This is a genomic window from Leisingera thetidis (assembly GCF_025857195.1).
GTDB classification, from domain to species: Bacteria; Pseudomonadota; Alphaproteobacteria; order Rhodobacterales; family Rhodobacteraceae; genus Leisingera; species Leisingera thetidis.
This window is the reverse complement of sequence record NZ_CP109787.1, coordinates 2,632,519-2,686,750: the sequence shown is the minus strand read 5'-3', so window position 1 is coordinate 2,686,750 and position 54,232 is coordinate 2,632,519. Positions and strand designations below refer to the sequence as shown.

Annotated in this window: 56 protein-coding genes (1 of these 56 cut by a window edge); 30 read left to right on the top strand and 26 right to left on the bottom strand. The window is 67.1% G+C overall.

All coding sequences use genetic code 11. The annotated features are described in order from the left end of the window. Together OKQ63_RS12905 and OKQ63_RS12900 are read right to left on the bottom strand one after the other, a co-directional pair. A protein-coding gene (locus tag OKQ63_RS12905; RefSeq protein ID WP_264210482.1) for a TraB/GumN family protein crosses the window boundary here: on the bottom strand, positions 1-159 show its start. 822 nt of this gene lie to the left of the window's left edge; 159 of the gene's 981 nt are visible here — the first part of the coding sequence; the start codon lies at positions 157-159; its stop codon lies beyond the left edge, outside the window. A gap of 48 nt (positions 160-207) precedes the next feature. Next, positions 208-1,191: a TraB/GumN family protein gene (locus OKQ63_RS12900; RefSeq protein WP_264210481.1), complete on the bottom strand. Its 984-nt coding sequence runs from the start codon at positions 1,189-1,191 to the stop codon at positions 208-210. A gap of 149 nt (positions 1,192-1,340) precedes the next feature. Here OKQ63_RS12900 and OKQ63_RS12895 point away from each other — a divergent pair, with 149 nt between their 5' ends. The 8 genes from OKQ63_RS12895 to OKQ63_RS12860 all read left to right on the top strand — a co-directional run bounded on the left by OKQ63_RS12895 (position 1,341) and on the right by OKQ63_RS12860 (position 8,810). Continuing rightward, positions 1,341-2,033: a DUF2161 domain-containing phosphodiesterase gene (locus OKQ63_RS12895; protein WP_264210480.1), complete on the top strand. Its 693-nt coding sequence runs from the start codon at positions 1,341-1,343 to the stop codon at positions 2,031-2,033. A gap of 335 nt (positions 2,034-2,368) precedes the next feature. Next, entirely contained in the window at positions 2,369-2,656 is a 288-nt protein-coding gene (locus OKQ63_RS12890) for a co-chaperone GroES (protein WP_264210479.1), read from the top strand. Between the two features lie 64 nt (positions 2,657-2,720). After that, positions 2,721-4,370 (top strand): chaperonin GroEL, encoded by a 1,650-nt coding sequence (gene groL / locus OKQ63_RS12885; RefSeq protein ID WP_264210478.1) that lies wholly within the window; start codon positions 2,721-2,723, stop codon positions 4,368-4,370. 202 nt (positions 4,371-4,572) lie between these two features. Further along, complete coding sequence (locus OKQ63_RS12880; RefSeq protein WP_264210477.1) at positions 4,573-5,154, top strand: GNAT family N-acetyltransferase; 582 nt, start codon at positions 4,573-4,575, stop codon at positions 5,152-5,154. Between the two features lie 49 nt (positions 5,155-5,203). Then, on the top strand, positions 5,204-6,076 hold the full coding sequence (locus OKQ63_RS12875) for a DMT family transporter (RefSeq protein ID WP_264210476.1): 873 nt from the start codon (positions 5,204-5,206) through the stop codon (positions 6,074-6,076). A 45-nt stretch (positions 6,077-6,121) separates the two neighbouring features. After that, complete coding sequence (locus OKQ63_RS12870) at positions 6,122-6,898, top strand: esterase/lipase family protein (protein ID WP_264210475.1); 777 nt, start codon at positions 6,122-6,124, stop codon at positions 6,896-6,898. Then, on the top strand, positions 6,895-8,043 hold the full coding sequence (locus tag OKQ63_RS12865) for an alpha-D-ribose 1-methylphosphonate 5-triphosphate diphosphatase (protein WP_264210474.1): 1,149 nt from the start codon (positions 6,895-6,897) through the stop codon (positions 8,041-8,043). Before OKQ63_RS12870 ends, OKQ63_RS12865 begins: the two co-directional genes overlap by 4 nt. A gap of 143 nt (positions 8,044-8,186) precedes the next feature. After that, on the top strand, positions 8,187-8,810 hold the full coding sequence (locus OKQ63_RS12860; RefSeq protein WP_264210473.1) for an RNA ligase family protein: 624 nt from the start codon (positions 8,187-8,189) through the stop codon (positions 8,808-8,810). Positions 8,811-8,884: 74 nt separating this feature from the next. On the opposite strand, the gene OKQ63_RS12855 is transcribed toward OKQ63_RS12860, so the two are convergent. The 5 genes from OKQ63_RS12855 to OKQ63_RS12835 form a co-directional block, all read right to left on the bottom strand. Next, positions 8,885-9,961 carry a 5-(carboxyamino)imidazole ribonucleotide synthase gene (locus OKQ63_RS12855; RefSeq protein ID WP_264210472.1) on the bottom strand — a complete coding sequence of 359 codons (1,077 nt, stop codon included), beginning with the start codon at positions 9,959-9,961 and terminating at the stop codon, positions 8,885-8,887. Beyond that, on the bottom strand, positions 9,954-10,442 hold the full coding sequence (gene purE, locus OKQ63_RS12850) for a 5-(carboxyamino)imidazole ribonucleotide mutase (RefSeq protein WP_264210471.1): 489 nt from the start codon (positions 10,440-10,442) through the stop codon (positions 9,954-9,956). Before purE ends, OKQ63_RS12855 begins: the two co-directional genes overlap by 8 nt. Positions 10,443-10,701: 259 nt before the next feature. Beyond that, positions 10,702-11,982, bottom strand: a complete 1,281-nt coding sequence (locus tag OKQ63_RS12845) for a uracil-xanthine permease family protein (RefSeq protein WP_264210470.1) — start codon at positions 11,980-11,982, stop codon at positions 10,702-10,704. A 196-nt stretch (positions 11,983-12,178) separates the two neighbouring features. Continuing rightward, the gene (locus OKQ63_RS12840; RefSeq protein WP_264210469.1) at positions 12,179-13,963 is read right to left on the bottom strand and encodes an SLC13 family permease; all 1,785 of its coding nucleotides are present in this window, start codon (positions 13,961-13,963) and stop codon (positions 12,179-12,181) included. A 129-nt stretch (positions 13,964-14,092) separates the two neighbouring features. Further along, positions 14,093-14,317, bottom strand: coding sequence for a YdcH family protein (locus OKQ63_RS12835; RefSeq protein WP_264210468.1), 225 nt, complete (start codon positions 14,315-14,317; stop codon positions 14,093-14,095). A gap of 181 nt (positions 14,318-14,498) precedes the next feature. Here OKQ63_RS12835 and OKQ63_RS12830 point away from each other — a divergent pair, with 181 nt between their 5' ends. From OKQ63_RS12830 to OKQ63_RS12815, 4 genes are all read left to right on the top strand, one after another. Next, complete coding sequence (locus tag OKQ63_RS12830) at positions 14,499-14,912, top strand: Hsp20 family protein (RefSeq protein ID WP_264210467.1); 414 nt, start codon at positions 14,499-14,501, stop codon at positions 14,910-14,912. Between the two features lie 5 nt (positions 14,913-14,917). Next, positions 14,918-15,142 (top strand): DUF1150 domain-containing protein, encoded by a 225-nt coding sequence (locus OKQ63_RS12825; protein ID WP_264210466.1) that lies wholly within the window; start codon positions 14,918-14,920, stop codon positions 15,140-15,142. 124 nt (positions 15,143-15,266) lie between these two features. After that, a complete protein-coding gene (locus OKQ63_RS12820; protein WP_264210465.1) occupies positions 15,267-16,406 on the top strand; it encodes a peptidoglycan-binding domain-containing protein in 1,140 nt (379 codons plus the stop codon). After that, positions 16,403-17,287 (top strand): PhzF family phenazine biosynthesis protein, encoded by an 885-nt coding sequence (locus OKQ63_RS12815; protein ID WP_264210464.1) that lies wholly within the window; start codon positions 16,403-16,405, stop codon positions 17,285-17,287. Before OKQ63_RS12820 ends, OKQ63_RS12815 begins: the two co-directional genes overlap by 4 nt. A gap of 158 nt (positions 17,288-17,445) precedes the next feature. Here the strand turns inward: OKQ63_RS12815 and OKQ63_RS12810 are convergent, their stop codons facing one another. Beyond that, on the bottom strand, positions 17,446-18,390 hold the full coding sequence (locus tag OKQ63_RS12810) for an alpha/beta fold hydrolase (RefSeq protein ID WP_264210463.1): 945 nt from the start codon (positions 18,388-18,390) through the stop codon (positions 17,446-17,448). Positions 18,391-18,477: 87 nt separating this feature from the next. Between OKQ63_RS12810 and OKQ63_RS12805 the strand changes: the two genes are divergently transcribed. Beyond that, the gene (locus OKQ63_RS12805; RefSeq protein ID WP_264210462.1) at positions 18,478-19,185 is read left to right on the top strand and encodes a helix-turn-helix transcriptional regulator; all 708 of its coding nucleotides are present in this window, start codon (positions 18,478-18,480) and stop codon (positions 19,183-19,185) included. 149 nt (positions 19,186-19,334) lie between these two features. Here OKQ63_RS12805 and OKQ63_RS12800 read toward each other — a convergent pair whose 3' ends face one another. From OKQ63_RS12800 to trxB, 4 genes are all read right to left on the bottom strand, one after another. Continuing rightward, entirely contained in the window at positions 19,335-21,410 is a 2,076-nt protein-coding gene (locus tag OKQ63_RS12800; RefSeq protein WP_264210461.1) for a bifunctional sulfate adenylyltransferase/adenylylsulfate kinase, read from the bottom strand. Between the two features lie 232 nt (positions 21,411-21,642). Next, entirely contained in the window at positions 21,643-23,322 is a 1,680-nt protein-coding gene (locus OKQ63_RS12795; RefSeq protein ID WP_264210460.1) for an adenylate/guanylate cyclase domain-containing protein, read from the bottom strand. 76 nt (positions 23,323-23,398) lie between these two features. Further along, positions 23,399-24,457, bottom strand: a complete 1,059-nt coding sequence (locus OKQ63_RS12790; protein WP_264210459.1) for a Hint domain-containing protein — start codon at positions 24,455-24,457, stop codon at positions 23,399-23,401. Between the two features lie 586 nt (positions 24,458-25,043). Then, on the bottom strand, positions 25,044-25,985 hold the full coding sequence (trxB, locus tag OKQ63_RS12785; RefSeq protein ID WP_264210458.1) for a thioredoxin-disulfide reductase: 942 nt from the start codon (positions 25,983-25,985) through the stop codon (positions 25,044-25,046). Between the two features lie 240 nt (positions 25,986-26,225). On the opposite strand from trxB, the gene OKQ63_RS12780 reads away from it, so the two are divergent. Continuing rightward, positions 26,226-26,726 (top strand): Lrp/AsnC family transcriptional regulator, encoded by a 501-nt coding sequence (locus tag OKQ63_RS12780; protein ID WP_058286001.1) that lies wholly within the window; start codon positions 26,226-26,228, stop codon positions 26,724-26,726. A gap of 91 nt (positions 26,727-26,817) precedes the next feature. On the opposite strand, the gene OKQ63_RS12775 is transcribed toward OKQ63_RS12780, so the two are convergent. The 5 genes from OKQ63_RS12775 to lgt form a co-directional block, all read right to left on the bottom strand. Next, positions 26,818-27,600: a Hint domain-containing protein gene (locus tag OKQ63_RS12775; RefSeq protein ID WP_264210457.1), complete on the bottom strand. Its 783-nt coding sequence runs from the start codon at positions 27,598-27,600 to the stop codon at positions 26,818-26,820. Between the two features lie 332 nt (positions 27,601-27,932). Further along, entirely contained in the window at positions 27,933-28,055 is a 123-nt protein-coding gene (locus tag OKQ63_RS12770) for a hypothetical protein (RefSeq protein WP_264210456.1), read from the bottom strand. A 290-nt stretch (positions 28,056-28,345) separates the two neighbouring features. Continuing rightward, complete coding sequence (gene pgeF / locus OKQ63_RS12765) at positions 28,346-29,101, bottom strand: peptidoglycan editing factor PgeF (RefSeq protein ID WP_264210455.1); 756 nt, start codon at positions 29,099-29,101, stop codon at positions 28,346-28,348. Then, positions 29,098-30,165: a class I SAM-dependent methyltransferase gene (locus OKQ63_RS12760; protein WP_264210454.1), complete on the bottom strand. Its 1,068-nt coding sequence runs from the start codon at positions 30,163-30,165 to the stop codon at positions 29,098-29,100. Before OKQ63_RS12760 ends, pgeF begins: the two co-directional genes overlap by 4 nt. Beyond that, entirely contained in the window at positions 30,162-31,061 is a 900-nt protein-coding gene (gene lgt / locus OKQ63_RS12755; RefSeq protein ID WP_264210453.1) for a prolipoprotein diacylglyceryl transferase, read from the bottom strand. The genes OKQ63_RS12760 and lgt overlap by 4 nt, the downstream gene beginning before the upstream one ends. Positions 31,062-31,158: 97 nt before the next feature. Here lgt and OKQ63_RS12750 point away from each other — a divergent pair, with 97 nt between their 5' ends. Further along, the gene (locus OKQ63_RS12750) at positions 31,159-31,404 is read left to right on the top strand and encodes an accessory factor UbiK family protein (RefSeq protein WP_264210452.1); all 246 of its coding nucleotides are present in this window, start codon (positions 31,159-31,161) and stop codon (positions 31,402-31,404) included. A gap of 212 nt (positions 31,405-31,616) precedes the next feature. After that, a complete protein-coding gene (locus OKQ63_RS12745) occupies positions 31,617-32,168 on the top strand; it encodes a 2OG-Fe(II) oxygenase (RefSeq protein WP_264213919.1) in 552 nt (183 codons plus the stop codon). A 208-nt stretch (positions 32,169-32,376) separates the two neighbouring features. Here OKQ63_RS12745 and OKQ63_RS12740 read toward each other — a convergent pair whose 3' ends face one another. Further along, positions 32,377-32,532, bottom strand: a complete 156-nt coding sequence (locus OKQ63_RS12740) for a hypothetical protein (protein WP_264210451.1) — start codon at positions 32,530-32,532, stop codon at positions 32,377-32,379. Positions 32,533-33,078: 546 nt separating this feature from the next. Between OKQ63_RS12740 and OKQ63_RS12735 the strand changes: the two genes are divergently transcribed. Genes OKQ63_RS12735 through OKQ63_RS12720 form a run of 4 tightly spaced genes read left to right on the top strand, consistent with a single transcriptional unit; the run spans position 33,079 to position 35,721 of the window. After that, positions 33,079-33,579 carry a type III secretion system chaperone family protein gene (locus OKQ63_RS12735; protein WP_264210450.1) on the top strand — a complete coding sequence of 167 codons (501 nt, stop codon included), beginning with the start codon at positions 33,079-33,081 and terminating at the stop codon, positions 33,577-33,579. A gap of 40 nt (positions 33,580-33,619) precedes the next feature. After that, positions 33,620-34,435, top strand: coding sequence for a pyrroline-5-carboxylate reductase (gene proC / locus OKQ63_RS12730; protein ID WP_264210449.1), 816 nt, complete (start codon positions 33,620-33,622; stop codon positions 34,433-34,435). Next, positions 34,428-34,766, top strand: coding sequence for a tRNA-binding protein (locus OKQ63_RS12725; protein ID WP_264210448.1), 339 nt, complete (start codon positions 34,428-34,430; stop codon positions 34,764-34,766). The genes proC and OKQ63_RS12725 overlap by 8 nt, the downstream gene beginning before the upstream one ends. Before the next feature lies 1 nt (position 34,767). Next, on the top strand, positions 34,768-35,721 hold the full coding sequence (locus OKQ63_RS12720) for a 2-hydroxyacid dehydrogenase (RefSeq protein ID WP_264210447.1): 954 nt from the start codon (positions 34,768-34,770) through the stop codon (positions 35,719-35,721). A 9-nt stretch (positions 35,722-35,730) separates the two neighbouring features. On the opposite strand, the gene OKQ63_RS12715 is transcribed toward OKQ63_RS12720, so the two are convergent. Continuing rightward, complete coding sequence (locus OKQ63_RS12715) at positions 35,731-35,976, bottom strand: hypothetical protein (RefSeq protein ID WP_264210446.1); 246 nt, start codon at positions 35,974-35,976, stop codon at positions 35,731-35,733. Positions 35,977-36,042: 66 nt separating this feature from the next. Further along, on the bottom strand, positions 36,043-36,636 hold the full coding sequence (locus OKQ63_RS12710) for a thymidine kinase (protein WP_264210445.1): 594 nt from the start codon (positions 36,634-36,636) through the stop codon (positions 36,043-36,045). A gap of 364 nt (positions 36,637-37,000) precedes the next feature. Between OKQ63_RS12710 and OKQ63_RS12705 the strand changes: the two genes are divergently transcribed. The 3 genes from OKQ63_RS12705 to OKQ63_RS12695 all read left to right on the top strand — a co-directional run bounded on the left by OKQ63_RS12705 (position 37,001) and on the right by OKQ63_RS12695 (position 39,537). Then, a complete protein-coding gene (locus tag OKQ63_RS12705) occupies positions 37,001-37,465 on the top strand; it encodes a hypothetical protein (RefSeq protein WP_264210444.1) in 465 nt (154 codons plus the stop codon). Next, entirely contained in the window at positions 37,458-38,186 is a 729-nt protein-coding gene (gene arsH, locus OKQ63_RS12700) for an arsenical resistance protein ArsH (protein ID WP_286672683.1), read from the top strand. Before OKQ63_RS12705 ends, arsH begins: the two co-directional genes overlap by 8 nt. Before the next feature lie 637 nt (positions 38,187-38,823). After that, complete coding sequence (locus tag OKQ63_RS12695; protein ID WP_264210443.1) at positions 38,824-39,537, top strand: trypsin-like serine peptidase; 714 nt, start codon at positions 38,824-38,826, stop codon at positions 39,535-39,537. 106 nt (positions 39,538-39,643) lie between these two features. Here the strand turns inward: OKQ63_RS12695 and OKQ63_RS12690 are convergent, their stop codons facing one another. Beyond that, positions 39,644-40,207, bottom strand: a complete 564-nt coding sequence (locus OKQ63_RS12690) for a cytochrome P460 family protein (RefSeq protein ID WP_264210442.1) — start codon at positions 40,205-40,207, stop codon at positions 39,644-39,646. A gap of 191 nt (positions 40,208-40,398) precedes the next feature. Beyond that, the gene (carB, locus tag OKQ63_RS12685) at positions 40,399-43,755 is read right to left on the bottom strand and encodes a carbamoyl-phosphate synthase large subunit (RefSeq protein ID WP_264210441.1); all 3,357 of its coding nucleotides are present in this window, start codon (positions 43,753-43,755) and stop codon (positions 40,399-40,401) included. Positions 43,756-43,954: 199 nt separating this feature from the next. Between carB and OKQ63_RS12680 the strand changes: the two genes are divergently transcribed. The 5 genes from OKQ63_RS12680 (at position 43,955) to OKQ63_RS12660 (ending at position 50,755) form a co-directional block, all read left to right on the top strand. Continuing rightward, entirely contained in the window at positions 43,955-45,160 is a 1,206-nt protein-coding gene (locus tag OKQ63_RS12680) for an aminodeoxychorismate synthase component I (RefSeq protein WP_264210440.1), read from the top strand. After that, positions 45,103-45,792: an aminotransferase class IV family protein gene (locus OKQ63_RS12675; protein ID WP_264210439.1), complete on the top strand. Its 690-nt coding sequence runs from the start codon at positions 45,103-45,105 to the stop codon at positions 45,790-45,792. Before OKQ63_RS12680 ends, OKQ63_RS12675 begins: the two co-directional genes overlap by 58 nt. A gap of 337 nt (positions 45,793-46,129) precedes the next feature. Next, positions 46,130-47,908: an aspartate--tRNA ligase gene (gene aspS, locus OKQ63_RS12670; RefSeq protein ID WP_264210438.1), complete on the top strand. Its 1,779-nt coding sequence runs from the start codon at positions 46,130-46,132 to the stop codon at positions 47,906-47,908. 225 nt (positions 47,909-48,133) lie between these two features. Further along, positions 48,134-49,519: a DUF1800 domain-containing protein gene (locus tag OKQ63_RS12665; RefSeq protein ID WP_264210437.1), complete on the top strand. Its 1,386-nt coding sequence runs from the start codon at positions 48,134-48,136 to the stop codon at positions 49,517-49,519. Between the two features lie 15 nt (positions 49,520-49,534). Then, complete coding sequence (locus tag OKQ63_RS12660; RefSeq protein ID WP_264210436.1) at positions 49,535-50,755, top strand: DUF1501 domain-containing protein; 1,221 nt, start codon at positions 49,535-49,537, stop codon at positions 50,753-50,755. Positions 50,756-50,835: 80 nt separating this feature from the next. On the opposite strand, the gene OKQ63_RS12655 is transcribed toward OKQ63_RS12660, so the two are convergent. Further along, complete coding sequence (locus OKQ63_RS12655) at positions 50,836-50,982, bottom strand: hypothetical protein (protein ID WP_264210435.1); 147 nt, start codon at positions 50,980-50,982, stop codon at positions 50,836-50,838. A gap of 1 nt (position 50,983) precedes the next feature. Next, positions 50,984-51,703, bottom strand: coding sequence for a response regulator (locus OKQ63_RS12650; RefSeq protein ID WP_264210434.1), 720 nt, complete (start codon positions 51,701-51,703; stop codon positions 50,984-50,986). A 175-nt stretch (positions 51,704-51,878) separates the two neighbouring features. Here OKQ63_RS12650 and mce point away from each other — a divergent pair, with 175 nt between their 5' ends. After that, a complete protein-coding gene (gene mce, locus OKQ63_RS12645; RefSeq protein ID WP_264210433.1) occupies positions 51,879-52,283 on the top strand; it encodes a methylmalonyl-CoA epimerase in 405 nt (134 codons plus the stop codon). Positions 52,284-52,339: 56 nt separating this feature from the next. Further along, positions 52,340-52,615, top strand: coding sequence for a DUF1467 family protein (locus OKQ63_RS12640; protein ID WP_264210432.1), 276 nt, complete (start codon positions 52,340-52,342; stop codon positions 52,613-52,615). 250 nt (positions 52,616-52,865) lie between these two features. Here the strand turns inward: OKQ63_RS12640 and OKQ63_RS12635 are convergent, their stop codons facing one another. After that, on the bottom strand, positions 52,866-53,555 hold the full coding sequence (locus OKQ63_RS12635) for an EI24 domain-containing protein (RefSeq protein WP_264210431.1): 690 nt from the start codon (positions 53,553-53,555) through the stop codon (positions 52,866-52,868). Next, the gene (locus OKQ63_RS12630; protein ID WP_264210430.1) at positions 53,552-54,130 is read right to left on the bottom strand and encodes a nitroreductase family protein; all 579 of its coding nucleotides are present in this window, start codon (positions 54,128-54,130) and stop codon (positions 53,552-53,554) included. Before OKQ63_RS12630 ends, OKQ63_RS12635 begins: the two co-directional genes overlap by 4 nt. Between the last annotated feature and the right edge of the window lie 102 nt (positions 54,131-54,232).

Sequence of the window (54,232 nt, the reverse complement as noted above, 5' to 3'; positions counted from 1 at the left end):
AATCCAGTGGTTGCCTTCGGCAAAGGGCGCGGCTGCGGCGCGTGCCTCGATCCGGGCCAGACCCTCTGCCGGAAGGGTGGTGCGCAGATCGGTGCCGGTGCAGGCGGCCCGCAGCGCGGCGGGCAGCAGCAGAATGAGAACGCAGAAGAATAGCCGCATGAAAGACAGGTCCTGAAACTGATGGGTGGCAACCGGGATGCGCCAGCCTTACCACGGCGCGCGGGTGAGGCTGAAGCCCTTGGCCTGCAGCAGGTTCAGCACGCCGTTCCTGCCGGGCAGGTGGGCGGCGCCGACCGCAATCACGATCCGCTCCTGCCGGGCGGCCAGAATCACCTTCATCCAGCGTTTGTTGCGCCGGTCCAGCAGGCGGAGGTTGTATTGCTGCCACAGCCGCGCCGTTTCGGCGCCCGAGAAGCTGCTGTACTGGGCGCTGATCCAGGGCGCCAGCACGAAGGCGGTCCAGACGCTCTGGTCGAAATAGGCCTCGACCGGGGTGGCATCCTCGGGCTTGCCGGACTGCACCAGCTCCAGCTCCAGTTCCAGCATCCGGGCCTGGTCGCGCAGCGGCAGGCTGGCAATCGCCGTCAGCGCCTGCTCCGGGGTTTCCAGCGCCCCCAGCGGTATGCGCCTGCGGCTGGCAAAATCCGCGATCCGGTCGTCCAGCCCGCGCCGCAGGCCAAAGCCGTAGGGGCGGCAGCCGCTTTGCACCAGGAACATGGAAATCGCCCAGGGCTGCATCCGGTTCACGGTCTCCAGATTGGCGCCGGTCACCCGGGCCGTAAGCTCGAACCGCTGCCAGGCATCGCGGGCCAGCAGGTGGCGCAGCTCCTGCCCCTTGGGCAGCAGGAAATTGCGGGCCAGCGCCGGCGGCATACTGTCCAGGCTTTCCATCTCTTCCTGCGGGGTTTCCAGATAGATGGCCTGGGCCGACAGCAGCACCGGCCGCAGCGTGCGCATCACCTTGGCCATGCGGGCATCGCCGCCATGCATGGTGCCGACCACGTGGATGGTGCGGCTGCCCTTGGTCGCCACCCAGTGGTTGCCGCGGGAAAACGGGGTGGCGGCCATCTCGCGCTCCAGCCGCGCTTCGGTGGCCGGGGGCAGGTGGTCGCGGTAGTCGATGCCGCGGCAGGCGGCGACTCCGGCGGAGGCCTGCAGAGCCAGGACGAGTGCCAGTGCAATCCGTTTCATCAAGCACCCTTTCCCCGGAATCCGGAACTGTGGCCTGGATGTATGACCCTAGGGCGGGGCGGGGAGCGCGGCAATGCCAAACCCCGCGTCCGGCCGTAAAACCGTGCCGCGGATTGCCTTCGCCGCCGCTTCCTGCCAGTCATGGCGGCATGGAACGCGAAGATCAGCTCTATGCGCCGGTGAAGGCGCTGCTGGAAGGCCAGGGCTATGAGGTGAAGGGCGAGGTGGGGGCTGCCGATGTGGTGGCCTGCCGCGGCGATGAGCCGCCGGTGATTGCCGAGCTGAAGCTGAAGTTCTCGCTGTCCTTGTACCATCAGGCGCTTGCCCGGCTCGCGGTTGCCGATCACGTCTATATCGCGGTGCCGCGGCCCGGGGGGCGGCAGGCGCGGCGGATGATGAAGGACAATCTGGCGATGTGCCGGCGGCTGGGGCTGGGGCTGATCACGGTGCTGGAGGACGGCCGGGCGGAGGTGCACTGCGACCCCGGCCCCTACAGCCCGCGCAAGTCGAAGAAGAAGCAGGCGCGGCTCTTGCGCGAGTTCCAAACCCTGCGCGGCGACCCCAATGCGGGCGGCGCCACCCGGCACGGCATTGTCACCGCCTACCGCCAGGACGCGCTGGCCTGCGCCGCGCATCTGGCCCGGGCCGGCGCCTGCAAGGGGGCGGAGGTCGCCCGCGCCACCGGCGTGGCGCGCGCCACCCGGCTGATGGCCAGCAACCACTATGGCTGGTTCGAGCGGGTGGCGACCGGCATCTACCAGCTGACCGACGCGGGCCGCGCCGGCCTGGTGCATTGGGCGGAAAGCTGGGAGGAAGAGGCGCCGGGATCTGCCGCCGGGTGACGTGAACAGGCGCTGCGGCCCGCTGCAAATTTCCTGATTTGCCCGAGGGCCGGCAGCACTGCCACATCCGGACACCGGCCGGCCGGCGGCGCGCCTGGCCCCGGCCGTTTCAAGGCCGGCCTTGCGCCCCGCGGGGACACGGCTGCTGGAGGGAAAGTTCCGCGGCCGGCAGGGGGCGCTCCGGCGCCTTCATTTTTTTGCCGATTCCGTGTTGACAAGGTCCGGGCGCATTCCTAGCTTCCCCTCGTTAGCACTCGCCGGGTGTGAGTGATAACTGCCCTGCCAGGGAGCAGGGCAAAAGATAACAACCTTTGAGCCTTTAAGGAGCTGCAAAGATGGCATTGAAACCGCTTCATGACCGCGTGCTGGTGCGCCGCACCGAAAGCGAAGAAAAAACCGCTGGCGGCCTGATCATCCCCGATTCCGCAAAAGAAAAGCCGAGCGAAGGCGTTGTTGTCGCAACCGGCGAAGGCGCGCGCAAGGACAGCGGCGAGCTGATCGCGATGGCCGTTTCGGCCGGCGACAAGATCCTGTTCGGCAAGTGGTCGGGCACCGAGGTCTCGGTCGGCGGCGAAGAGCTGCTGATGATGAAGGAAAGCGACATCATGGGCATCATCGAGTAAGCCTTGCGGCTGCTCTGATCCCATCCCTCGCTGACACACACGAATTTCTCTAGGAGAGTGAAAAATGGCTGCTAAGGACGTCAAATTCGACACCGATGCCCGCAACCGCATGCTGAAGGGCGTCAACATTCTGGCCGACGCCGTGAAAGTGACCCTGGGCCCCAAAGGCCGCAACGTGGTTCTGGACAAATCCTTCGGCGCACCGCGCATCACCAAGGACGGTGTCTCGGTTGCCAAGGAAATCGAACTGGAAGACAAGTTCGAGAACATGGGCGCCCAGATGGTGAAGGAAGTTGCTTCCCGCACCAATGACGAAGCCGGCGACGGCACCACCACCGCGACCGTTCTGGCCCAGGCCATCGTCAAGGAAGGCCTGAAGCAGGTTGCTGCCGGCCTGAACCCGATGGACCTGAAGCGCGGCATCGACCTGGCAACCGCCAAAGTCGTCGAAGGCATCCGCGCCATGGCGCGCGAAGTGACCGACAGCCACGAAGTTGCGCAGGTTGGCACCATCTCCGCCAACGGCGAAGCCGAAATCGGCCAGCAGATCGCTGACGCGATGCAGAAAGTCGGCAACGAAGGCGTCATCACCGTCGAAGAGAACAAGGGGCTGGAAACCGAGACCACTGTTGTCGAGGGCATGCAGTTCGACCGCGGCTACCTGTCGCCCTACTTCGTGACCAACCCCGACAAGATGGTCGCCGAGCTGGAAGACTGCATGATCCTGCTGCACGAGAAGAAGCTCTCCTCGCTGCAGGCGATGGTGCCGCTGCTGGAGCAGGTGATCCAGTCGCAGAAGCCGCTGCTGATCATTGCCGAGGACGTCGAAGGCGAAGCGCTGGCAACCCTGGTTGTCAACAAGCTGCGCGGCGGCCTGAAGATCGCAGCCGTCAAGGCACCGGGCTTCGGCGACCGCCGCAAGGCCATGCTGCAGGACATCGCGATCCTGACCGGCGGCCAGGTGATCTCCGAAGATCTGGGCATGAAGCTCGAGTCCGTCACCATGGACATGCTGGGTTCCGCCAAGAAGATCGAAATCACCAAGGACGAGACCACCATCGTCGACGGTGCCGGCGAGAAGGCCGAGATCGAAGCGCGCGTCGCCCAGATCCGCACCCAGATCGAGGAAACCACCTCCGATTACGACCGTGAGAAGCTGCAGGAACGCGTTGCCAAACTGGCAGGCGGTGTTGCCGTGATCCGCGTCGGCGGCATGACCGAAGTGGAAGTGAAAGAGCGCAAGGACCGTGTGGACGATGCGCTGAACGCGACCCGCGCAGCCGTGCAGGAAGGCGTTGTCGTCGGCGGCGGTGTTGCCCTGGTTCAGGCCGGCAAGGCGCTGGAAACCCTGGAAGGCGCAAACTCCGACCAGTCCGCAGGCATCGTCATCGTGCGCAAGGCCATCGAAGCGCCGCTGCGCCAGATCGCCGAAAACGCCGGTGTTGACGGCGCCGTGGTTGCCGGCAAGGTCCGCGAAAGCAACGACCCGGCCTTCGGCTTCAACGCGCAGACCGAAGAATATGGCGACATGTTCGCCTTCGGCGTGATCGACCCGGCCAAAGTGGTGCGGACCGCTCTGGAAGACGCAGCCTCGGTTGCCGGTCTGCTGATCACCACCGAAGCCATGGTTGCCGACAAGCCCGCCAAAGAAGGCGCGGCAGGCGGCGGCATGCCCGACATGGGCGGCATGGGCGGCATGGGCGGCATGATGTAATCACAAATCCCGCCGGGATTTGGGATGCGGCGACAGGCGATTGGCCGAAAGGCCGATCTGCCGGGAGCCCACCGCTGATGACTGCAAGATTCGGGGCTGCCTTCGGGCGGCCCCTTTTTGTTCAGCCAGGTGCGCAAGGCCCGCCTTGCGGGCCTGCCTGCGGCGCGAGTATTTTTGCAAAGGTGAATGAGGGAGGATTGGGATGGTTGCCGGGCCGGATACCCTGACAGGCGTTGGGGAAGAGCATTTTGACGAGGTCGTGGCGCTTTTGCTGGCCGCCTTTCCCACCGATGCCGAGGCGCGTCTGGTGCGGCAGCTGCGCGCGGATGGCGATATGCTGGCAGAGTTTCAGAAACCCTGGGACGGCAAGATCGGAGGCTACTTCGCCCTCAGCCGGATGCTGGCGCCGGAAGGCTGGGCTTGCCTGGCGCCGATGGCGGTGCGGCCGGAATGGCAGGATGGCAGGCTGGCGGAGTGTAATCCGAATATGGAAGCCGGCGGGCCAAAGGACGAGATGCATCGCAGATCTTGGCGGTTCGGCTCCCGGATGCTGCGGGAATTGGCGCAATGCCATGAGATGCCGGAAGGGGCGTCCGGGGGGCAGCTTCCCGAAACCATCGTGGTTCTGGGTAAACCCTCCTTCTACGGGCGCTGCGGTTTCAGCCTGGAACGGGCGCAGAAGCTCAGGAGCCCTTATCCGCTGGACTGCACGCTGATCCTGCGCCGGGGCGATGACCTGCCGGAGGCGGAGCTGGTCTATCCGCGGGCGTTTTCCGACCTGTGACGGGGAGAAAGCTCTGGCGGCCTGGCGCCAGCCGCGATAGCCCGGACACATGCGCCTGTTCCTGCTTGTCTCCCTCACCATGCTGGCCTTTGCCGCCAATTCGATCCTCGGCCGGGCGGCGATCGGCGGCGGGCATATGGATGCCACCGGGTTCGGCCTGTGGCGGCTGGTTTCCGGCGCGCTGATGCTGGCGCTCCTGTGCCGGATGCGGGGGCAGGCGGCGTGGAGCCGGGACCGGCTGCTGCGCCCTGCCAGCCTGTGGGGCGGCGCGGCGCTGACGCTGTACATGGCGGGATTCACCCTGGCCTATCAGCATCTTGATGCCGGGCTGGGGGCGCTGATCCTGTTCGGCACGGTGCAGATCTCGATGTTCCTGTGGGGGCTGGTCAAGGGCAATCCGGTCACCGGGCTGCAGGCGGCGGGGGCGGTGCTGGCGCTGCTGGGGCTGGCCTATGTGGTCTGGCCTGCGGACGGCGCGGGCGTGCCGCTGGCGGCGTCGCTGCTGATGGCGGCCAGCGGACTGGGCTGGGGCATCTACAGCCTGCTGGGGCGCGGCGCGCGGCAGCCGCTGGCGGCAACGGCGGTGAATTTCGCCTGGTCCAGCGCGATGATGCTGCCGGTCATGCTGCTGGCGGGCGGCGGCACGGATGCGAGCATTTACGGCGTGGTTCTGGCTGTCCTGTCGGGGGCGGCGGCGTCCGGCATGGGGTATGCGCTGTGGTATGCGGTGCTGCCGCAGCTGCAGCCTGCGGCGGCGGCCACGGTGCAGCTGAGCGTGCCGGTGATCGCCATTCTGGCAGGCGCCGTGCTGCTGGGCGAGGCGATCGGCCTGCGGCTGGTCTTTGGCAGCGCCGCGGTGCTGGGCGGCATTGCGCTGGCGGTGCTGCGCGCGCCGCGGCGCCGGATGCGGCCGGCCAAGTGACGGCAAGGGCTTCCCTGCGGCGGCGCTTGCGCTTATCTGGGCCGCATGAGAGCGTTTCTGAAACCCGTCCTTCTGTCCGCCGCGGCGCTGCTGCCGCTGCCTGCCGCTGCCGATTGCGTGATCCTGCTGCATGGGCTGGCCCGCAGCGAAGCCTCCTTTGCGGTGATGGAGGAGGTGCTGCAGTCGCGCGGCTATGCCGTGGTGCGGCCCGGCTATGCCTCCACCGAAGCCACCGTCCAGGTGCTGGCGGGCGATACCCTGCCGGCGGCCTTTGCCGCCTGCGGGGCGCAGAGGGTTCATGTTGTGACGCACTCGATGGGCGGCATCCTGCTGCGCCACTGGCTGCAGGACCACCGCCCGGAGACCCTGGGGCGGGTGGTGATGATGGGGCCGCCCAACCAGGGCAGCGAGCTGGTCGATGAGCTGGGCGACTGGGAGGTGTTCGGCCTGCTCAACGGCCCGGCCGGGCTGCAGCTGGGCACCGGGGCGGACAGCCTGCCGCGGCGGCTGCCGCCGGTGGATTTCGAGCTGGCGGTGATTGCCGGCAGCGAGACGCTGAACCCGCTGTTCTCCAGCCTGATCCCCGGTGCTGACGACGGCAAGGTCTCGGTCGAGAGCACCAAGGTGGATGGCATGGCGGCGCATCTCACCCTGCCGGTCACCCATACCTACATGATGAACAGCCCCCAGGTGATGGCGCAGGCGCTGCATTTTCTCGAGGAAGGCCGGTTCGAGCCGTCGCTGACCTGGCTGGCGGCGGTGGAGGAGATCATCTTTGAGGCCTGCCAGCTGAATGGCGGATGCGAAGAGGCAGAGAAATGACTTTGGAGCTGACCTTGCAGGGCGGCGATGTGCTGCGCCCGGACGGGTTGGAACGCGGCGGCGCGATTGCCATTGCGGAGGGTCTGGTGGCGCAGGCGCCTGCGGGCCGCGTGGTGGACCTGTGCGGCTATCTGGTGCTGCCGGGGATCGTCGATCTGCACGGCGACGGCTTTGAGCGCCACCTGGCGCCGCGGCGCGGTGCGATGAAGCAGATGGCCGAAGGTGTCGTTGCCGCCGAGGCGGAGCTGGCCGCCAACGGAATCACCACCGCCGTGCTGGCGCAGTTCTACTCGTGGGAGGGGGGCTTGCGCGGGCCGGAGTTTGCGGCGCAGGTGTTCGCGGCCATCAAGGCGGTGCGCTGCGGCCTGGCCACCGACCTGCTGCCGCAGCTGCGGTTCGAGATCCACATGCTGGACCATTGCGCTGAGCTGCCCGCCCGGGTGGCGGACTGGGCGGTGCCCTATGTGGTGTTCAACGACCACCTGCCGCATGAGCGGCTGGCGCAGGGCAGGAAGCCGCCGCGGCTTACCGGCCAGGCGCTGAAGGCGGGGCGCAATCCGGAAGCGCATTGGCAGATGCTGAAGGACCTGCACGCCCGCCGGGCGGAGGTGCCCGCGGCGATGGATGCGCTGTGCCGGGCGCTGTCGGATCTCGGCGTGCGCACCGGCAGCCACGACGACCGCACCGAAGGGGACCGTGCCCAGTGGCGCGTGCGCGGCGCGCGGATCGCCGAATTCCCGGAAACGCTGGAGGCGGCAGAGGCCGCGCGGGCGGCGGGGGATCCGGTGATCCTCGGCTCGCCCAACGTGGTGCGCGGCGGCTCGCACAAGGGCAATGCCTCGGCGGTGGAGCTGATTGCCATGGGGCTCTGCGATGCGCTGGCCTCGGACTACCACTATCCCAGCCCGCGCCGCGCGGCGCTGATGCTGGAACGCTCCGGCCTGCTGGACCTGGCCGGCGCCTGGCGGCTGGTCTCGGACGGGCCGGCGCAGGTGCTGGGGCTGGCTGACCGCGGGCGGCTGGAGGCAGGCAAGCGCGCGGACATACTGGTGCTGGACAAGGAGAGCAGGCGGGTCGCGGCCACCTTCAGCGGCGGGCGGGTCAGCTACATGTCGGGGGATGTGGCGCGCCGTTTCCTCGCCTGAGGGGGAGCGCCGCGCATCAGGCCGGATGGCCCTCTTTGCGGCGCGTGAAACCGGCGGGGCCGCTTTCACCGGGCCGCCTTGCTGCGGAGGCTGAGCACGGATAGGTTGCGGGTAAGCATTTTCACCAACCGGTAATTACTGACATGCTGCGAAAATACGGCCGCACTTTTCACTTGCCGCAGTCACCAGGGGCAACCAGCGATGACAAGATCCTGCAGGATGCCTCGGCGCTGCTGGCGGAGCCTGAGGTGGTCATCACCGAGAAGATGGATGGTGAAAACACCACGATCCATTCCGGGGGCTGCCATCCGCGCAGTCCGGATGCGCGCTATCATCCGTCGCGGGACTGGATGAAGGCATTTGCTGCCGGGATTTCTCCTTCTTTGCAGGAAGGGGAGCGAATTGTCGGTGAATATCTTTATGCCCGTCATGCCATCGCCTATGGCGCGCTGCCCTCGTATTTCCTGGGCTTTGCCTGGATCGTGAATGGCGTGGTTCAACCCTGGGAAGCGACATTGGTCCGGTTTGGTGAATTGGGGATTGTGAGCGTGCCGGTGCTGTACCGGGGGCCGCCTTCGGAAACTGTGCTGAAAGAGACCATATCCGGGCTGGACCTTGAGACGCAGGAAGGGTTTGTGATCCGTGCAGCAAGAGGCTTTGCCGAAACGGAAATGCAGAGCCTGCTGGCCAAGTACGTCCGTGCGGACCACGTGCAGACAGAGGTGCATTGGATGAACGCGGAGATCACAAGAAACGGCCTCAGCTGAGGCCGCCCGCTTCTTCTGGCTGGAAATATCCCGGGGGTCTGGGGGCAGCGCCCCCAGCCGTCTCCTGCGCGGGGTCAGTCCTGCGGTTTAACGACCCGGTTCACATGGCCCATCTTGCGGCCCGGCTTGGCCTCGGCCTTGCCATAAAGGTGGATGGCGCAATCCGCTTCCCTGGCCAGTTCCGGAATGCGGTCCACGTCATCGCCGATCAGGTTTTCCATCACCACGTCGGAATGCCGCTGGCCGTCGCCCAGCGGCCAGCCCGCCACCGCGCGGATGTGCTGCTCGAACTGGTCGGCGGTGCAGCCGTTCTGGGTCCAGTGGCCGGAGTTATGCACCCGCGGCGCGATCTCGTTGACGATCAGCCCCTGCGGGGTGACGAACAGCTCAACCCCCAGCACGCCGACATAATCGAGCGCGTTCAGGATCTTGCCGGCCATCAGCACCGCATCCATGCGCTGCGCCTTGCTGAGGCGCGCGGGCACGGTGGTGGTGTGCAGGATGCCGTCGCGATGGACGTTCTCGCCGGGATCGAAACAGGCGATCTCGCCGCCGACGCCGCGGGCCGCGATCACCGAGACCTCGTGGCTGAAAGTGACGAAGCCTTCGAGGATCGAGGGCGCGCCGGCCATGGCCGCGAGTGCTTCGGCAGCGTCTTCCGGCGCCTTGATGCGGGCCTGGCCCTTGCCGTCATAGCCGAAGCGCCGGGTCTTCAGGATCGCGGGCGCGCCGATTACGGCGAGCGCCGCATCGAGGCTGGCCTCATCGGTGATGTCGGCAAAGGGCGCCGTTTGCAGGCCGAGGTCCTGCAGGAAGGTTTTTTCGGTCAGCCGGTCCTGGCTGATGCGCAGCGCCTCGCGCCCCGGGCGGATCGGCTTGTGCGATTCCAGCAGATCGAGGGCGGAGGTCGGGATGTTCTCGAACTCGTAGGTGATCACGTCCACCGAGGCCGCAAAGGCGGCCAGCGCGGCGGCGTCCTCGTAGCCTGCGGTGGTCAGGCGGTCGGCGACATGGCCCGCGGGCGGGTTCAGCCCGGGCTCGAAAATATGCGTCCTGAAGCCGAGCCGGGAGGCCGCGACCGACAGCATCCGGCCGAGCTGGCCGCCGCCGAGGATGCCGATCACGGCGCCGGGGGAGAGCATGTCAGTCATCGGCGGGTTCCTCCGGGATCGAGGCGGAGAGCGCCGCGCGCCAGTCGTCCAGCCGCTGCGCCAGCTCCGCGTCCTGCAGCGCCAGGATGCCCGCGGCCATCAGGCCCGCGTTGGCGGCACCGGCCGCGCCGATCGCCATGGTGGCCACCGGGAAGCCCTTGGGCATCTGGACGATGGAATAAAGCGAGTCGACGCCGGACAGCGCCCGCGTCTGCACCGGCACGCCGACCACCGGCACCCGGGTTTTGGAGGCCACCATGCCGGGCAGGTGGGCAGCCCCGCCGGCACCTGCGATGATCACCTGCAGCCCGCGCTCTGCCGCGGTCTTGCCGTAGGTCCACAGCCGGTCCGGGGTGCGGTGGGCAGAGACGATCTTGGTCTCATAGGCAACGCCCAGTTCATCCAGGATATTGGCGGCTTCCTTCAGGGTCGGCCAATCGGATTGGCTGCCCATGATGATGCCCACTTTGATGTCGGCCATGGCTTGTTGGCTCCTGTCGCGGCTTGTGGAGCGCGCACTATAGGGAAACTGGGATTCGGTGCAATGCGGGCGGGCGCGGATTCCAAGGGTTTCGGGCCTTTATTCGCGTGCTTTGGCGCTTTGCCGCAGCCCGTGCGCAGGGGAGGCTCCCGCCCGCGCGGGATGCAGCAGAGCTGCACCGCCTTGCGGTTGGGCGTGGCGCCGCGCGGATGCGCGGCGCGGGCGGCGCGCAGGGCCGGGCGGCAGCCGCAGCTGCGGGTCAGCGCTCCTGCGGCAGGATCAGGTTCAGCAGCAGGCCGGCCACACCCGACAGGCCGATGCCCGCCAGGGTGAAGCCTTCGCCGAACTGCAGCGTCAGCCCGCCGAGGCCGATGATCAGCACGGTGGAGACGATCACCATGTTGCGCGCCTGGGTCAGCGCCTCGCCCAGTTTCGCCAGCACGCTGAGGCCGACCACGGTGACCATGCCGAACAACAGGATCATGATGCCGCCCATCACCGGCATCGGGATGGTTGCCAGGGCGCCCGACAGCTTGCCGATGAAGGAGAGCGCGATGGCGAACAGCGCCGCCCAGGTCATGATCGCCGGGTTGAAGGCGCGGGTCAGGGTGACGGCGCCGGTGACCTCGGAATAGGTGGTGTTGGGCGGCCCGCCCAACAGGCCCGCGGCGGCGGTGGCGAGGCCGTCGCCAAGCATGGTGTTCTGGATGCCGGGTTTCTCCATGTAGTCGCGCTTGGTCACATTGGAGATCGCCAGGATGTCGCCGAAATGCTCGATCGCGGGGGCGATGGCGACCGGCAGGATGAACAGGATGGCGGCCAGGTTGAACTCGGGCGCGGCAAAGCCGGGCACCTTGAACCAGGGCGCGCCGGAAAGGGCGGCAAAGCTGACCAGGCTGTCGCCGGTTGCCGCGCCCCAGACCAGCGCCGCGGCATAGCCCGCGGCGACGCCGGCCAGGATCGGCACGATGCGCATGATGCCGCGGCCCAGGATCGCGGTCAGCATGGTGGTGCCGAGCGCGATTGCGGCCAGGATCAGCGCGGTGCTGCGCGGCATCACCTGGGTCTCGCCGGCCAGGCCGGTGGCCATGTTGACCGCGACCGGCGCCAGCGACAGGCCGATCACCATGATGACAGGGCCGACCACCACCGGCGGCAGCAGCCGGTGCAGGAAGCCGGTGCCGAAGGCGCGGATGGCAAAGCTGAGCAGCACATACAGCAGCCCGGCCGCCGCCAGCCCGCCGGTGGTGGCCGCCATGCCCCAGGTCTGCACGCCGTGGATGATCGGCGCGATGAAGGCAAAGGAGGAGGCCAGGAACACCGGCACCTGGCCGCGGGTGGCGATCTGGAAGATCAGCGTGCCAAGGCCCGCGGTGAACAGGGCGACACTGGCGTCGAGCCCGGTCAGCAGCGGCACCAGCACCAGCGCGCCGAAGGCGACGAACAGCATCTGGGCGCCGGCCAGCGCCTGTTTCGGAGTGAAATTGTAATCGGCGTCCTGCGCGGCAGGCGCCGGGGCGTGATCCCTCGTGGCGGTCATGTTCGGCTCGCTCTATGCGGTGTTGCGGACCGTGCGCGGGCCGCCGCCGGGGCGGCTCTGGCACGAATTCGGGCTGCTCCTAACCGCAAATGCGCGCTTTGGCCATCCATTTGGCGGCCGGCGCTACGGGGCCGATGCGGGCGCCCGGTGCGGGGCCGGTGCGGGGGCGGTGCGGGGCCGGTGCGGGGGCGGGCGCTCAGAGCGGCCAGAACAGCGGAATGGCGGCAACCGAGACCGCGCCGGCCAGGATGTTCATCGGCAGCCCGAGGCGCAGGAAGTCGGTGAAGCGGTAGCCGCCGGCGTTGTAGACCAGCGTGTTGGTCTGGTAGCCGACCGGGGTGGCAAAGCTGGCCGAGGCGGCAAACATCACCGCGATCACGAAGGGCCGGGGATCCGCGCCGAGCGCGGCGGCAAGACCGGCGGCCAGCGGCGCCATCAGCACCGCGACGGCGTTGTTGGAGACCAATTCCGTCAGCACCGAAGTCGCGGCATAGACCAGCAGCAGCGCCACCCAGGGCGGGCTGCCCTGCAGCGCCGGGGCCAGGGCGCCGGTGGCCAGCGCGATGACGCCGGAATTGTCCAGCGCCTTGCCCAGCACCAGCATCGACACGATCAGCAGGATCAGCCGCCCGTCGACGGCGGCCATCGCCTCGTCGGCCTCGATGCAGCCGGTGGCCAGCACCAGCGCGGCGCCGATCAGCGCCAGCGGCAGCACCGGCGCGGCGCCGATGGCGGCCAGCAGCACCACCGCCGCCAGCACCGCGATTGCCAGCGGCGCCTTGGCCCGGCGGTAGGCGCGGGCCGGGCTGGGCGCCAGCTGGATCAGCCGCTGGTCGGCGGCCAGCCGGGCGATGTCCGCGGCGGCGCCGTCGACCAGCAGGGTGTCGCCGGCCTGCAGCGGGGTGTCCTCGAGCCGGGCGCCGACGGTCTCGCCGCGCCGGTGCAGCGCCAGCGGGTAGACCCCGAAGCGGCGGCGCCAGCGCAGCGCGCTCAGCCTGCGCCCCGCCGCCTTGGAGCCGGGGGCGACCAGCAGCTCCATCAGCTGCGAGCGGCGCAGGCCGGCGGCCTCCAGCCCGGGCAGCAGCAGGCCGCGGGCGGCGCCGTCGCGCAGGCCTGCGATCTCGGTGTCGCGGGTCTTGAGCACGATCACGTCGCCGGGCTGCAGCCGCACCGCCGCCAGGTCCCGCCGCAGCGAGGCGCCGCCGCGGATCACGTCGGCGACCCGGCCGCCGCCGCGTTTCAGCGCCTGGATTGCCAGCGGCGCGGTGCCGGTCAGCGGCGAGCCCTCGGGGACGAACAGGTCGGCCAGCCAGGCGCGGCTGTCGCGCCCGGCGGCGCCGGAGAGCACGGTGCCGCGGTCCGGCAGCAGCCGCGGCGCCGCCAGCGCCAGGAAGGCGGCGCCCGACAGCGCCAGCAGCAGCCCCAGCGGCGCGATCTCGAACAGGCCGAAGGGACGCATCCCGAGGTCGCGGGCCAGCCCGTCGATCAGCAGGTTGGTGGAGGTGCCGATCAGCGTCACCGTGCCGCCGAGGATCACCATGAAGGACAGCGGCATCAGCAGCCGCGACGGCACCGTGCCCAGCTGCCGGGCAAGGCCGATGGCGACCGGGATCAGCACCATCACCACCGGCGTGTTGTTGAGAAAGGCGGAGGCCGCCGCGGCGGTGCCCATCAGCGCCGCCACCGCCAGCGCCGGGCGGCGCCGGGCCAGCCGCGACAGCGCCGCGATCATCACCTCGAGCGTGCCGGTGCGCACCAGCGCCGAGCTGAGGATGAACATCGCGGCAATGGTGGCCAGCGCGGGGTTGGCGGCGGCGGCCAGCACGTCATCGGCAGAGGCCAGCCCCAGCGCCAGCGCCACCGCGGCGCCGAAAAAGGCGGTGACCTCTGCCGGGCGGCGTTCGCTGAGAAAGGCGGCGAACACCGCCAGGATCAGCGCCAGCGCGGCATAGGGGGCGGCGGGGCCAAGGTCAAAGAACATCGGCGGGCAGTCCTGCAAGGCCGGCGGCGGCCGGCGCGGAAGGAGCGCCGCGGGCGGCGGCGCGGGCGGCCGGCAGCAGGCCGCGGCCCGGTCGGTGCGGGCCGCGCCGCCGTCCGGTCAGGGGGGCGCTCAGGCGATGATGTCCGGGGTCAGGCGGTCCTCGATCAGGGCGATCTTGTCCTTGAGGGTGAGCTTCTGCTTCTTCAGGCGGCGGATCGTCAGCTGGTCGGCGGTGCCGCGCTCTTCCAGCGCGCTGATCGCCTCGTCCAGATCACGGTGCTGCCTGCGGAAAACCTCCAGCTCAACTTTCAGGACCTCATCGGTCTTCATCGACACATCTGTGGGGGCGTTCATGGGCGACTCAATCAGGCTGGTGAATGAAGTATGGGCGAAGATACTTCGTTAACAGCTTTTCCGCTAGACCTATGGGCACATGCTCTTGTGAATCCAGCAGGAACTTCCCATATTCTTCTGGAAGCGGCTGCCGTCAGCGGGGCCGTGCGCATCCGTCGCTTTGGCATAAAGGACGAACAACGTGTCGAAACTTACCTTGGGCTCCTACCCGCACATGCTGGGGTTCGAGCAGCTGGAACGCTTGCTGGAACGCTCGGCCAAGTCGGGCAATGAAGGCTATCCGCCGTATAATATCGAACAGACGTCGGAGCATTCCTACCGCATCACCCTGGCCGTGGCCGGTTTTGCCGAGGAGGATCTGGCGATCACCGTCGAGGACCGCCAGCTGGTGATCCGCGGCCGCCAGCGCGACGACAGCGAGGGGCGGGTGTTCCTGCACCGCGGCATCGCGGCGCGCCAGTTCCAGCGCATGTTCGTGCTGGCGGACGGCGTCGAAGTCGGCGAGGCGGTGATGGAAAACGGGCTCTTGCATGTGGATCTGACCCGTGCCCGGCCCGAAACCGTGGTCCAGACGATCAGCATCAGAAAGGGGTAAGAGCAATGCATACACCGTTTGACTTCAAAGAGGGCGCAGACCGGACCGTCTATGTGAAGGCGGTTGCGGTGGCGGATCTGCCCAAGGAAGTGCAGGACAGCGCGGGCGAACGCGAGCTGCTTTATGCGGTCCATGACGCCGGAGGAGAGCAGCTGGCGCTGGTGGCCGACCGCCGGATGGCCTTTGTGCTGGCGCGGCAGAACGACATGACGCCGGTGCCGGTGCACTAGGCGGGGCTTGGCGCCTGTGCATTGATCCTGCCACAGGCACCGCTGCATTTGCCGGAAACCGCTTGATATTTCAGCAGTCAGGCTCCCATTCTGGGGGCCTGGTTTGTTTCAGGGAGGCTGTTTCATGATCCTGGTTCTCCGGCTTGCCGCTGCGGTGCTGGGCTTGGCAGTGCAGGCCGCACCTGCTGCAGCCGATCCGTTTGTGGAATGCGTGCAACGGCAGCTGGCCGGGTTGGGGTTGGATCCAGGGCCCGCCGATGGGCTTGTGGGACCCAAGACCCGCCAGGCCTGGCGGCAAATGAAAGAGGAACAGGGGGAAAGGCTGCCAGCTGGCCTGCAAGCCCTGCCACCGCTGAGCAGGGCGGAGGCAGTCCATTGGTGCCGCGAACTGCCGGTGCTGCGGTATTCTTTGAAACAGTATTTGCCCAGCCGCCAAGCTCCGGTGGTTCAGGCTCAGGACAGTCTGGTCGAAGCGGCTCTGCGGATCAACCATAGCAAGGTGATGACCTTTATGACCCGTGACATGGGGATGCCGATGGCGACCCGGCCTGGCATCGCAGCGGCCAGCAGTGCCAGCGCCATGACCCGGCAGATGAAGCAACTGGTCCGGCAGCTTGGCTGGCGTCCGGTGAGGTTTACGAAACCGATCCAGCGTGCGTGTACTATTGAGCGCGGGTACTCGGCCAAGGCATTTCCGGGGATGTTCTTTATTTGCTGGGCGCAAGAGAGTGCTTACGATGAGGATTGGCTGAAGAGCAGCTACCGCTGGCTTGGTCCTGTCATCGCCCATGAGTATGTGCACCTATGGCAGGCGGAGGTTACCGGAGAATACGGTCTGCGCAAGCGGCATCCTGCTGTCTGGGGCAAGGAAGGCGTCTTGTGGCTGGATGAAGGTGCCGCAGAGCTCGTGCGCGAAAAGTTTCTGGATGCTCATGGCTATGCAAAGCCGGAGCGGATGGAGGTTTTGCGCTGGAAAGCCAGAGCTTCAGGGAGCAGGCTGCGGGACCTGCGCGAAGAACGAAAGAGCCTGTCCTATGAGGCCTATGACCTGGCGCATTATGCGGCTCGGGTGCTGGCTGCGCGCCACGGGGAAGACGCGGTATTCAGTTACTGGCGGAAACAAGGGGCGGGCCTTTCCTGGCGGCGCGCATTTGAGGAGAGTTTCGGGTTGCCGGTTGAGCAGTTCGAGGATGAAATCGGGGAAATGCTTGGGGCGGGAGATGCACGTCCCGGCAAGGAGATTTCCAAAAGGAAGAAGCTATGAACAGGTTTGATTTCGACTGGGTGGATGCATTTTCGGACCGCGCCTTTGGCGGCAACGGCTGTGCGGTGGTGCATGGCGGGGCGCATCTGCCGGAGGCGGTCTGCACCGCTTATGTGCGGGAGACCTCGCTGGTGGAATGCACCTTTACCGGCCCGTCGGAGGCGGCGGATGTGAAGGTGCGCTATTTCCTCGCCAGCCGCGAGATCCCCTTTGCCGGCCATCCAACCATCGCCACGGTGGCGGCGATGCGGGACCGGGGGCTGTTCCAGGGCGATAGTATCACGCTGGAAACCGGCGCCGGGATCGTGCCGGTGCGGCTGGACGGCGGTCTGATCGAGATGACCCAGGTGGCGCCGGAGTTCGGCCCCTTTGCCGATCCGGAACTGGTGGCGGCGGCGGTGTCGCTGCCGGTGGAGGCGATCGCGGGGCGGCCGCAGAAGGTCTCCACCGGGCTGCCGTTCTGCGTCACCGTGCTGAAGAGCCGCGCCGCACTGGAGGCGGCGGAGCTGAACCTGGAGGCGCTGGCGGTGCTGGGCAAATCGATTGGCGCTGACGGCATCGACATGATGGAGCCGTTTCTGGTGGTGCTGGAGGGGGCGACGGAGGCGGGCGACACCTTCTCGCGCCTGCTGATGGCGCCGCCGAGCCCGCCGGAAGACCCGTTCACCGGCTCGGCCACCGGCGCGATGGCATCCTACCTGTGGCGCCACGGGCTGATGCAGAAGGCGGAGTTCACCGCCGAGCAGGGCCACGGGATGGGCCGCCCCGGCCGGGCGCGGGTGGCGCGGGTTGGAACGCCGGAGGCGATTGAGGGCGTGCGGGTGGCCGGCAAAGGCTTTGTGCTGATGCGCGGCACGGCGGATCTGCCGGAGGCGCTGTAGCCGCCGGCAGGGCGGGCAACGGTGTCCGCTCTGCCGGCGCCCAGCCTCCTTGCGTGCTGTCCGGTCCGGGGCGCCGGCGGGCGGCTCCCTTTTTCCGACTTGCCCGCCGATTGCGCCAGCGGGCAGCCGTGCCGCCTGTTGCGGCGGGATGCGGCAAGCTAGGCGGCGGCGTTCTTGGCCAGCCAGTTCAAGATCGCGCCGGTGGTCTCCTGCGGCTTCTCCTGCTGTATCCAATGGCCGCAGTCGAGGCTGACCACGTCGGCGTTCGGCACGAACTCGGCCAGGTTTTCGGATTTCGGGATCGCATCGCGGTCGCCGTAGATCATCAGCGCAGGCTGGTGAATGACGGGATCGGCGTCCGCCAGGATGTGCCAGTTACGGTCGAGATTCCGGTACCAGTTGATGCTGCTTGTGAAGCCTGTCTTCTCAAACGCGGCAATGAAGACCGCGAGGTCGCCGTCATGCATCACGGGATCGCCCAGCGGGTGTTCCGCCTGGGCGAGGTTGATCATCATCATGCCGGGCGCGGGCGGCGCCGGGGGCAGATTCTTGCGGAACAAGTTGCGGAGGAAGCCGGGCGCGTTGCTGTCCAGCACGGCGTCCGCGACACCCGGCTGCCGGTTGAAGTGAACGAAATAATTGTCGCCTCCGAAAATCTCCTCCATGAACGCGATCCAGGGTTTCGGGGTGCGCGGCTGGTACGGCAGGGCCAGGTTGATGATCCTGGACACCCTGTCCGGGTACAGCTGCGCCATCCCCCAGACCACATTGGCCCCCCAGTCATGGCCAGCAAAGACGGCGTCTTTATAGCCATAGTGGTCGAGGAGGGCCGCGAGATCGGCGGTCAGCTTGCCGATGTCATACTCCGTGACCTCTGCCGGGCAGGCCGAGTTTCCATAGCCGCGCTGGTTGGGGACAATGACATGATAGCCCGCAGCGGCAAGGGCGGGCATCTGATGCCGCCAGGAATAGGCATGCTCCGGCCAGCCGTGGCAGAGCACTACCGGCCGGCCGGCATTCTCTTGGCCAGTTTCGAAAACTTCAAGCTCTACGCCGTTTGCCGGCACAAATGCGGGGGCGGGGAAATTGTCTGGGGTAAGCATCGCGTTGTCTCCTTGCTGAACATGCCGGACAGGGCTTAAGCTCTTACGGTGACAAATTTTGACACCATTCAGTGGTAACCGACGGAAATGAATACCCGCATCCGCCAAGACGCCATTGTCCGCACTCTCCGCCGCAACGGGACCTCGACTGCCGGCGCCTTGGCGCGCGAAGTTGGCGCTTCGCGCCGCACGGTCCTGCGCGACATCGCAGCGCTGCGGGACGAGGGATACGTCATCCATTCCGAGCCCGGCCGCGGCGGCGGGCTCTATCTTGATCCGGAGTCGGTCCAGACCACGGCCCGCCTGTCCGTGGCCGAAGTCTTTGCGCTTCTGATCAGTGTCGCGAGCATGCGGGCGGCCGGGAACCTGCCGTTCTCGGGCCTGGCCGACACCGGGCTGGCCAAGATCGAGAAGTCGCTGCCTTCGGACAAGGTCCGCGACCTGCGCCGGTTTCTGGATTGCCTCTACGTCGGGACGCTGGCGCCGCAAGTCGGCATTTCCGATCTGGGGCAAATGGATCGCGCGCTGTTGTCCGCCTTTGAGCCGGCGTTTCTGAAGCGGCTCCACTTGCGGTTCCGCTATCGCGACGCAAAGGGGGCCGAAACCACCCGGCAGGTTGAGCCGCAAGCCATGCTGATCCTGCCGCCGATCTGGTATTTGGTCGCCTGGGACCCGGCGCGGCAGGACTTCCGGCATTTCCGGATGGACCGGATCAGCGAGCCGGAATGCGTCGAGGGCGCAACGTTTCGAAGGCGGCACGTGACCTTTGACGATGGTGTGCGCCCGATCCGCTAACAGGCTTGGCCGGCGGACGCAGGCCGCGCGGGATCCGCCGAAGCGCGCGCAGGGGCGGATCAGAAAACCTTCGCCAGAGCCGGTCGTCCCAGGAATGAAAAACGGCCCGCCAAGGGGCGGGCCGTTCCTGTTTCTCGCTGCCGTCAGGCTCAGGCCTTGATCAGACCCATGCTTTCCAGCTTCAGCAGCACCTGGTGGGCGCAGTTGTCGACGTCGACGTTTTCGGTCTCGACCGACAGCTCCGGGTTCTGCGGCACGTCGTAGGGGTCGGAGATGCCGGTGAACTCCTTGATCTTGCCTTCGCGGGCCAGCTTGTACAGGCCCTTGCGGTCGCGGCGCTCGCATTCCTCGATCGTGGTGGCGACGTGCACTTCGACAAAGGCGCCGAAGGCTTCCACGTCCTCGCGCACCGCGCGGCGGGTGGTGGCATAAGGCGCGATCGGCGCACAGATGGCGATGCCGCCGTTCTTGGTGATCTCGGAGGCGACATAGCCGATGCGGCGGATGTTGAGGTCGCGGTGCTCTTTCGAGAAGCCCAGCTCGCTCGACAGGTTCTTACGAACGATGTCGCCGTCCAGCAGGGTGACCGGGCGGCCGCCCATTTCCATCAGCTTGACCATCAGCGCGTTGGCGATGGTGGATTTGCCGGAGCCGGAGAAGCCGGTGAAGAACACGGTGAAGCCCTGCTTGGAGCGCGGCGGCTTGGTGCGGCGCAGTTCCTTGACCACCTCGGGGAAGGAGAACCACTCGGGGATTTCCAGGCCTTCGGCCAGGCGGCGGCGCAGTTCGGTGCCGGAGATGTTCAGGATGGTGACGTTGTCGCGGTCGGCGATTTCGTCGTTCGGCTCGTACTGGGCGCGCTCCTGCACATAGACCATGTGCTTGAAGTCGACCATTTCGATGCCCATTTCCTTCTGATACTCGCGGAACAGGTCCTGCGCGTCATAGGGGCCATAGAAGTCGTCGCCGGCGGAGTTCTTGCCGGGGCCTGCGTGGTCGCGGCCGACGATGAAGTGGGTGCAGCCGTGGTTCTTGCGGATCAGGCCGTGCCAGACCGCCTCGCGCGGGCCGGCCATGCGCATCGCCAGGTTCAGCAGGCTCATCGAGGTGGTGGCGGCCGGGTATTTGTCCAGCACGGCTTCATAGCAGCGCACGCGGGTGAAGTGGTCGACGTCGCCCGGTTTGGTCATGCCGACAACCGGGTGGATCAGCAGGTTGGCCTGGGCTTCGCGCGCGGCGCGGAAGGTCAGCTCCTGGTGGGCGCGGTGCAGCGGGTTGCGGGTCTGGAAGGCGACGACCTTGCGCCAGCCCAGCTTGCGGAAGTAGGCGCGCAGCTCGTTCGGGGTGTCGCGGCGGCCGCGGAAGTCATAGTGGATCGGCTGCTGGATGCCGGTGACCGGGCCGCCCAGGTAGACCTTGCCGGCCTGGTTGTGCAGGTAGTTCACCGCCGGGTGCGCGTCGTCATCGGCGCCAAAGACCTTCTCGGCCTCTTTCGCCTTGTTCGGCACCCAGTTGTCGGTCACGGTCATGGTGGCGAGGATCACGCCTTCCTGGTCGCGCAGCGCGATGTCCTGGCCCGGCTCCAGCGAGGCGGCAAAGTCTTCGGACACATCCAGGTTGATCGGCATCGGCCACAGGGTGCCGTCGGCCAGACGCATGTTGTCGACCACGCCGTTGTAGTCCTGCTCGGTCAGAAAGCCCTTGAGCGGGTTGAAGCCGCCGTTCATCAGCAGTTCGAGGTCGCAGATCTGGCGCGGGGTCAGGTCCCAGCTGGTCAGTTCTGCCGCTTCGACTTTCAGTTTCTGCGCGCTTTCATAGGAAACATAGAGCTCTGGAATGGGAGCCAGGTTGCTTTGCATGGGATGGGTCCTGTGCTTGAGAGGGGGCAGGCCGCTTGCGGTGCCGGTAAGTTCCGCGTGCAGCGCGTTGTATTCTGCGAGCTTGCGGGCGAGGAATTGATCGGTGAGACGCACTTTTTCCGCTGCACCCCGGGAGGTCAGCGAATAGGCAAACCGCTGCCGCTTGTCGGGGCCGGGGCGGCTGCTGACGGTGATCAGGCCGGAATCCGCGGCCACGCGCAGCTGCGTGTTGAGCCGCCCCAGCGAAATCCCCAGCGCCGCGGCGGTGGTCCGCTGCGACGCATCCGGCGCCGCATCAAGCTGGCGCAGGAGACGGAAGAGCAGGTCTTCCCCTTCGGGGCTGGGTGTTTCCAGGGATACGGTCATGAGTCAGCGGCGGTCAGCGGGTCAAAGTGTGTTCACGCGTGAACGCATTGCATGGTTTGCTGCGGAAGCAAAGTGCAAATCGGGCCGGATTGCGGATTTTTGCCTGCGTGGCATTGCGGCAACGCAGGCGGGCCGCGCGGCAGAAAATTCTCGCCGGGCTTGTTTGCCGGCATGCTTCATGCGGGCGGTGCCGGTGCGGCGAAACAGGTGTTCCCAAAGAGGCGCCGCCGGCTCAACGCTGTCCCGCGGCCAGGGTCCGCGGCAGGGCGGCGGCATGCTCCACCGGCAGGGCGGACAGCGGCTCGGCAACGCCCCGGAGCCGGAATTCCCGCAGGGCAAACCCGTCCAGGCCGTATCCGGCGGCCTGCAGCACGCGGGCGGAAATCAGCAGTTCGATTCCCAGCTCCTTGGTCTGGGCCTCCAGGCGGCTGGCGGTGTTGACACTGCCGCCGATGATGGTGCGCGGCGCATGGCCGGCGCTGCCGATCTCGCCCAGCACCAGTTCGCCCAGATGCAGGCCGATGCCGATGCGGATTGCCGGCTCGCCGTCCGCCGCCAGCTGCGCGTTGAAGTCCTGCAGCGCGGTGCCGATGGCGGTGGCGGCATCTAGGGCTGCGCGGGCCGAGCGGGCGGGCGTCTGCGCTTCGAACAGCGCCAGCAGCCCGTCGCCGAGGTATTTGTCGACGGTGCCGCCGGCCGCCACGATCGCGGGCACGATGGCGTCGAAGAAGCGGTTGAGCAGGAACACCACGTCATAGGGCAGCTGGCCTGCGGTGCGGGCGGTGAAGCCGCGCATGTCGAGGAACAGGATCGCCAGCTGCTGTTCGCTGCCCTGGCTGGCATGGGCGCGGCCCTTGCGCCCGTCGGGGCGGAACATGCGGGTGACGGTGAGCGGCGCCTGGGGGCGGATCTGGCAGGCCAGCCGCATGTTGCCGGGCGCCTTGACCGCGGCCAGGCTGCGGGCCTCGGGCGGCGCGGGCGGCGGCAGGTCTTCGGCGCCGTCGTCGATCACCACCCGGCAGGTGGTGCAGCGCCCCTTGCCGCCGCAGAGCGAGGTGTGCTGGACGCCGTGGGCGCGGGACATTTCCAGCAGCGTCATACCGCGTTCGGCGCGGATCTCCGGCCCGAAGGCATAGCGGATCTGCACGGCGCGGCGGCGCCGCAGCAGCCGGTTCAGAACATGGGCCGCCGCCGCCAGCCCCAGCAGGACCAGAAAGGCCGTGAACCAGCGGCCATCCGTCTGGTACAGGGCGGCGAAATCGTCGCGGCCGGGCCAGTTGAAACCGGCCATCAGGTCCGGCCGCCGGCTGCCTTCAACGAACAGATCATAAATCCGGCGGCCTTCGGTCAGCAGCCCGGCCAGGGCAAAGCCGGGGACAAAGACGGCCAGCCCCGCCATCCAGGGGATCAGCCGCCGCCACCAGCGGGTCAGCCGCAGCCAGTAGTGCAGGCCGATGCAGCCGTGGATCCACACCGCCAGCAAGAGCGCGCTCTGCTGCCAGACCTCGGGCGAGTTCCACATCAGCACGATGACATAGGGCATCTCGTCATTGACGCCGTAGATTTCGTGGGAATAGCGGGTGAACACCAGATGGCTGAGCAGCTGCAGCGGGATCAGGAAGCCGAGCAGGGTCTGCAGCGCCTCGCCAAAGCGCAGCTTCAGGCTGCGGCGGCGGCCCAGGTTCCACAGCGCCAGCCCGGCATGCAGGATCAGCGCGGCATAAAGGACCAGGCTGCCCAGGAGGCTGCGGGTGATCAGCTGGCGGATGTCCTGGAAGTCCGCCATCCAGGCCGGCGACAGCAGCCCCAGGCCGATGTTGATGAAATGAAAGAAAGCATAGGTGAACAGCACCAGCCCGGAGATGATCCGGGTGCGGCTGATCCAATTGCCTTGCCAGAGCGCGCCTGCCACCCCAGGTTCTCCCGTGCCGCGGTTCCCGGGGTGCAGACTGCGGGGCGCGGGCGCGGCGGTCAAGGCGGCAGGGCGGTCAGGCGGCCGCCATGGCCGCCAGCAGGCGGCTTTCGTTCTGCTTCATGACCATGCGGGCCGCCGGGTAGGCGCTGCCGCCGGCATGGTCCAGGCCGGGGAACAGCTCGAGGATCTCCTGCCGCGCGGCTGCGCCGCCGTGGCTGAGCAGGCGGTCGCCGGGCTGGAAGCTTTCGCTCCAGAGGCCGTTGGAGAACACCGCCTGGTGGCGCTCGAACAGCAGGTGCACGTAGGTGGTCCGGGCAACCTGCTGCCGGGCAATGCCGGCAGCGGCCTGCAGATGGCCGGCCGCGGAAAACACTTCCGGCTCGCCGAACAGGACCTGGCAGGCCGCGCCCTTGAGCAGCAGCCGGTGCTGCGGCGAGACCCAGAGGTCCTGTGCAGGCTGGCCGGGGCCGAACGCATGGGCGGCGATCCGCACCGGCTGCAGATGCGGGCAGGCCTGCATCCAGCCGGGGGTGATCTGGCGGATCCCCACCCAGAGGACGGGCTGAAAGCCGTTGTCCCGGGTCAGCACCCGGTCGCCGGGGCGCAGGCGCTCTACCGGGCGCAGGCCCTGATCGGTGCAGATGGCGGTGCCGGACACGAAGCAGGGCACAAAGCTGTCGTAGTCCGAGGATCCCGAGTTGCTGCCGGAGGTCTTCTTGTAGCGGGCGCCGTCCTTCAGCGGGGTGTCGGTGGAAAACCCCCAGACGTCCTGGGTGTTGCCGTTCTGGGAGAACACCGTGATGGTGATGACCGGGCCGAAGGGGTTTCCGTCGGCATCGAGTTCCTGCACGTAGTGATGCGATTCGGCTTCGACCGGCGTGCCGCTGGCCACCATGGAGCCGCCGTCGATGATGGTGTGGCTGCCGGCCATGTCGTCTTCCATCGTGTCGGCATCGCCGCCGGTGTCTTCCAGGGTGACCTGTTCGATGGCATAGCTGGAATCATAGGTGAAGATCGTGCCGGCCGGCGTGTCCGAGTTGTTGATGATCGAGCTGCCCGACGTCATGTAGGGGGAGCTGCCATCCACGGTGAAAGCATCCGCGTTGAACGCGCTGAGAGTACGAATGGCCATCTGGGTCCCCGCCGGCTGCAAATTGCTTTGCGTTGATTTTCCGGTGGTTTTGCAGTGATTCCGCTAATGCCGGGTTAAAGCGGACCCGGGAAACCTGCGGCTGCCCGAAACGCGGCCCGGAGCGGCGGAAAATGTCTGATGGCGTGGGGGGCTGTCGGCTTTCTGGCGGTCTGCCGGCCGCGCCCGGAGGCTGTGCACAGCTTCGGGGCTTATTGTGGCGGGGCCGGGCGTGCAAAAGACCGGCCCGGGAGGGTCCGGGCGGCCGGAAGAGGGCTGGCTTAAGGGGCGTCGGGGATTATCCGCTTCCCGGGGAAGGAGGCGCGGAACAGGCGGCCAGCGCGGCGCAAATCCCGGCACAGGCCAGAACGATGCGGATCTTGGCAATGCTCATCGGGAAACTCCTTGGTTGAAATGCAACGGCAGGACCCTGAAGCCATCCGGCTGCGGAAGGCAAGGCTGAGTCGCTTTCAATGTGCGGAGAAAGAGGCGGGGACCGGGTCACCGGGGGTTCCGGGCGAGCAGAACAGCGCGCGGCCCGCAGCAGATGAGGGAACCCCGGCGTTGACCGGGGCTCCCTGTCGGGTGCTTAGTCCTGCTCGGCCAGGAAGCGTTCGGCGTCGAGTGCCGCCATGCAGCCCATGCCGGCCGAAGTGACCGCCTGGCGGTACTTGTGGTCGGTCAGGTCGCCGGCCGCATAGATGCCGGGGATCGAGGTTTCGGTGGAGCCGGGCTTGACCTTGACATAGCCGCCGTTGTGCAGCTCCAGCACGTCCTTGACCAGCTCGCTGGCGGGGGCGTGGCCGATGGCGATGAAGACGCCCTTGCAGGGGATTTCCTTCACCTCGCCGGTCTGCACGTTCTTGACCACCACGCCTTCGACGCCCAGCGGATTGTCGGTGCCGACGACCTCTTCGAGGGTGTGGAACCACAGGGTTTCGATCTTGGGGTTCTTCATCAGGCGGTCCTGCAGGATCTTCTCGGCGCGCAGCTCGTCGCGGCGGTGGATCAGGGTCACCTTGGAGGCGAAGTTGGTGAGGAACAGCGCTTCCTCGACAGCGGTGTTGCCGCCGCCGATCACCACGATCTCCTGGCCGCGGTAGAAGAAGCCGTCACAGGTGGCGCAGGCCGAGACGCCGAAGCCCTTGAACTTCTCTTCGCTCTCAAGCCCCAGCCATTTGGCGCGCGCACCGGTGGCCAGGATCACCGCGTCGGCGGTGAAGGTGGTGCCGCTGTCGGCCTTGGCCACGAACGGGCGCCGGCTGGTGTCGAGCGAGGTGATGTAATCGCCGATCACCTCGCAGCCCATCGCCTCGGCGTGCTCCTGCATCTTGATCATCAGGTCGGGGCCCTGCACCTCGGTGAAGCCGGGGTAGTTTTCCACATCGGTGGTGGTGGTCAGCTGGCCGCCGGGTTCAATCCCCTGGACCAGGATCGGCTCCAGCATCGCACGGGCGGCATAGACCCCCGCGGTATAGCCTGCAGGCCCGGAGCCGATGATCAGAACCTTGGTGTGGCGCGTCTCGCTCATGTTCGTCCCTTACGTAAGCAGCATGGCGGGCTTGCCGCCGTCAGGAAATGCATATAGCGGCAGGACCCGCGGGCTTAAACCCCCCAGCCATTGCATGCCGTGGAATGCGGATTTGCGGGCGCCGCGCGGGATTGCGGCTTGCACCTTCGGAGTGCAAAGAATATTGCGCGATGATGAAACATTATTGCGCGGCCCGGCGGCGGTGCTATAAGAAACGCAAAATCCACAGGAGTTTCCAGCATGGTCACAACCCGTCTTGATCCGATTGATCGCAAGATTCTGTCGGAGCTTCAGGCCGATGGGCGGATGACCAATGTCGAGCTGGCCAAGCGGGTCGGCATTTCGGCACCGCCCTGCCTGCGCCGGGTGCGGGCGCTGGAGGAGGCCGGGCTGATCCACGGCTACCACGCGGATGTGAACGCGCGTGAGCTGGGGTTCGAGGTTCAGGTCTTTGCCATGGTGGGGCTGGAAAGCCAGGCCGAGGTGGAGCTGAGCGCGTTCGAGGAAAAATGCCGCAGCTGGCCGCTGGTGCGCGAGTGCCACATGCTGAACGGCGAGGTGGATTTCATCCTGAAATGCGTCTCTCCAGATCTCAGCACCTTTCAGAGCTTCCTGACCGGCGAGCTGCTGACCACGCCGAATGTGGCCAGCGTCAAGACCTCGCTGGTGATCCGCGGCGCCAAAGACGAGCCGGGCGTGCCGTTCGAGGTGCTGGAGGAGCGGCTGGCGCGCGAGGCCTGAGCGGCGCCGCCCCGACAGCCTGACAGGCAGCGGCCGGGCAGGGGATTGCCCGGCTTTTTCGTTCCGGCGGGTGCTGCCGCCTCCGCTCGGCCTAAAGGATCGCCGGGCCGGGCCTGCTGCCATGATCGGCCCTGGGGCAGGCCAGCGGGCCGAACTCCTGGATGCTGTCGGCATGGGCAAACAGGTTCAGGAACAGCGTCTTGATCGCATAGCTGGCCAGTTTCAGCGCGTCGGGGCCGGGGTGGTAGGTCTCGAACTCCAGCCCGCCCACGCTGATCACCGCGTGCCGCGGCAGGCACAGGTGATACATGTCCACCGGCGTCGGCGGCGCGGTCTCGAAGATGCTCATGCCGTCCTGAAATTCGGCAACCGGGGTCAGCAGCAGCGCGTCTGCCGTGCGCTGCACATGCGGCGGCGCCCGCAGCAGCCGGGCGGCGGGGCCCGCGACCAGGCTGGAGGCGGGTTTCTGCAGCCCCAGGCTGTCGGCCATGAAGCTGGTCAGGCGGTGGCTGCGGCCGCGGCTGCCGGGCCGGGCGGGCAGCAGGCTGGTATGGCCGATCCAGACCAGCGGCTGGCTGCCGCCGCCGCGGGTCAGGATCTCGTCGCCGGGCAGCAGATCCTCGACCGCGACCGGGCCGCCGGCGGTTTCCACCAGCGAGCCGCGGGAAAACGCGCAGAAAGCGTCCTCGAACAGCGGCAGCGCCGGGGCGATGTGGCGGGTTTCCGAAATGGCGCCGCTGGGCAGCAGGCTGCTGACCTCATAGCGCCGCAGCTGCGGCTTGCAGGCGGAGCGCAGCGCTGCCGGATCCTGCAGGAGCGCATTGGCCTCAACGGCATTGGCTGCAGCCCTCTGCAGCGAGTGGGGGATGGTCATGGCTGGCGGACCTCTCCTTTCAAACTGCCCGTTTGCATCGGCCCCCACCGGCAATACAGACGTGCTTGAACGATATGTATGCGCTGAATTTGGCGGGATTTAATTCGAATTGTCAAAAAATCTGAAGCAAACTGGTTAACGCCTGGCCGGCCCTTGCGCCGCTGCGGGCGGATCCCAGCGGCAGGCCGGGACGGGGGTAAGGCGATTCGGATAAGAAAGTGTCAAACGGCGGCGGGTGCTGGTTCCGGCCGGTTGGGTGCCCCGGCGGCGGCTGGCCGGACCGGCGCCGCGGCGCCGGGGGCAGTCCGCCGCCGGGGCACCCGTCCCCGGCGTCAACCCAGTTTCCGCTTGGGCGCCTGGCCGGCACGGCGGCGTGCGGCGGTCCAAGGCAGGGTCACGGTCTCGCTCTTGGCGGAGCGGATGATGGAGGCAATGAAACGCTTGTTCATCTTCATGGTCGGTCTGTCCTTCGCCCGGCAGCTGAGCCCTGATGCAGGGCCGCTGCTGTTTGTGTTGTTCTGACCTCTTTATGAGTAATCTTTGCGCCTTGAATGTGACCCGGCGTGGGCATTTATCCCCGCGGACAAGGGATTGAACCGCCTGCGGGGGCGGTGCGGGCGGCGGTGTTCAAGGTTCTGAATTTCAAAGGGAATTATGCCGGGTGGCGCAGCGGTCCCCGGCCGGGCGGCGGAGAATGCGGCGGAATTTCAGAAAATCCGCCACAATTTCCCGGGTTAACGCGCGCTTAAAGCCGGATGCAGGAGATCAGGCGGCCGTAATCGGCCTCTTTCGCGTGGGTGGCGCGGCGGAAGGAGTAGAACTTCTGCGGGTCCGAATAGGTGCAGTGGCGGGTCCATTCGGCGGCGCCGGCGCCGGCCTGGCGCAGCTTGTGCAGGCCCAGGCCCGGCAGGTCGAACAGGTAGCGGCCGTCTTCGCCATTGGCAAAGAAACGGGCATAGCCGTCGTCCTGCATCATGAAGTCGTCAAAAAATTCCGGGCCGACCTCATAGGCGCGCTGGGAGATGGTGGGGCCGATCACCGCCGCGATGTTTCCGCGCCGCGCGCCGAGGCCTTCCATCGCCTCCAGTGTCGCCTCCAGCACCCCGTCGAGGGTGCCGCGCCAGCCCGCGTGGGCGGCGCCGATGACGCCGGCCTGCGGATCGGAGAACAGCACCGGCTGACAGTCGGCGGTCAGGATCGCCAGCGCCAGCCCCGGCACATTGGTGACCATCGCATCCGCGCGCGGGCGGTCCGGCGAGGGGCCGGTGATCACCGCCACATCGGCGCTGTGGACCTGGTGCACAGCACTCAGGTTCTCCGGCGGCACCTCCATCGCGGCCGCCACGCGGGCGCGGTTGATCTGCACCGCCTCGCGCTGGTCGGAGGAGCCGAGGCCGCAGTTGAGGCCGGAGAAAATGCCCGAGGAAGCCCCGCCCCGGCGGGTGAAGAAACCGTGGCGCACCGGGCCAAGCAGATCGGACGTGAGAATTTCAAGCGTCATGGGTTCAATCCTGGCGGAGGGGCGGCCTGCGAGGGATAGAGGCCTAGAACTTTGAACAGGTTTCCCATTTCATCGGGGTGCGTCAACCGCCGATGTGCGGCAACCAGGCTTTCCAGCGGCGCACCCTGCAGCGGCCCGGCGAGGGCGCGGGCGCGATCGGTGATGCCCAGCCGCTCCAGGAACACGCCCTGGGGGGTGAGCCGGCTGAAGGCGCAACCTGCGGTTTTTGCAGCCATTGCCAGCGCTTCGAAGTCGACATGGGCGGTGAGGTCGGCGGCGCCGGGGGTGCTGAGGGGATCGGCGGGCTGATGCGCGCGCAGCGCCTGCAGGGTATCGCCGAGCGCGCGCCAGTCGCCGTAATCGACGATCAGCGCGGCGCCGCCGTGGCGGGCGATTCGGGCCGCGATGGCGGCGGTGACGGGGGCGGCGGCCTCGCACAGCTCGACCAGATCGCCGTCGCGGGTGTCCTGCAGCCGGTGCGCCAGCGCGGGCTGCGGCGCGGCGGGGCCGAGGCCGAAGCTGAGGGCGCCGTGCTTGAGGCCGATGCGCTTTTCGCTCCAGCGGCCGCCTGCGCGGAGGAACTGGCGGATGGGCAGCGCGTCGAAGAACTCGTTGGCAATCAGGAACAGCGGCTGTTCGGGCAGGGCGTCCGCGGTGTCCAGCCATGCGGGGGCGCAGCCCTCCAGCGCGCTGGCCTGGGCCGCGCGCAGGGCGGGCGAGGCCTCGACCAGGCAAATCCGCATGGCGGCGTGAAAGCCGGGCACGCCGCGGGTGGCGCGCAGCAGATCCGCCATCAGGGTGCCGCGGCCCGGCCCCAGCTCTGCCAGAGTGAAGGGGGCGGGCGCGCCCTGATCGAGCCAGGATTGCGCCAGCGACAGGCCCAGAAGCTCTCCGAACATCTGGCTGATTTCCGGTGCGGTGGTGAAATCGCCCTTGGCGCCCAGCGGGTCGCGGGTGGTGTAATAGCCGAACTGCGGATGCAGCAGGCAGTCGCGCATGTACTCCGCCACCGACACCGGGCCGTCGGCCCGGATGCGGGCCGTCAGGTGGTCCAGCAGGCTCATGCCGCGCTCCGGGCGGCGGGGCGGGCGCGGAGCAGGAACCAGAGGCCGATGGCGATCATCGGCAGCGACAGCGCCTGCCCCTGGGTGAGGCCGAAGCCGTCCAGATGCCAGGCGAGGCCCAGCGGATTGCCGGGGGTGACGAACTGGGCATCGGGCTGGCGGAAAAACTCGACAGTGAAGCGGGCAAGGCCGTAGCCCGCCAGGAACACGCCGAGCAGGCGGCCCGGGGTGCGGAAGGCGCCGCGGCGCCAGGCCAGGTACAGCAGCACGGCACCGAGGATCAGCCCCTCCAGTACCGCTTCATAAAGCTGGGAGGGGTGGCGGGCGCAGAGCGCGCCCAGGGCCTGGCCGCAGTCCTGCGCCGCCGGGCCGGGGAAGGCGACGCCCCAGGGCAGGCCGGTGGGGCGGCCCCAGAGCTCGGCATTGACGAAATTCGCCAGCCGCCCCAGCAAGAGCCCCGGCGGCACCGTGTGGGCGACCAGATCGGAGATCTGCAGTTTCGGGATGTTGTGGCGCGCGGCAAAGATCAGGGTGGCCAGAACCACGCCGATCAGCCCGCCGTGAAAGGCCATGCCGCCCTGCCAGATCTTCAGGATCTCGGCTGGATTGGCCAGGTAATAGGCGGGCTGGTAGAACAGCACGAAGCCGAGCCGCCCGCCGAGGATGACGCCGAGGATGATCCAGGTCAGCAGGTCCTCGACCTGTTCGGGCTTCATCGGCGGCTGCTGGGCGGGCCACAGGCCGGGGCGCCGCAGCGCCGCCACCGCCAGCCGCCAGGCGATGACGATGCCCGCGATATAGGCCAGCGCGTACCAGCGCAGGGCGAACTCGAAGGAGCCGAGGGAAATGGTGAAAATCTCGGGCGAGAGGTCGGGGAATGGGATCATGGCCTGCATGGGCGTCTGAATGCCTCTGGTCTTTGGGGGAAGTCAACGGCTTGCAGCCGCGCGCCTGCTTGCCCATATAGGAAGCAGCCCCGAGACGGAGAAGAACATGCAGACCCGCAACAAGATCCTGGACGACATTTCCCAGCTGATGACCAATGCGATGGGCGTGGCCCAGGGCGCCAAGGACGAGGCGGACACCGCGCTGAAAGGCATGATCGACCGCTGGCTGGCCGACCGCGATTTTGTCACCCGCGAGGAATTCGACGCGGTGCGCGCGATGGCGCAGAAGGCGCGCGAGGAAAACGAGGCGCTGAAGGCGCGGCTGGACACGCTGGAGGCGGCGCAGAAGTAACCGCGCGGCCCGGACGGACCGCAAGCCTGCCGCGGCGGTGTGCTGCGGCGGGCTTTTTTGCGCGCATTGCATGGCGACCCCGGCGCGGCGGCGCCCGGACCGGCGCCGGGATCAAGTTTCACGTCGCTTTTCGTCAGTCAGGTCGAAAACCGCACAGCGTGAGCCATGCCTTTCGGTCAAGCCTGCCCGGGCAGCAGCAGAAGGAGCATGCGATGGTGGCGGTCTACTCGGTGCCCAGTGCATTCAGCACCCAGGAATGCGCAGAGATTTTGCGCAAGGTCGAGGCGGAGCCGGACAGCGAGGCGCGGCTGGTGGGCCAGACCCGCGATCACAACCTGCGCCGCGCCAGCGTGGTGTGGCTGGATGATGTGCCGGGAACCAGCTGGGTGATGGACCGGCTGATCTCGCTGGTGCGCCGGGCCAACCGGGAGCAGTTCGGGTTCGATCTGCGCGAATTTGCCGAAAGCCCGCAGGCCGCCAGCTACAAGGCGGAGGACGGCGGTCATTTCGCCTGGCATTCGGACATCGGCGACGGGCCGGTGGCGGGCAAGCGCAAGCTGAGCCTGATGGTGCAGCTGAGCAAGCCGGGGTCCTATGACGGCGGCGATCTGGAGGTGATGCCGGGCGCCCATGTGGTGGCGGCCAGCCGGCTGCAGGGCAGCGCCACGGTGTTCCCCAGCTTCCTGCTGCATCAGGTGACGCCGGTCACCCGCGGCGAGCGCCAGTCGCTGACCGTCTGGGCGCACGGCCCGGCGTTCCGCTGACTGTCGGGCCGGCCCGCTGGTTCAGCAGGCTGGCCTGTGCGGGCCGGAGATCAGCCGCCGCCGCCGCTGTTCGCGGCCGGGGCCGGTTTGGCGGGGGCCGCGTTCCGCTTGGCGCCCGCGGTCTTGCCCGGTGCGCCCGGCACGGCGGAACTCCGCACATCCCGGCGTGAAGCCGGCCGGCAGGGCCTGCCGCCGGGCGGCGGTGCGGTCAAACCGCCAGGATCCAGACAGCGAGCAGGCTGAGGATAAGATAGACAAATGTGTTGACCATCCAGCGGATCAGCCCGGCCTCGCCCTCCGGGTCGACTCCGAGGCGTTCGCAGACTTTGGTTCCGGGCCAGAGGAAGGCTTCTGAGAGGGTCATGGGAGGGCTCCTTGATGGGGGATTGAGGGGCGTGATCTGCGGGAATGTTTAAGTGAATAAATAGGCATTGTAAATACCTAATATACCGGACCGGCCGGAACTTCCTGATGTGCCGCAACCACGTGGCTTGCGCCGCGGCCGGCCTGGGTGCCGCCGGAACGGAGGTATCGGCGCGTGCGGCGCCGCTTCTCCTGTTTGACTGCGGAGCGGGCCGTGGTAGGGGCGGCAGACCCGGTGCGGCCCGGTGCGGCCGGCCAGTGCTGCCGGCCTGTGTCCGCGCCGTTTGGAAGACGCGCAGGAGGCTGTTCCGGTGCGGGGGGGGGCATTGTGGCGCATAGGGGCGCACAGGCCGGCATTTTGGGGGCTGTGGACAGTTCATCCACAAGTTATTGCAGATATCCCCAAAATAAAGGGTTGCCAGATCACCTTTTGAGCCTCACCATATCTAGTATGGGAGCGGGGATGCCTCCCCGGCCCATAGCAGAAATAGCTAGTTATAGGGCGCCTCTGTGCCCGCTGTGCTAGGTAAAAATGAGAGGTGGCATCATGGCACTATCCGAGCTTCACCTGGAAGAAGACATCCACCCCATCGATATCGTCGAGACGCTGGCGTCGCACCACGATTGGGATTTCGACAGGGTCGGGGACGATCAGATCGCGATGTCGGTGGAAGGGCAGTGGCGCACGTATTCGCTGACGCTGGCCTGGTCGGGCTATGAGGAATGCCTGCGGCTGGTCTGCAGCTTCGAGATGGAGCCGCCGGAGGCCGAGCTGCCGCGGCTTTACGAGCTGATCAACTGCATGAACGACCAGTGCTGGGAGGGATCCTTCACCTATTGGGCGGATCACAAGCTGATGCTGTTCCGCTACGGGCTGATGCTGTCCGGCGGCCAGATGGCCAGCCCGCAGCAGATCGACGCGATGCTCAATGCCGCAGTGGCCAATGCGGAGCGCTACTATCCGGCGATCCAGCTGGCGGTCTGGGGCAAGCGCAGTCCGCAGGATGCGATGCAGGTCGCCATTGCAGAGGCCTACGGGCGGGCGTAAACCTTGCCCCGAACCTGATGGATCACGGGGAGGGGCTTTCATGGATATGCAAGAAACCGCCGCGCGCGGCCTGGTGCTGCTGGGCTGCGGCAAGATGGGATCGGCGATGCTGGCCGGCTGGCTGGAGGGCGGTCTGCCCGCCGCGTCGGTCTGGGTGATCGACCCGCGCCCCTCGGACTGGCTGAAAGCCACCGGCGTCCATGTCAACGCCGAGCTGCCATCCGCGCCGGGCATCGTGCTGATCGCGGTGAAACCGCAGATGATGGGCGAGTCGCTGCCCACGCTGCAAGGCTACGGCAACGGCCAGACCCTGTTCATTTCGGTGGCGGCGGGCACCTCGATCGCCACCTATGAGGATATTCTGGGGGCAAAGACCCCGATCGTGCGGGCAATGCCGAACACGCCGGCCGCTGTCGGCCGCGGCATCACCGCGCTGATCGGCAATGCCCATGCGGGCCCCAGGGACATGGAGCGCGCCGAAGGGCTGCTGCAGGCCGTCGGGCAGACCGTGCGGCTGGAAAATGAGGGCCAGATGGATGCGGTGACCGGCGTCAGCGGCTCGGGTCCGGCCTATGTGTTCCACCTGATCGAAACGCTGGCCGCCGCGGGCGAGGCGCAGGGGCTGCCGGCGGAACTGGCGATGCAGCTGGCCAAGGCCACCGTCGCAGGTGCCGGCGCGCTGGCGGAGGCGGCTGAGGACAGCCCCGGCCAGCTGCGCGTCAACGTGACCAGCCCGAACGGCACCACCCAGGCGGCGCTGGAGGTGCTGATGGACGAGCAGGACGGCTTCCCGGCGCTGCTGAAACGCGCCGTCGCGGCGGCAACGGACCGGTCCAGGGAACTGTCGCGTGGCTGAGATTTCTTTCAACGACTTCCTGAAGGTCGATGTCCGTGTCGGCGAAATCCTGCGCGCGGAGCCGTTTCCCGAGGCGCGCAAGCCGGCAATCAAGCTCTGGGTCGATTTCGGGCCTGAAATCGGCGTAAAAAAGAGCTCAGCGCAGATTACGGCGCATTACATGCCGGAAACGCTGGTGGGCAAGCAGGTTCTGGCCGTCGTAAACTTCCCGCCGCGGCAGATCGGCAAGTTCATGTCAGAAATCCTGGTGCTGGGCCTGCCGGACGAAAACGGAGAAATATTCCTGGCGGGTCCCGATGGACAGGTGCCGCTGGGCGGGAGGATGCACTGATATGAAGATCTGGATTGCGCGGCCGATGACGGCAGCGGTCACGGCACGGGCGCGGGAAAGCTTTGCCGATCTGGAAATCCGCGAGACCAACGCGGTTCTGAGCGAGGCGGAGATGCTGCGCGCCCTTACTGAGTTCGACATCGTGGTGCCGACGCTGGGCGACCGGTTCACGGCGGAGATCTTTGCCAAGGCGGGCAGCCCGCGCTGCAAGCTTTTGGCCAACTTCGGTGTCGGCTACAACCATATCGACGTGGCGGCCGCGCGCGCGGCGGGCGTCGAGGTGACCAACACCCCCGGCGCCGTCACCGACGCCACCGCCGATATCGCGATGACGCTGATCCTGATGTCGGCGCGGCGCGCCTCGGAAGGCGAGCGGATGCTGCGCAAGGGCGATTGGCAGGGCTGGCACCCGACCCAGATGCTGGGGCTGCACGCCACCGCCAAGCGGGTCGGCATCGCCGGCATGGGCCGCATCGGCCAGGCGATTGCCCGGCGCTGCCATTATGGCTTTGGCATGGATGTGTCCTATGTCGCGCGTTCGCCCAAGGAGCTGGATTTCCCGGCCGACCGCGCCGAGAACCTGATCGCCATGGCGAAAGAGGTGGATTTCCTGGTGGTGGCGGTGCCCGGCGGCGCCGAGACCACGCATCTGATCAACGCCGACGTGCTGGACGCGATGCAACCCCATGCGCATCTGATCAACATCGCCCGCGGCGAAGTTGTGGAAGAGGCGGCGCTGATCGCGGCGCTGCAGAACCGCAGCATCGGCGGCGCGGGCCTGGACGTCTATGAGTTCGAGCCCAAGGTGCCGCAGGCGCTGATCGATCTCGACAACGCCACGCTGCTGCCGCATCTGGGCACCGCCACCGAGGAGGTGCGCAGCAACATGGGCCATATGGCGCTGGACAATGTGGCCGCCTATCTGGCCGGAGAGGCGCTGCCCAACAAGGTCTGAAGCGGCTGGTCAGAAATCCTTGGGCTTGTCGTGCTCGTGGTCCCAGGCCGGATCTTCCCGCTTGATCTTGCGGGTCATCCAGACCCCGGCGGGCCAGGCCGCGGCGGCGGCGATGGCGATGCAGACAGCGATGGACTGCCACGAGTAAAAGCCAAGGGTGAATGCGGCGACAATCAGGGCGCCTGCGATGCAGGCGCCCGCCAGGCTGGCCATGTGAAAGCGCAGCCTGCCGGCCAGCGGATCCCGAACGGGCATGACGGCCTCCTTTGGTAGCGTCAGTTGCGGGATTGTAACACAAAAGAGGCGGCTGGGGTTCCCGGTTCAGCTTTCGTCCATCCGGCTGCCCATCGCCGCGCGCCAGTGGCGGCGGCAGAGCGAGACATAGGTTTCATTGCCGCCGATCTGCACCTGGTCGCCATGCGTCAGCACCCGGCCCTGATCATCCTGGCGCACCACCATGGTGGCTTTCTTGCCGCAGCGGCAGATGGTGCGCACCTCGCGCATTTCATCCGCCAGCGCCAGCAGGGTGGCGGAGCCGGGGAACAGCTTGCCCTGGAAATCCACCCGCAGGCCATAAGCCAGCACCGGCACCCGCAGGTCATCGACGGCGCGGGCCAGCTGCCAGACCTGCTCCGGCGCCAGGAACTGCGCCTCGTCGACAAAAACCGCCGCCACCGGGCCCTGGGCGAGGCGCTGTTCGATACGGGCATAAAGGTCGTCGCCGCAGGAAAACATGTCGGCCTCTTCGCCGATGCCGATGCGCGAAGCGATCCTGCCGGTGCCGGCCCGGTCGTCCAGCCGCGCGGTCAGCAGGTAGGTGTCCATATGGTTTTCGCGGTAGTTGTGCGAAGCCTGCAAGAGCACCGTCGACTTGCCTGCGTTCATGGTGGAGTAGTGGAAATAGAGCTTGGCCATGGCGGCGGGTTTACCCTCAGGGGCGCGCGGGGGGAACCGGATTCGTGCAGGTTTTGCCGGGGGCCGGGCGGGATGGCCCGCCGGGGCTGGCGCGGCAGGGGTGGAACAAAACCCCGGAAAAACCGCCATCGCCAATCGCCCCGGAAGGCACAAGTTCCGGGCAGACCAATTACCCTAGACGCGGGACGTCACTCACCCGTCCCGCTTTGCACTGGACAACAGATGCCAATTGCACCATGCCACTCGCTAAATCCCTGAAAACCTGAGGGATGGATAAGGTATCGCAATTCCTCTACAACTCAGAAATGGGAAATTAGCCGGTTCGTTCCCCATGGGGGCGGCGGTCACGCCAGGTAGGAAGCATATGGCTGAAATCGGAACGTATCTGAAGAAGCACACCGAAGCGCTGGTGAAGGATGTCGGCATCGAAGCCGCCTGCCAGATCACCGGCAAATCCAAGGCGACGCTGGGGCGCTATTATTCGGACAATGCCGAGCACGTGGATCGGTTCATGCCAGTGGACGCGGTGGCCAAGCTGGAATGCGCGGCGTCTTACCCGCATGTGACCTCGGCGCTGGCCGACCTGAAGAACATCACCCTGTCCTACAACGGCAACGGCAGCGCCGGGGAGACCGGCCGCAGCGGCGGGGTGAATGCGGATGTGATCGCGCTGAGCCAGCGGTTTGCCCAGCTGATGAGCGAATACCAGGCCGCGATGGAAGACGGCATCATCACCGTCAACGAGGCCAAGCGGCTGCTGCGGGAGACGGTGCTGCTGCAGCAGGTGCTGATCGACATGAAGCTGCACCTCGAAGAAGAAAGTGCCTGAGACCGTGGATCTGAGCGATCTGCCCGCCGTGGCGGCGGACCTGCTGCAGCCGGTCGACGCGGACGCGCTGGCTGCACCCGGCGATCCGCGCCACCCGCCGCGCATCCTGCTGCTGTACGGCTCCCTGCGCGAGGTCAGCTATTCCCGCAAGGCGGCGGAGGAGGCGGCGCGGGTGCTGCAGGCCTTGGGCTGCGAGACGCGGATCTTCGACCCCTCCGGCCTGCCGCTGCCCGATGATGCGGGCGCGGCCGAGCATGCCAAGGTGGCGGAGCTGCGCGATCTGGCGGTGTGGTCCGAGGGCATGGTCTGGTCCAGCCCGGAGCGCCACGGCGCGATGAGCGGCGTGATGAAGCTGCAGATCGACTGGCTGCCGCTGTCGCTGCAGGGCGGCATCCGCACCACCCAGGGCAAGACGCTGGCGGTGATGCAGGTCTCGGGCGGCTCGCAAAGCTTCAACGCTGTGAACCAGATGCGCATCCTGGGGCGCTGGATGCGGATGGTGACGATCCCGAACCAGAGCTCGATCCCCAAGGCCTGGCTGGAGTTCAACGAGGGCGAACGGCTGCCGGAAGGCCCGTTCTACCGCCGTCTGGTGGATGTGATGGAAGAGCTGGTGAAATTCACCTGGCTGGTGCGCGGGCGCAAGGACTATCTGACCGACCGCTATTCGGAGCGGCTGGAAAGCACTGAGGCGGTGCACCAGCGGGTCTCGCGGAAATAACCCGGGGCGCGCAGGGCGCCTTGGGCCTGGATGAACAAAGCCCCGGCAGTGCCGGGGCTTTTCTGATTCAGATCAGCGGGATCAGCGGAACGTCGCAGGCAGCGAGGCCCAGGAGGGCGGTCAGAAACAGGGTGAGGCGCATTCGAGGGCTCCGTTTTTCGTGTGCTCGCCGCCATCTTCGCCGGGCGGCAGCAGCGGGGCAAGCCGGCTTTGCGGAAAACCCCGGGTGAGCCTGTTTTTGCCTGTTCACCCTATGAGTGCGGGCGGCGGTTAAGCAATTGGGCGGGCCGGAAGCGGCTGTTTAGCGGTTTGTTAAGACCTAATTCTGCCGCAATCGGGCCGCGAAGTTACCACCGGCACTGCGATTTGCGCAGAAACCGGGGGAAATTCCGGATTTTCCTCCTAACGAAACAGGGAGGATTTTCCGTGGTTTTTAAGGGGTTTTTCCAAAAATTGACGCGGCCCGTTAAGTAAACAAGGGGTTTACGCAGGCCGCTCCGGAAAAAGGAAGCCCCTGTTAACCTTTTGTTAACCTTGCCTCATTCTGCGCATTTTTCTGCCAGCGCGGCACCGCAGCAAGCCGCATTCCAGCCCCAGGACTGACCGACCATGGCCAGGTGGGAAAATGGAGTGGGTCATGAGACGAGTTCTGGGAATTGCCGCCGCCGCATTGATAACCAGCAGTGCCGGAGCCGCCGCCGCAGGCGGGCAGTCCGCAGCGGTGCAATCCGTGCCGGGATGGGAGGCGGTGGGCCGCCTGAACATTGGCGGCAACAGCATGTGCACGGCCAGCCTGATCGCGCCGGATCTGGTGCTGACGGCGGCGCATTGCATGTACGACATCCGCAATGGCCGGGCGGTGAACCCGCGGAGCATCAAGTTCGAGGCCGGTCTCAACGGGCACCGGTCCAAGGCCTCGCGCAAGGTGGTCAAGGCCGCGATCCACGCAGAATACCGGCATGGCCGGACCGGCCAGTTCCAGACCGGCACCGATATTGCAGTGCTGCGCCTTGAACGGCCGATCAGCGCCGATGTGATCCGGCCCCTGACCCTGGCTGCAGCGCCTGAGCGGGGCGCGCGGGTGGATGTGATGTCCTATTCCCACCGCAATGCCAGATCGCCGGAACTTCAGACGGCCTGCCAGGTCCTGGTGGCGCGGCAAGGGTCCCTGATCACCTCATGCAGGGTCGATTTCGGGGCCTCGGGCTCGCCGGTGCTGCAGCGGCACCCCGGGCGGCCCCCGCGGCTGGTCTCCGTTATCTCGTCCAAGGCGCGGATGGGCGGCAAAGGCGTGTCGCTGGCCGCTCCGCTGGGCCGCACGCTGCAAACGCTGATGCGTCAGGCGGGGTGAGCGCCTCTGCGGCCTTCAGGAGTGCAGCGGGCCGGATGCCGCAGGACATGACGCAGCCCCGTCAGGGTCCCGGGACTGCGGTCCGCTGCGGCGGGCCTGCCAGCTTTCATTGGCTGCTGCGGCGCACCTCTTCCAACGGGTAGGCGAGGCTGTCCCGGGCCTCCCAGTTCAGATGGCAGCCTGCGCAGAAGCTCTGCTGGATTGTCATTTCCGTGCCGTCGGGCATCAGCGCCGCATAGAGCCAGCCGCCGGCCTCCGGGGCACCGCCTGCCGCCAGTTTGGTCATGATGAACAGCGGTCCGGGCACCGCCTTGCCCTCCTTCACGGCGAAGCTCTCCTTGGCCAGCACCGACCCGGCGGGCATGGTGAAGCCGTCTTCCGCGAACGTCAGGTACTGCTCTGCGGCGGTATCATTGGCGAAGGTCTGCAGAAAACGCTCGCCGTGCGGCCCGGCCAGGGCGGGCCGGGTGGACGTGACCTGCCAGGACCGGAATTCAGCTGCGACCGGGCCGCCGTTTGCGGCATAGCCCTCGGCCATCCTGGCTTCGATGCAGTCATAGATTTCGACAACGGCCTCAGCCTCAAGCTCAGCCGGGTCGCCTTCCACCGGGCAGTCCTGGGCAAAGGCGCCGAAGGGGGCGAGTGCCAAAAGTCCTGCAGTTATTTTCAATCGTAATTTCATGGCCTTGCTTCCTGAATTGATGCTGCGGATCGTGACGTGTTGATCACGGTCGCACAGGTCCGGAAGATGCGGCGGTCAATTCTCTGCACGGCTGCGTGACGGCCGGGCGGGAACAGGAAAAGCCCCGGATGGTGCCGGGGCTTTTCAATTGCCGGGGGGATGTGCCTGGAAGGGCGTGCTTATCCCTGCAGGCTCTTCACCTCGACATCGCCTTCGGCCTGGGCCTTGATGGCGCGTGCGGCGGCGTTGGCGCCGGCCGCGGTGGTGAAGTAGGGGATCTTGTCATAAAGCGCGACCGAGCGCATTTCCTTGCTGTCCTCGACCGCCTGGGCGCCCTCGGTGGTGTTCATCAAGAGCTGCACGCCGCCGTCCTTGAGCATGTCCACCACATGCGGGCGGCCTTCATAGACCTTGTTCACCAGCTCGCAGGCCACGCCCTGGCCTTCCAGCCAGCTTTGGGTGCCGCGGGTGGCAACCAGGGTGAAGCCCTGTTCCACCAGGATCTGCGCCGCCTCCAGCATCAGCCGGCCCTTGTCGGCGTCCTTGATCGAGATGAAGGCGCGGCCGTTGGCGGGCAGCACCATGCCGGCGCCCATCTGCGCCTTGAGGAAGGCGCGGGCAAAGGAGCGGTCCCAGCCCATGACTTCGCCGGTGGAGCGCATTTCCGGGCCGAGGATGGTGTCGACGCCGGGGAAGCGGGCGAACGGCAGCACCGCTTCCTTGACCGAGAACCACGGCATGTCCGGGTCCGCAAGCGTCATCGGATCGGCCATCGGGGTGTTGACGTCATAGCCTGCGTCCGGCTCGTACGGCGCGCGCTGCGGGAAGTTCGACAGCGGCTCGCCGGCCATCACGCGGGCAGCGATGGAGGCAATGGCGCTGTCGGTGGCCTTGGCGACAAACGGCACGGTGCGCGAGGCGCGCGGGTTCACCTCGATCAGGTAGATCTCATCGTCCTTGATGGCGAACTGGATGTTCATCAGGCCGACCACGTTCAGCGCCTTGGCCAGCGCGAAGGTCTGCTCCTTGATCCGCCCGATCACGTCCTTGCCGAGCGAGTAGGGCGGCAGGCTGCAGGCGGAGTCGCCGGAGTGCACGCCGGCTTCCTCGATGTGCTGCATGATGCCCGCCACATGCACGTCGGTGCCGTCGCAGATCGCGTCCACGTCCAGCTCGACCGCGCCGGAGAGGTAGCTGTCCAGCAGCACCGGGCTGTCGCCGGAGACCACCACGGCCTCATTGATGTAGCGCTTGAGCTGGTCCATGTCGCGGACGATTTCCATTGCCCGGCCGCCCAGCACGTAGGACGGGCGGATCACCAGCGGGAAGCCGATTTCGCCTGCGATTTCCAGCGCTTGCGCGTCGGTGGAGGCGATGCCGTTCTTCGGCTGCTTGAGGCCCAGCTTGTTGACCAGCGCCTGGAAGCGCTCGCGGTCCTCGGCCAGGTCGATGGCGTCGGGCGAGGTGCCCAGGATCGGGATGCCCTCGGCCTGCAGCGCATCGGCCAGCTTCAGCGGGGTCTGGCCGCCGAACTGCACGATGACGCCGTGCAGGGTGCCGTTGTCCTGCTCGACGCGCAGGATTTCCATCACGTGCTCGAAGGTCAGCGGTTCGAAATACAGCCGGTCCGAGGTGTCATAGTCGGTCGACACGGTCTCGGGGTTGCAGTTGATCATGATGGTTTCATAGCCCGCGTCGGTCAACGCAAAGCAGGCGTGGCAGCAGCAGTAATCGAACTCGATGCCCTGGCCGATCCGGTTGGGGCCGCCGCCGAGGATGACGACCTTTTTCTTGTCCGAGGGGCGCGCCTCGCACTCGGCTTCGCCGAAGGCGGGGGTCTCGTAGGTCGAGTACATGTAGGGGGTCTGCGCCTCGAATTCGGCGGCGCAGGTGTCGATCCGCTTGAACACGGCGTTGACGCCGGCCGCGCGGCGGGCCTTGCGGACCTCGGTCTCTTTCCTGCCGGTCAGCTTGGCCAGACGGGCATCGGTGAAGCCCAGCATCTTGAGCGCGCGCAGGCCCTTTTCGTCCGACGGCAGGCCGCTGCCGCGGACCTCGGCCTCGGCCTCGACGATCTCGCGGATGCGGGCCAGGAACCAGGGGTCGAACTTGGTGACAGTGTGGATTTCATCATCCGACAGCCCGTGGCGCATCGCCTGGGCGATGGTGCGCATCCGGTCCGGGGTCTGCTTGCCGATCGCCTTGATCACCGCGGCCTTGTCGCCTGCGGGCTCCCAGAGACCGGCGCCGACGCCGTCGATGGCCACCTCGTCAAAGCCGGTGAGGCCGGATTCCATCGACGCCAGCGCCTTTTGCAAGGACTCGTGGATGGTGCGGCCGATGGCCATCGCCTCGCCCACCGATTTCATCGCGGTGGTGAGATACGGTTCGGAGCCGGGGAATTTCTCAAACGCGAATTTCGGAATTTTTGTCACGACATAATCGATGGTCGGCTCGAACGACGCGGGCGTCACCTTGGTGATGTCGTTGTCCAGCTCGTCGAGGGTGTAGCCGACCGCCAGCTTGGCCGCGATCTTGGCAATCGGGAAGCCGGTCGCCTTGGAGGCCAGCGCCGAGGACCGCGACACCCGCGGGTTCATCTCGATCACCACCATGCGGCCGTCCGCCGGGTTCACCGCCCATTGCACGTTGGAGCCGCCGGTTTCCACGCCGATTTCGCGCAGCACCGCAATCGAGGCGGTGCGCATCATCTGGTATTCCTTGTCGGTCAGCGTCAGCGCCGGCGCCACGGTGATCGAGTCGCCGGTGTGCACGCCCATCGGATCGACGTTCTCGATCGAGCAGACGATGATCGCGTTGTCCGCCTTGTCGCGGACCACTTCCATCTCGTATTCCTTCCAGCCCAAGAGGCTCTCGTCGACCAGGATCTGGTTCACCGGCGAGGCATCCATGCCCGAGCGGCAGTAGTGGATGTAATCCTCGCGGTTGTAGGCGACGCCGCCGCCGGTGCCGCCGAGGGTAAAGGCGGGGCGGATGATCGCCGGCAGGCCGATGTCTTCCAGCTCTTCCAGCGCCATCTGAACGCCGGCTTCCAGGTCGGCAGAGCCGTTGGCCTTTTTCGGGGCGGTGATAATGGTGGCGCGCGGGTTTTCCAGGCCGAGGCGGTCCATCGCCTCGCGGAACAGCTTGCGGTCTTCGGCCATCTCGATGGCGTCGCGCTTGGCGCCGATCATCTCAACGCCGAATTTCTCCAGCACGCCCATCTCTTCCAGCGCCAGGGAGGTGTTGAGGCCGGTCTGCCCGCCCATCGTCGGCAAGAGCGCGTCGGGGCGTTCCTTTTCGATGATCTTGGCGACCACCTCCGGCGTGATCGGCTCGATATAGGTGGCGTCGGCGAGGCCGGGGTCGGTCATGATGGTGGCCGGGTTGGAGTTCACCAGGATGACCCGGTAGCCCTCTTCGCGCAGGGCTTTGCAGGCCTGGGCGCCGGAGTAGTCGAACTCGCAGGCCTGCCCGATGACGATCGGACCGGCTCCGATGATCATGATCGACTGGATGTCGGTTCTTTTGGGCATGGCCATATTCCTTTGGTTGACGCGCGGGCAGCTTTGAATCGGGGGCACTGGCGAGTGCCCAAATTGTCCTGCGTTATAGGCACCGCGCCGAAAGGTTCAAGGGGTATCGGAAACGGAATTGGAAATGCCGCATCCACCCCTTTTGTTCGCATAGCGAACAGATATATGTGGGGGCCAACAGCTCAGGGAGTCAATTCCGGTGCGGATTCGTTTTGATCAGGGGCCTGCAGGTCCGGGCACATGTTTCAGCCAGCCGCTGCGCGTGATCCGCGCAGACGGCCCGGAAGGGGTGCCCGCCGCGCTGGCCGCGCTGGATCAGGCGCGCGCGGACGGGCATTGGCTGGCGGGCTATGCCACTTATGAGCTGGGCTATGCGCTGGAGGTGAAGCTGGCGGGGCGGATGCCAAGGGACCGGCGGCTGCCGCTGATCTGTTTCGGGGTTTACGCTGAACCGCTGCCGCAGAACACTGAGGGCAGCGCCCGAACCTGGGGGGGGGCGGAGCGCCCTCCCGTGGGGAGGGTCGGGCGCTGCCCGGCCTCCCGGCCGGGCGACGGCGGGCTGGGAGACCTGGCTCCCCGCTGGACCTTTGAGCGCTACGCCGAAGCGTTTGCAGAAGTGAACCGCAACATCGGCAAGGGCGACATCTATCAGGCCAACCTGACCTTCCCGATTGATGCGGAGGCTTATGGCACTGCCGAGGAGCTTTATGCCGCTTTGCAAGGCAAGCAGGCCGTGGGCCACGGCGTGCTGGTGGAACAGGACGGGCTGCCGGACCTGCTGTCGCGTTCGCCGGAGCTGTTCTTCCGCACCGCTGCGGAGGGCGTGATCGAGACCCGTCCGATGAAAGGCACCCAGCCGCGCAGCGACGATCCGGTGGAGGACGCCCGCCGCCGCGACTTCCTGCGCCAGGACGAGAAGAACCGCGCCGAAAACCTGATGATCGTCGACCTCCTGCGCAATGACATCAGCCGCGTGGCCGAGACCGGCTCGGTGCATGTGCCGGAGCTGTTTGCGGTGGAAAGCTATGCCACCGTGCATCAGATGGTGTCGCTGGTGCGTGCGAAACTGCGCCCCGACGCGGGGCTGGCGGATATTTTTGCGGCGCTGTTTCCCTGCGGCTCCATTACCGGCGCCCCCAAGATCCGGGCGATGGAGGTCCTTTCGGATCTGGAGCCCTGGGCGCGCGATATCTATTGCGGCACCATCGGCTGGGCGGCGCCGGACGGCTCCTCCGAGTTCAATGTGGCAATCCGCACCCTGATGCTGGAAGACGGCCGCGCGACGATGAACGTCGGCGGCGGCGTGGTCTGGGACAGCACCGCCGAGTCGGAATATGAGGAAGCGCTATGGAAAGCCCGGTTTGCCCGCGTGACGCCATCCAGAACGATCCCGCTTTCCGCCTGATCGAGACGCTGGGCCGGCACCCGGGCGAAGGGTTTCGGCATCTGGAGCAGCATCTGGCGCGGATGGCGCGCAGTGCAGCGGCGTTCGGCATTCCCTTTGATCCGGCGCAGGCGCGGGCGATGCTGGCAGAGGCTGTTGGCGGCACGCCGCTGCGCTGCCGCTTGACCGTGGCTGCGGACGGGCAGGCGGAGCTGGCCACCGCCCCGCTGGGCAGCACGCCGGCCGAATGGCGGCTGGGTATTGCGCAGGCACGGCTGGAGGCAGAGGATTTCTGGCTCCGGTACAAAACCACCCGGCGCGCGCTGTATGACACCGCACGGGCAGCGCTGCCGGAGGGGGTGGACGAGCTGCTGTTCCTCAACCGGCGCGGCGAGGTCTGCGAGGGCACCATCACCAATCTGTTCGTGACACGCGCGGACGGGCAGGTGGTGACGCCGCCGCTGTCCTGCGGCCTGCTGCCGGGTATCCTGCGGCAGGTGATGCTGGAGCGGAAGGAGTGCCGGGAAGCGGTGCTGGATCTGCAGGATCTGCAGGACGCGAAAGCCATCCATATAGGCAATTCCCTGCGCGGGCTGATCCCGGCAAGGCTGGTATGGCAGCGGCACTCCCGCGGACGCACGCCCCCTGGCTGACGCCAGGCGGCGCTTGCCCTTTGGGCCCGGCAGCGCGCCTGCGGCGCGCTGCGGCGGCGCCGGAACGCCGCCCGCGCCCCGCCGCAGGCGGGGCGCCAGGCCCAACGCTTTCCGCCCTGCCGCGCAGCGGCGGGGCGCGGAAGCGGCGGGAGCCTCTGCGCCGTTGCGCGCAACCGGCAAAAACAGGCATCCGGGGCGGCCGAATTTACCCAGTTTGCTTGACAACTGAGCCGCAACCTTGTGTACCACCCCGGACGAATTCCGCGCCGCTCCCCGTGCGCTTCTCCCGAATGACGGCCCGCCCGGGCGACAGACCGGTATAACGAAAGGTCAACCGATGCACGCTTACCGCAGCCATACCTGCGCCGAACTGAACAAATCCAACGTCGGTGAGACCGTCCGCCTGTCGGGCTGGGTCCACCGCGTGCGCGACCACGGCGGCCTCTTGTTCATCGACCTGCGCGACCACTACGGGATGACCCAGGTGATGGCCGACCCGGACAGCCCGGTGTTTGCCGAGATCGAGAAGGTGCGCTCTGAGTGGTGCATCCGCATCGACGGCAACGTGCTGGCCCGCAACGAAAGCCTGGTGAACCCGAAGATCCCGACCGGAGAAATCGAGGTGTTCATCCGCGATATCGAGGTGCTGGGCAAATCCGAGGAACTGCCGCTGATGGTGTTCGGCGAGCAGGAATACCCGGAGGAAACCCGCCTGCGCTACCGCTACCTGGATCTGCGCCGCGAGAAGATGCAGAAGAACATGCTGCTGCGCTCCAACATGATCCAGTCGATCCGCAAGCGCATGTGGGACATCGGCTTCAACGAATACCAGACCCCGATCATCACCGCCTCCAGCCCCGAGGGCGCGCGCGACTTCCTGGTGCCGTCGCGGCTGCACCCGGGCAAGTTCTATGCGCTGCCGCAGGCGCCGCAGCAGTTCAAGCAGCTGATGATGGTCTCGGGCTTTGACAAGTATTTCCAGATCGCGCCCTGCTTCCGCGACGAGGACCCGCGCGCCGACCGCTCGCCCACCGATTTCTATCAGTTGGACCTGGAGATGTCCTTTGTCACCCAGCAGGATGTCTTCGACACCATCCAGCCGGTGATGCAGGGCGTGTTCGAGGAATTCGGCGGCGGCCGCAAGGTTGATGCCGAATGGCCGCAGATCTCCTACAAGGATGCCGCCAAATGGTACGGCACCGACAAGCCGGACCTGCGCAACCCGATCAAAATGCAGGACTGTTCCGAGCATTTCCGCGGCTCCGGCTTTGCCATCTTCGCCAAGCTCTTGGAGCAGGACGGCACCGAAATCCGCGCCATCCCGGCGCCCACCGGCGGTTCCCGCAAGTTCTGCGACCGGATGAACAAGTTTGCGCAAGGCGAGGGCCTGCCGGGCATGGGCTATATCTTCTGGCGCGACCAGGGCGAGGGGCTGGAGGCCGCAGGCCCGCTGGCCAAGAACATCGGGCCCGAGCGCACCGAGGCGATCCGCCAGCAGCTGGGCCTGGGCGTTGGCGACGCCGCCTTCTTCCTCGGCGGCAAGCCGAAAGCGTTCGAAAGCGTTGCAGGCCGTGCCCGCACCGTCATCGGCGAGGAGCTGGGGCTGATCGAGAAAGACCGCTTTGCCTTTGCCTGGATCGTCGACTTCCCGATCTACGAGAAGGACGAGGAAACCGGCCGCATCGATTTCGAGCACAACCCGTTCTCGATGCCGCAGGGCGGCATGGACGCGCTGCTGTCCGATCCGCTGGCGGTCAAGGGCTACCAGTACGATCTGGCCTGCAACGGCTATGAGCTGGTCTCGGGCGCGATCCGGAACCACAAACCGGAAATCATGTTCAAGGCCTTCGAGATCGCCGGCTACGGCAAGGAAGAGGTCGAGAAGCGCTTTGGCGGCATGGTCAACGCCTTCCAGTACGGCGCCCCGCCGCACGGCGGCTGCGCGGCCGGCATCGACCGCATGGTGATGCTGCTGGCGGATGAGGCCAATATCCGCGAGGTCATCATGTTCCCGATGAACCAGCGCGCCGAAGACCTGATGATGTCGGCGCCAAGCGAGCCGATGAGCGAGCAGCTGATGGAGCTGGGGTTGCGGGTGATCCCGCAGGATCAATGATCCCTTCCTGAACGTTGAGACAGGCCCGGGCTGCGCCCCGGGCCTTTTCTTTGCGGCGCCGCCGGACCTTGCGCAGGCCCTCCGCAGACCCGTGGATTTGCAGGACCGGCGCTTGGCGGGCGACGGATCCGGCGGAACCGTGCGTATCACTTGAAATTCAGCTGTGGACCCTGGCGCGATGGTCTAGTCTGCAGGGAAATCAGACCGTCCAGGGAGAGCAGGGCGATGCAGTTTGACGGAGACTTGGTAGAGATCCGGTTCGGGGCAGGGCTTTCACCGCTGCAGCCGCGCCCGGCCTCTGCGGAACAGATGCTCACCCGCCTGCAGGGGGCGGATGAGATGGCGCAGCGGTTTCCGGTCAGCAGTCTTGAGGACGCGGCTGCGGGCGTCCGGGAATTCCGGCGGCTGAGCAAGGACCGCAAGCGGCAGGAAGGTCAGCGCGGCTATGAGGCCGCGGACAAGGCGTTCAAGAGCTACCGCCGCGCCCATAACCTTGCCCGTTTCGGATGGCATGGCCAGCGGCTGCTGCGCCATGTCCATGCCCGGGACGGTTTCCGGGAGCGGCTGGCGCTGTTCTGGGCCGACCACTTTACCGCCCAGGGAAAATCGCCGGCCATGCGCGTTCTGGCTGCGCCATATGCCGAAAGTGTGATCCGGCCGCATGTGGCCGGCCGTTTCGAGGACATGCTGATCGCTGCCGCCACCAGCCCGCTGATGCTGCATTACCTGGATCAGAACCGCTCGGCCGGGCCGGGCAGCCGGGTGGCGAAGCGGCGCAAGCGCCTGAGCGGGTTGAACGAGAATCTGGCGCGCGAAGTGCTGGAACTGCATACCCTGGGGGCCGGCGGGCCGTACAGCCAGGCGGATGTGCGGCAGCTGGCGGAGCTGTTCACCGGATTGACCGTGTCGCGCGAGGCGGCGTTCATCTACCGTCCCGGAATGGCGGAGCCTGGCGCGGAAACCGTGCTGGGGGAATCCTATGGCGGCGGCAAGGCGGAACTGGAGCAGGTACTGAGCGCCCTGCGCGATCTGGCGCGCCATCCCGCCACCGCACAGCATATCGCCTGGAAACTGGCGGTGCATTTCACGTCGGACACACCGGAGCCGGCGCTGATTTCGCATCTGTCGGCGCGCTATCAGGAAAGCGGCGGGGCGCTGCTGCCGGTCTATGCGGCGCTGCTGGAGCACCCTGCGGCCTGGGAGACCGATCTGCGCAACGTGAAGCCGCCATTTGATTTCGTCGCGTCCGCCTGCCGCGCACTGGCGGTGCCCGAGGCGCGGATCGCGGCGTTGCGGCCAGGGCAGATCAACCGTCTGCTGCTGGCGCCGCTGACGCCGATGGGACAGCGCTGGGAGTTTTCCGGCGGCCCGGACGGCTGGCCCGAGGAAGACGGAACCTGGATCACGCCGCAAGCCCTGGCGGCGCGGCTGCGCTGGGCGATGGCGGTACCGCGGCGCCTTGCGCAGCCGCTGCCCGACCCGCGCGTCTTTGCCTCCGCAGCATTGGGCCGGTTCGCCAATGAGCGGGTCCAATTCGCCGCAGGCGCGGCCGAAACCCAAGCGGAGGCGGTCGGGCTGATCCTGTCCTCCCCCGCCTTTCAGCGCCGCTAACAGGAGGCTTATCCGATGCAGCTGACCCGCCGTTCCCTTCTGACCCGCTCCGCCCTGCTGGGCTGTTCGCTGGCCGCCAGCCCGCTGGTCACGCCTGTCAGTTTTGCCGCGGCCCCCTGGGACACCCGCCTTGTGGTGATCATCCTGCGCGGCGGCATGGATGCGCTGGACGTGGTGCAGCCCTATGGCGATCCGGAATTTGCCGGGCTGCGGCAGAGCCTGTCCGGCGGGCCCGCGGCCGGGGCCGGCGATCTTGACGGCTTTTACGCCCTGCACCCGGCGCTGGCGCCGCTGCAGCCGCTGTGGCGCCAGGGGGAGCTTGGCTTTGTGCAGGCGGTCTCCACGCCGTACCGCGACCGGCGCAGCCACTTCGACGGCCAGGACCTGCTGGAAGCAGGCACGGCAGGGCTGGGCGAGGCCAGCGGCGGCTGGCTGAACCGCTTGCTGCAGCAGATGCCCGGAGTCGAGGCGCGCACCGCCTTTGCCATCGGCCAGGAGCGGATGCTGCTGCTGGAGGGGGCGGCACCGGTATCCCAATGGGCACCGGGCGCCGGGCTGGCGATGAGCCCGCAGGCAGAGCGTCTGGCGGGCCTGCTGATGGAGGAGGATCCGCTGTTCCACAACGCGCTGAACGAGGCGCTGGAACTGACCCGACAGGATATGTCGCTCGGCGGTCTGGACGGCGCGGAAGATGATGCCGGCGCGGGGATGATGGACCTGATGAAAGCGCCGAAGGGCGGGGCGCATACCGGGATCGCCGCCTATGCCGCGGACCAGCTGCGCGGCGACACCAGGGTCGCGGCGTTTTCCATCAACGGCTGGGATACCCATTTCCGCCAGGCCAGCGGCCTGAAGGCGGCGCTGGGGCGGCTGGCGGAGACGATACTGGAACTGCGCCAGGGGGTGGGGCCGGACATCTGGGGCCGCACCGCGGTGGCGGCAGTGACCGAGTTCGGGCGCACGGCGCGGGAGAATGGCACGGGCGGCACCGATCATGGCACCGGCGGGGCGATGCTGCTGGCAGGCGGTGCGATCCGCGGCGGCCGGGTGCTGGGGCGCTGGCCGGGGCTGGCGGAGGCCGACCTTTACGACCGCCGCGACCTGAAGCCGACCGGGGATGTGCGCAGTTACCTTGCCTGGCTGCTGCACGGGGTGTCAGGGGCGGGGACCGCTGCCTTGCAGGCGAATGTCTTTCCCGGGCTCGACATGGGCGGCGATCCGGGCCTGCTGCTGTAGCCGCGGCGCCGCGTCTGCGCGGGCGCGCGGGGGGCGCAGGGGCCGCGGCAGACGCCGGGCAGCGGCGGTGCGGGCGGCTGTCAGCCCTGGCGCCGCGGCGGGTAGAGGATCAGCGGGCGGTTTCCGGCCCCGTTGCGGCTGCGGCGGATTTCACGCGCTTCCAGCCGGGTCTGGCCGTACAGGACGATGACCAGCGTGGCGACGGCGATCAGGAAGGATTCGACCATGTCAGATAGCCGCGCGGCGCTCGAGCCGCTCCTGCACCAGGCCGGCCAGCGCGGCGGCATCCCGGGTCAGCGGTTTGCCCTTCTGGCGGGCCCGGTCGAGGCGGTCGGCGGCCTCGGCCAGCGGATTGTCTCCGGCGCTGCGGGCGACGCCGCCCAGGAACTGCGCCAGATAGGCCAGGGTTTTGTCTTCCTGTCCCATGCTCAGCACATCGGCAGCATGCGCCATGTCGTCCCGGTAGGCGAGGAAATCCGGTTCCACCGTTTCGTCGTCCAGCGCCCGCGGGCCGGACAGCTGGCGCCCGGCCGGCAGGTGCGTCAGGATCAGCTGCTGGAAAGCCGCCAGGGATGTGATCGGCTTGTTCAGGAAATCCGCGGCACCGGCGTCAAGCGCGGCCTCAGCCAGCGCCGGATCGCCCGAGGTGGCAAGGATCACGCCGGGGCGCGGGCTGGCCTCTGCCAGCTCGCGGATCAGGTCGAGGCCGGAGCCGTCCGGCAGCCCGACATCGGCAATGAGAACGGACGGGCGGTAGACCTGCAGGTGGCGGCGGGCGGATTTCAGACAGTCGGCCCGGCGGATGCGGGCGCCGCTGCGCAGGCACAGAAGGCGCAGCGCCTCGCAGGCAAAGCGGCTGTCCTCCACCACCAGAATGGTCAGCCCCAGCAGCGGGCGCCGGGTGGTGGGCAGGCGTTGAGCGGCAGCAAACAGTTCCGAATCGTCCATAACGCATCCTCCTTGCGGGATATGGTCAGACGCTAGGAAGTCGAGGCTAATACCCGGTTAACGGCGCGCGCGCCGCCGTGCAGCCGGCCCCCGTGCGCAATGGCGCACTTGCCGCGGCGCAGCGTCCATCCCATAACCGGGGCTGAGGAATGATTGTGAGAGGAGCACAGCAAAGATGATTGGCCGTTTGAACCATGTTGCGATTGCCGTCCCCGACCTGGAGGCGGCTTCGGCCCAGTACCGCAACGCGCTGGGCGCCAAGGTGGGGGCGCCGCAGGACGAGCCGGACCACGGGGTGACCGTCGTCTTCATCGAACTGCCCAACACCAAGATCGAGCTGCTGTATCCCCTGGGGGACAACTCGCCGATCAACGGCTTTCTGGAGAAGAACCCGGCGGGCGGCATCCACCATGTCTGCTATGAGGTGGAGGACATCCTGGCGGCGCGCGACCACCTGCAGGCGCAGGGCGCACGGGTGCTGGGCAGCGGCGAGCCGAAAATCGGCGCCCACGGCAAGCCGGTGCTGTTTTTGCACCCGAAGGATTTCAACGGCTGCCTGGTGGAACTCGAACAGGTTTGAGGCTATGAGCACCCTGCCCCCGCAGCGGGGCAGGGCAAATCAAGGAGGCCGGTGCCATGGGTATCACATCAGCGATCGTGCTTTATGCAGTGATCTGGTTCATGACCTTTCTGGTGATCATCCCGATCCGGCTGGAAACCCAGGGCGACAGGGGCGACGTGGTGCCGGGCACCCATGCCGGCGCGCCGGAGCGGCATTTCCTGAAGCAGAAGGCCTGGATCACCACCGGCGTGGCTGCGGTGATCTGGGCCATCGTTGCCGGGATCATCTTTTCCGGGGTGATCTCGGTACGGGATTTCGACTGGATGGGGATGCTGCCCGAACGGCAGTGAGCCCGAAGCAGCAGGTGCATCACAGACAGGAAGTCTCCCGCCCGGCGGGGATGCAGGGTTGCATCCGCGCCCGTTGGGCGCGGCGCCGCGCTGGCGCGCGGCGCGGTTGCGGCCGGCCCTGGCGGGCCGGAGCCTGCGCAGCTGCCCTGATGCAGATGCAGGAACAGTCCTGCTGAGTAGCGCTTGAGGGGGCAGGCCTGCCCCTCAAGGCGCCTTTTCCATTGCGGCCCGGCTTTGGCCGGGGCTGCGCCTATCTGCGGGCCAGCGCGTGGTAGAGGTGGGTGAAGGTGGCAGCCCCCAGGATCGGAATCACCAGGTTGACCAGCGGCACCGACAGCGGCATCGCCATCAGGGTTCCGGCGGCCCAGATGGTGCCGGCATGGCGGCGGCGCAGCTTCTTGGCCTCAGCGGTGCCCACCCGGCGGGCGGCGGCGAGGGTGAAGTATTCCCGCCCCAGCAGGAAGCCGTTCAGCCCCCAGAAGATGAACAGCGCCGCGGGCGGGAACAGCACATAGAGGAACAGCGCCAGGATGTTGGCGGCAATCAGCAGGCCGAGGAAGTTCACCGTGTCCCTGACCGCATCCCAGAACGGCACCTTGGCCGCCGGGGGCAGGGCGGGATAATGCTTGTCCTCCACCGCCTGAGCGACTTCCTCGAGGAACATCGAGGTGATGGCCGAGGCCACCGGCACCATCAGGAACACCGACAGCACCAGCATGAAGAACAGCGAGCCGATCGACAGCAGATCGTCGAGCCAGGTGACTTCGCCCAGCAGCGGCAGCGTGGCCTCGGGGCCGACCAGCCATTGGATCAGCATCAGGAAGCCCGCATAGGCGGTGATCAGCAGCGCCACGGTCAGCCCCAGTCCCAGGAACAGCACCTTGCGGAAACGCGGGTCGCCGGTCTGGCCGAGGGTCTTGAAAAAGGCGGTGAAGATCATTCGCTCATCCAGGTTGTGATTGCGTCGGGGTCCGGGCGCGGGCGTTCGGGCGGGGCGGAGCTTTCGGTGGCGATATGGATGATGCCGGCGATGCGCTCGTTATCCGCAAGATCGAAGGCCGCGGTGCAGAAGCCGCGGTCGTGGCTGACCCAGCCGGTCAGCCAGTTGGCGCCCCAGCCGGCCGCCAGAGCGGCATTCAGCAGCGCCAGGCAGGCAGCGCCGGCCGAATAGGTCTGCTCCAAGGGCGGGATCTTGGGGCTGTCCCTTTGCACCTCCACCACCACCACGGCAAGCTGGCCCAGGTCGAACTGGCCGCGGCCCTTGGCGATGTCCTCAGGGCTTTTGCCGAGGCGGGCGCCGGCCTCTTCGGTCAGGGCGGCCAGCCGGGCCATGGCGGGCTGCTCGGCCACGATGAAGCGCCAGGGCTCCAGCTTGCCGTGATCGGGGGTCCGGGCGGCGGCGGTCAGGATCGGCCGCAGCTCCTCGCGCGACGGCGCGGGCGCCACCAGCGTCTTGGCCGGGCGCGAGCGGCGGGTCAGCAGGAACTCCAGGGCTGCTTCATTGCGTGCAGGCATATGTGAAACCTTTTTACATTTGGTGCTGCCAATTTCGGCAGCCGTTGCTGTTTTTTCAAGGGCCGCCTGGCTTTGCGCGCTGCATCTGTGCTGCGCAGGCAG

Coding starts and splice junctions, on each gene's coding strand:
- OKQ63_RS12825 (WP_264210466.1), top strand. CDS start 14,918: ATGCATACACCGTTTGACTTCAAAGAGGGCGCAGACCGGACCGTCTAT.
- aspS (WP_264210438.1), top strand. CDS start 46,130: ATGCACGCTTACCGCAGCCATACCTGCGCCGAACTGAACAAATCCAAC.
- carB (WP_264210441.1), bottom strand. CDS start 43,755: ATGCCCAAAAGAACCGACATCCAGTCGATCATGATCATCGGAGCCGGT.
- OKQ63_RS12835 (WP_264210468.1), bottom strand. CDS start 14,317: ATGAACGCCCCCACAGATGTGTCGATGAAGACCGATGAGGTCCTGAAA.
- OKQ63_RS12750 (WP_264210452.1), top strand. CDS start 31,159: ATGCAGACCCGCAACAAGATCCTGGACGACATTTCCCAGCTGATGACC.
- OKQ63_RS12665 (WP_264210437.1), top strand. CDS start 48,134: ATGCAGTTTGACGGAGACTTGGTAGAGATCCGGTTCGGGGCAGGGCTT.
- OKQ63_RS12820 (WP_264210465.1), top strand. CDS start 15,267: ATGATCCTGGTTCTCCGGCTTGCCGCTGCGGTGCTGGGCTTGGCAGTG.
- OKQ63_RS12805 (WP_264210462.1), top strand. CDS start 18,478: ATGAATACCCGCATCCGCCAAGACGCCATTGTCCGCACTCTCCGCCGC.
- OKQ63_RS12760 (WP_264210454.1), bottom strand. CDS start 30,165: ATGAGCCTGCTGGACCACCTGACGGCCCGCATCCGGGCCGACGGCCCG.
- OKQ63_RS12720 (WP_264210447.1), top strand. CDS start 34,768: ATGAAGATCTGGATTGCGCGGCCGATGACGGCAGCGGTCACGGCACGG.
- pgeF (WP_264210455.1), bottom strand. CDS start 29,101: ATGACGCTTGAAATTCTCACGTCCGATCTGCTTGGCCCGGTGCGCCAC.
- OKQ63_RS12855 (WP_264210472.1), bottom strand. CDS start 9,961: ATGACTGACATGCTCTCCCCCGGCGCCGTGATCGGCATCCTCGGCGGC.
- OKQ63_RS12640 (WP_264210432.1), top strand. CDS start 52,340: ATGGGTATCACATCAGCGATCGTGCTTTATGCAGTGATCTGGTTCATG.
- OKQ63_RS12635 (WP_264210431.1), bottom strand. CDS start 53,555: ATGATCTTCACCGCCTTTTTCAAGACCCTCGGCCAGACCGGCGACCCG.
- OKQ63_RS12890 (WP_264210479.1), top strand. CDS start 2,369: ATGGCATTGAAACCGCTTCATGACCGCGTGCTGGTGCGCCGCACCGAA.
- OKQ63_RS12870 (WP_264210475.1), top strand. CDS start 6,122: ATGAGAGCGTTTCTGAAACCCGTCCTTCTGTCCGCCGCGGCGCTGCTG.
- OKQ63_RS12860 (WP_264210473.1), top strand. CDS start 8,187: ATGCTGCGAAAATACGGCCGCACTTTTCACTTGCCGCAGTCACCAGGG.
- OKQ63_RS12780 (WP_058286001.1), top strand. CDS start 26,226: ATGGTCACAACCCGTCTTGATCCGATTGATCGCAAGATTCTGTCGGAG.
- OKQ63_RS12845 (WP_264210470.1), bottom strand. CDS start 11,982: ATGACCGCCACGAGGGATCACGCCCCGGCGCCTGCCGCGCAGGACGCC.
- OKQ63_RS12745 (WP_264213919.1), top strand. CDS start 31,617: ATGGTGGCGGTCTACTCGGTGCCCAGTGCATTCAGCACCCAGGAATGC.
- OKQ63_RS12840 (WP_264210469.1), bottom strand. CDS start 13,963: ATGTTCTTTGACCTTGGCCCCGCCGCCCCCTATGCCGCGCTGGCGCTG.
- OKQ63_RS12695 (WP_264210443.1), top strand. CDS start 38,824: ATGAGACGAGTTCTGGGAATTGCCGCCGCCGCATTGATAACCAGCAGT.
- OKQ63_RS12715 (WP_264210446.1), bottom strand. CDS start 35,976: ATGCCCGTTCGGGATCCGCTGGCCGGCAGGCTGCGCTTTCACATGGCC.
- OKQ63_RS12660 (WP_264210436.1), top strand. CDS start 49,535: ATGCAGCTGACCCGCCGTTCCCTTCTGACCCGCTCCGCCCTGCTGGGC.
- OKQ63_RS12895 (WP_264210480.1), top strand. CDS start 1,341: ATGGAACGCGAAGATCAGCTCTATGCGCCGGTGAAGGCGCTGCTGGAA.
- OKQ63_RS12705 (WP_264210444.1), top strand. CDS start 37,001: ATGGCTGAAATCGGAACGTATCTGAAGAAGCACACCGAAGCGCTGGTG.
- OKQ63_RS12790 (WP_264210459.1), bottom strand. CDS start 24,457: ATGGCCATTCGTACTCTCAGCGCGTTCAACGCGGATGCTTTCACCGTG.
- OKQ63_RS12900 (WP_264210481.1), bottom strand. CDS start 1,191: ATGAAACGGATTGCACTGGCACTCGTCCTGGCTCTGCAGGCCTCCGCC.
- OKQ63_RS12775 (WP_264210457.1), bottom strand. CDS start 27,600: ATGACCATCCCCCACTCGCTGCAGAGGGCTGCAGCCAATGCCGTTGAG.
- OKQ63_RS12655 (WP_264210435.1), bottom strand. CDS start 50,982: ATGGTCGAATCCTTCCTGATCGCCGTCGCCACGCTGGTCATCGTCCTG.
- OKQ63_RS12710 (WP_264210445.1), bottom strand. CDS start 36,636: ATGGCCAAGCTCTATTTCCACTACTCCACCATGAACGCAGGCAAGTCG.
- OKQ63_RS12650 (WP_264210434.1), bottom strand. CDS start 51,703: ATGGACGATTCGGAACTGTTTGCTGCCGCTCAACGCCTGCCCACCACC.
- mce (WP_264210433.1), top strand. CDS start 51,879: ATGATTGGCCGTTTGAACCATGTTGCGATTGCCGTCCCCGACCTGGAG.
- OKQ63_RS12735 (WP_264210450.1), top strand. CDS start 33,079: ATGGCACTATCCGAGCTTCACCTGGAAGAAGACATCCACCCCATCGAT.
- OKQ63_RS12865 (WP_264210474.1), top strand. CDS start 6,895: ATGACTTTGGAGCTGACCTTGCAGGGCGGCGATGTGCTGCGCCCGGAC.
- OKQ63_RS12675 (WP_264210439.1), top strand. CDS start 45,103: ATGGAAAGCCCGGTTTGCCCGCGTGACGCCATCCAGAACGATCCCGCT.
- groL (WP_264210478.1), top strand. CDS start 2,721: ATGGCTGCTAAGGACGTCAAATTCGACACCGATGCCCGCAACCGCATG.
- OKQ63_RS12810 (WP_264210463.1), bottom strand. CDS start 18,390: ATGCTTACCCCAGACAATTTCCCCGCCCCCGCATTTGTGCCGGCAAAC.
- OKQ63_RS12770 (WP_264210456.1), bottom strand. CDS start 28,055: ATGAAGATGAACAAGCGTTTCATTGCCTCCATCATCCGCTCCGCCAAG.
- lgt (WP_264210453.1), bottom strand. CDS start 31,061: ATGCAGGCCATGATCCCATTCCCCGACCTCTCGCCCGAGATTTTCACC.
- OKQ63_RS12815 (WP_264210464.1), top strand. CDS start 16,403: ATGAACAGGTTTGATTTCGACTGGGTGGATGCATTTTCGGACCGCGCC.
- trxB (WP_264210458.1), bottom strand. CDS start 25,985: ATGAGCGAGACGCGCCACACCAAGGTTCTGATCATCGGCTCCGGGCCT.
- OKQ63_RS12800 (WP_264210461.1), bottom strand. CDS start 21,410: ATGACCGTATCCCTGGAAACACCCAGCCCCGAAGGGGAAGACCTGCTC.
- OKQ63_RS12740 (WP_264210451.1), bottom strand. CDS start 32,532: ATGACCCTCTCAGAAGCCTTCCTCTGGCCCGGAACCAAAGTCTGCGAA.
- OKQ63_RS12875 (WP_264210476.1), top strand. CDS start 5,204: ATGCGCCTGTTCCTGCTTGTCTCCCTCACCATGCTGGCCTTTGCCGCC.
- OKQ63_RS12880 (WP_264210477.1), top strand. CDS start 4,573: ATGGTTGCCGGGCCGGATACCCTGACAGGCGTTGGGGAAGAGCATTTT.
- proC (WP_264210449.1), top strand. CDS start 33,620: ATGGATATGCAAGAAACCGCCGCGCGCGGCCTGGTGCTGCTGGGCTGC.
- OKQ63_RS12630 (WP_264210430.1), bottom strand. CDS start 54,130: ATGCCTGCACGCAATGAAGCAGCCCTGGAGTTCCTGCTGACCCGCCGC.
- purE (WP_264210471.1), bottom strand. CDS start 10,442: ATGGCCGACATCAAAGTGGGCATCATCATGGGCAGCCAATCCGATTGG.